32 protein-coding genes are annotated in these 41,427 nt (G+C 61.3%); 14 read left to right on the plus strand and 18 right to left on the minus strand.

The features are described from left to right. Positions 1-235: 235 nt before the first annotated feature. The 8 genes from Q3A80_RS30255 to Q3A80_RS30290 all read right to left on the minus strand — a co-directional run bounded on the left by Q3A80_RS30255 (position 236) and on the right by Q3A80_RS30290 (position 13,040). Complete coding sequence (locus tag Q3A80_RS30255; protein ID WP_446332457.1) at positions 236-568, minus strand: hypothetical protein; 333 nt, start codon at positions 566-568, stop codon at positions 236-238. Positions 569-1,171: 603 nt separating this feature from the next. After that, the gene (locus Q3A80_RS30260; RefSeq protein ID WP_446332458.1) at positions 1,172-2,770 is read right to left on the minus strand and encodes an SAVED domain-containing protein; all 1,599 of its coding nucleotides are present in this window, start codon (positions 2,768-2,770) and stop codon (positions 1,172-1,174) included. A gap of 11 nt (positions 2,771-2,781) precedes the next feature. Continuing rightward, positions 2,782-4,356, minus strand: coding sequence for a nucleotide-binding domain-containing protein (locus Q3A80_RS30265; RefSeq protein WP_446332459.1), 1,575 nt, complete (start codon positions 4,354-4,356; stop codon positions 2,782-2,784). Between the two features lie 193 nt (positions 4,357-4,549). After that, positions 4,550-6,334 carry an N-6 DNA methylase gene (locus Q3A80_RS30270; protein ID WP_446332460.1) on the minus strand — a complete coding sequence of 595 codons (1,785 nt, stop codon included), beginning with the start codon at positions 6,332-6,334 and terminating at the stop codon, positions 4,550-4,552. Then, the gene (locus Q3A80_RS30275; protein WP_446332461.1) at positions 6,334-6,582 is read right to left on the minus strand and encodes a DUF4258 domain-containing protein; all 249 of its coding nucleotides are present in this window, start codon (positions 6,580-6,582) and stop codon (positions 6,334-6,336) included. The genes Q3A80_RS30270 and Q3A80_RS30275 overlap by 1 nt, the downstream gene beginning before the upstream one ends. A gap of 504 nt (positions 6,583-7,086) precedes the next feature. Continuing rightward, complete coding sequence (locus Q3A80_RS30280; protein WP_446332462.1) at positions 7,087-10,170, minus strand: type I restriction endonuclease subunit R; 3,084 nt, start codon at positions 10,168-10,170, stop codon at positions 7,087-7,089. 31 nt (positions 10,171-10,201) lie between these two features. After that, positions 10,202-11,254 (minus strand): restriction endonuclease subunit S, encoded by a 1,053-nt coding sequence (locus tag Q3A80_RS30285; RefSeq protein ID WP_446332463.1) that lies wholly within the window; start codon positions 11,252-11,254, stop codon positions 10,202-10,204. 229 nt (positions 11,255-11,483) lie between these two features. Beyond that, the gene (locus tag Q3A80_RS30290) at positions 11,484-13,040 is read right to left on the minus strand and encodes a class I SAM-dependent DNA methyltransferase (protein WP_446332464.1); all 1,557 of its coding nucleotides are present in this window, start codon (positions 13,038-13,040) and stop codon (positions 11,484-11,486) included. 1,312 nt (positions 13,041-14,352) lie between these two features. On the opposite strand from Q3A80_RS30290, the gene Q3A80_RS30295 reads away from it, so the two are divergent. Both Q3A80_RS30295 and Q3A80_RS30300 read left to right on the plus strand, forming a co-directional pair. After that, a complete protein-coding gene (locus tag Q3A80_RS30295) occupies positions 14,353-14,700 on the plus strand; it encodes an NUMOD1 domain-containing DNA-binding protein (protein WP_446332480.1) in 348 nt (115 codons plus the stop codon). Positions 14,701-15,347: 647 nt separating this feature from the next. Further along, entirely contained in the window at positions 15,348-17,573 is a 2,226-nt protein-coding gene (locus Q3A80_RS30300; protein WP_446332465.1) for an nSTAND3 domain-containing NTPase, read from the plus strand. 665 nt (positions 17,574-18,238) lie between these two features. Here Q3A80_RS30300 and gyrB read toward each other — a convergent pair. The 3 genes from gyrB to dnaA form a co-directional block, all read right to left on the minus strand. Further along, complete coding sequence (gene gyrB, locus Q3A80_RS30305; RefSeq protein ID WP_446332481.1) at positions 18,239-20,713, minus strand: DNA topoisomerase (ATP-hydrolyzing) subunit B; 2,475 nt, start codon at positions 20,711-20,713, stop codon at positions 18,239-18,241. A 193-nt stretch (positions 20,714-20,906) separates the two neighbouring features. Then, positions 20,907-22,013 carry a DNA polymerase III subunit beta gene (gene dnaN, locus Q3A80_RS30310; protein ID WP_446332466.1) on the minus strand — a complete coding sequence of 369 codons (1,107 nt, stop codon included), beginning with the start codon at positions 22,011-22,013 and terminating at the stop codon, positions 20,907-20,909. Between the two features lie 169 nt (positions 22,014-22,182). Next, entirely contained in the window at positions 22,183-23,760 is a 1,578-nt protein-coding gene (gene dnaA / locus Q3A80_RS30315; protein WP_446332467.1) for a chromosomal replication initiator protein DnaA, read from the minus strand. A 421-nt stretch (positions 23,761-24,181) separates the two neighbouring features. On the opposite strand from dnaA, the gene rpmH reads away from it, so the two are divergent. The 4 genes from rpmH (at position 24,182) to yidC (ending at position 26,802) form a co-directional block, all read left to right on the plus strand. Further along, positions 24,182-24,316: a 50S ribosomal protein L34 gene (gene rpmH / locus Q3A80_RS30320; protein ID WP_004198824.1), complete on the plus strand. Its 135-nt coding sequence runs from the start codon at positions 24,182-24,184 to the stop codon at positions 24,314-24,316. 15 nt (positions 24,317-24,331) lie between these two features. Continuing rightward, positions 24,332-24,793: a ribonuclease P protein component gene (gene rnpA / locus Q3A80_RS30325; RefSeq protein WP_031401531.1), complete on the plus strand. Its 462-nt coding sequence runs from the start codon at positions 24,332-24,334 to the stop codon at positions 24,791-24,793. Between the two features lie 75 nt (positions 24,794-24,868). After that, positions 24,869-25,135: a membrane protein insertion efficiency factor YidD gene (yidD, locus tag Q3A80_RS30330; protein WP_006489939.1), complete on the plus strand. Its 267-nt coding sequence runs from the start codon at positions 24,869-24,871 to the stop codon at positions 25,133-25,135. An 8-nt stretch (positions 25,136-25,143) separates the two neighbouring features. Then, positions 25,144-26,802, plus strand: coding sequence for a membrane protein insertase YidC (gene yidC / locus Q3A80_RS30335; RefSeq protein WP_446332468.1), 1,659 nt, complete (start codon positions 25,144-25,146; stop codon positions 26,800-26,802). Between the two features lie 133 nt (positions 26,803-26,935). Here yidC and Q3A80_RS30340 read toward each other — a convergent pair whose 3' ends face one another. Then, positions 26,936-27,373: a transcriptional regulator gene (locus Q3A80_RS30340; protein ID WP_446332469.1), complete on the minus strand. Its 438-nt coding sequence runs from the start codon at positions 27,371-27,373 to the stop codon at positions 26,936-26,938. A gap of 337 nt (positions 27,374-27,710) precedes the next feature. Here Q3A80_RS30340 and mnmE point away from each other — a divergent pair, with 337 nt between their 5' ends. Further along, entirely contained in the window at positions 27,711-29,105 is a 1,395-nt protein-coding gene (gene mnmE / locus Q3A80_RS30345; RefSeq protein WP_446332470.1) for a tRNA uridine-5-carboxymethylaminomethyl(34) synthesis GTPase MnmE, read from the plus strand. Positions 29,106-29,335: 230 nt separating this feature from the next. Here mnmE and Q3A80_RS30350 read toward each other — a convergent pair whose 3' ends face one another. The 4 genes from Q3A80_RS30350 to Q3A80_RS30365 all read right to left on the minus strand — a co-directional run bounded on the left by Q3A80_RS30350 (position 29,336) and on the right by Q3A80_RS30365 (position 31,608). Beyond that, a complete protein-coding gene (locus Q3A80_RS30350; protein WP_256941070.1) occupies positions 29,336-29,464 on the minus strand; it encodes a hypothetical protein in 129 nt (42 codons plus the stop codon). Positions 29,465-29,615: 151 nt separating this feature from the next. Next, a complete protein-coding gene (locus tag Q3A80_RS30355; protein ID WP_446332471.1) occupies positions 29,616-30,974 on the minus strand; it encodes a sensor domain-containing diguanylate cyclase in 1,359 nt (452 codons plus the stop codon). Between the two features lie 111 nt (positions 30,975-31,085). Continuing rightward, the gene (locus Q3A80_RS30360) at positions 31,086-31,334 is read right to left on the minus strand and encodes a DUF2795 domain-containing protein (RefSeq protein WP_014895654.1); all 249 of its coding nucleotides are present in this window, start codon (positions 31,332-31,334) and stop codon (positions 31,086-31,088) included. A 103-nt stretch (positions 31,335-31,437) separates the two neighbouring features. After that, positions 31,438-31,608, minus strand: a complete 171-nt coding sequence (locus Q3A80_RS30365) for a hypothetical protein (RefSeq protein ID WP_006489933.1) — start codon at positions 31,606-31,608, stop codon at positions 31,438-31,440. A gap of 130 nt (positions 31,609-31,738) precedes the next feature. Here Q3A80_RS30365 and speG point away from each other — a divergent pair, with 130 nt between their 5' ends. The 3 genes from speG (at position 31,739) to Q3A80_RS30380 (ending at position 33,881) form a co-directional block, all read left to right on the plus strand. Continuing rightward, positions 31,739-32,281, plus strand: a complete 543-nt coding sequence (gene speG / locus Q3A80_RS30370; RefSeq protein WP_446332472.1) for a spermidine N1-acetyltransferase — start codon at positions 31,739-31,741, stop codon at positions 32,279-32,281. A gap of 506 nt (positions 32,282-32,787) precedes the next feature. Further along, complete coding sequence (gene sap1 / locus Q3A80_RS30375) at positions 32,788-33,135, plus strand: surface attachment protein Sap1 (RefSeq protein ID WP_006489950.1); 348 nt, start codon at positions 32,788-32,790, stop codon at positions 33,133-33,135. 191 nt (positions 33,136-33,326) lie between these two features. Further along, positions 33,327-33,881: a YaeQ family protein gene (locus Q3A80_RS30380; protein WP_446332473.1), complete on the plus strand. Its 555-nt coding sequence runs from the start codon at positions 33,327-33,329 to the stop codon at positions 33,879-33,881. Positions 33,882-33,891: 10 nt separating this feature from the next. Here the strand turns inward: Q3A80_RS30380 and Q3A80_RS30385 are convergent, their stop codons facing one another. Then, positions 33,892-34,305 carry a VOC family protein gene (locus tag Q3A80_RS30385; RefSeq protein ID WP_446332474.1) on the minus strand — a complete coding sequence of 138 codons (414 nt, stop codon included), beginning with the start codon at positions 34,303-34,305 and terminating at the stop codon, positions 33,892-33,894. A gap of 429 nt (positions 34,306-34,734) precedes the next feature. Here Q3A80_RS30385 and ada point away from each other — a divergent pair, with 429 nt between their 5' ends. The 3 genes from ada (at position 34,735) to gshA (ending at position 38,894) form a co-directional block, all read left to right on the plus strand. Then, on the plus strand, positions 34,735-35,826 hold the full coding sequence (gene ada / locus Q3A80_RS30390) for a bifunctional DNA-binding transcriptional regulator/O6-methylguanine-DNA methyltransferase Ada (RefSeq protein WP_446332475.1): 1,092 nt from the start codon (positions 34,735-34,737) through the stop codon (positions 35,824-35,826). Continuing rightward, positions 35,823-36,797, plus strand: a complete 975-nt coding sequence (locus tag Q3A80_RS30395; RefSeq protein WP_446332476.1) for a DNA-3-methyladenine glycosylase family protein — start codon at positions 35,823-35,825, stop codon at positions 36,795-36,797. The genes ada and Q3A80_RS30395 overlap by 4 nt, the downstream gene beginning before the upstream one ends. A 483-nt stretch (positions 36,798-37,280) precedes the next feature. After that, positions 37,281-38,894, plus strand: a complete 1,614-nt coding sequence (gene gshA / locus Q3A80_RS30400; protein ID WP_446332477.1) for a glutamate--cysteine ligase — start codon at positions 37,281-37,283, stop codon at positions 38,892-38,894. A gap of 54 nt (positions 38,895-38,948) precedes the next feature. Here the strand turns inward: gshA and Q3A80_RS30405 are convergent, their stop codons facing one another. Continuing rightward, positions 38,949-39,260: a DUF4148 domain-containing protein gene (locus Q3A80_RS30405; RefSeq protein WP_446332478.1), complete on the minus strand. Its 312-nt coding sequence runs from the start codon at positions 39,258-39,260 to the stop codon at positions 38,949-38,951. 378 nt (positions 39,261-39,638) lie between these two features. Between Q3A80_RS30405 and Q3A80_RS30410 the strand changes: the two genes are divergently transcribed. Further along, positions 39,639-41,279 carry an L-lactate permease gene (locus tag Q3A80_RS30410; protein WP_446332479.1) on the plus strand — a complete coding sequence of 547 codons (1,641 nt, stop codon included), beginning with the start codon at positions 39,639-39,641 and terminating at the stop codon, positions 41,277-41,279. Positions 41,280-41,427: the final 148 nt, after the last annotated feature.

Consider the following 41,427-nt stretch of genomic DNA (forward strand, 5'->3'; position numbering starts at 1 on the left):
AAGAACCCCCGCCCGAAAGGCGGGGGTTTTTGCATTGGTGGCGCAGAAAATGCGTGTGGAGTACTCGGCATGGCTGCATGTCGGACTGCACGCATTGATGCTCGCGATGCCGCGGAATGCGGAGAAGACGGAACGCAACTTTTCGTCTGTTGTGACGATTGTTGAAACTTACTAACAGCGCCGTTGCGGACCATCTGCATCAAAGCGTGTGCCGAAGTGCTTCATACCGAGCCATTCACCAGGCAACAGAGCGGCGCAAAGGGGCCTGCGCTGCGTATTCCTGATCCTCGTCCTCTTTTTGCGCAACTGCACCATAGGGCTGCTCTCGCCAGTTCAATGCGCTGTAGTCGGGCGTGATGATGACCCTGCGGGAATCAAAGTTGAACCGAAGGTAGACGCGATCACCAGGCTTGAATCCGAACATCTCGAAATGCGCGTCAATGGCGCGCATCCAAGGCATGTACGGTTGGCCATCTTGGGGAAGGTCCGGTTTGTTGCCAAGGGTCAGCTCAACCTCGGGATACTGTTTGAGCTTCTTGGGACGTGACTTACTATAGGCGTTAGCCATCTTCCGACTCCTGAGACGAGTTGGTTGTGGTCAGCGGGTCGTATGGGTGGCAGCCCATGCGGCCCGCGCTCTTACTGCTTTGCTCTCTCTTCAGTCTTCCTTCTAGCTCACGATTTCTAGCGCAACTATCTTCTCGATCGCGCGCGCTACGGACAGTTTAGTTCGTGAGGCATCTCATAAATCAAATTAGCTGTTGGATAGCCAAACGGGGGGTTCCGCAAAGAAGAGATGCATCGGACATAGAGAGAATTTCGTACCCGTCCAATGGTTTGTCGACGAGGGAAATGATATGACTTCGCATACCTAATAAAATAAGGCGAAGCATAATGAAACGGTTCTATTCAAGAAGGGAGACCGCTCGTCGAACGGTGGAGTCGTCCTCGAGGGCATGGACTTCTTCATGCATCACGGTACGCTGGTGACCTTTCTCGGCGCCAAAGTCTGCTGCTCCGCGTGCGAGTCGACCGGCGTTATCGTGGGCCACGGGCCGCAGCCAGCGATCCCGAATCACAGCATGGCGCGCCGGATGGCGAGCTCCAGCGGGACACTCGTTATCGGGAGAGACTGAGAAGTCAGATCCTGAGGACTGGCGGCGATGATGCCCTACTGCAGCCGAATACTAATCGTTGGTCCTCCGTCTGCGTTCTCGACCTTGTCACTAGAAATCTTAATGGCCGATTCAAACGGCCTAGTTGCGTTAACCCGATGGAAGACAGTGACGGGCAAGTGATTGCCTGGCTGGAGAGCCCGGCCGATTGAGAACGCTACCGATACGGGGGCCACAATTACGAGGTGTATCTCCTTGACCTGGAAGTCGCCCTGGAGACGTCGAAAACCCTCGCGAATTTCCTGCATAATTCTTTCAAGGTCGCACGGGGCTTCCACAATGTTTATGCCAGGTTTTTGTGCGGAAATAGAAATCCACGGCATCTCGCCGGCATCAATTAATTGACGCGTTGCATCCGGAATCCAGGCATCTTGGTAGTTATCAGAGATCGCAATTGTTAAAAGACCAACCGCAGCTCCCATAGCACCGGTAGCTTTGACGTCAGTAGCTAGATCGACGTTTGACGCATTTTTGTTAGGGTCAACCCAGCGCCAAGGACTCGGCACCCCTCTCGTTCGTTGGAGGACGTGCGCCGTACGGGCCTCGCCCAGTATCCGTCCTGCCAGGACAAGGACCGGTGTATCGTGAATAGCAAACACTGCCAGCGTATTGTCTGGGGTAGGCCTATAGGAACCAGTCTGACATGCCGTAATTAGACGGCTAAGCCCTGGCTCTAGCTGCGAAAGAGTCTTGTACCCATAATGCACTTCCGGCCTTTCGATAGGGGCCATGGTCAGATGTTCGCCGTCCGGATGCATAGCACTGAGTTGAATCGACTCAAGCGCTTCTGAAATCTCGCGAAACGTAACTGCCGGACTTTGCCCCGCGATCCCACCACGTATAACAAGTGGCATCGCACGCGCCCACGCCAACTGGCCTAGCAATTCGTTCACTCTTCGCATGTGCTCGCGACGCATCTCCTGGAGAGTTGCTATCGGATAGGCTTCTGGATCAATCGCATCGATGAGACGATGGTGGTCATAGCAAACAAGCATGACATTTTCCGCCTTGTCGGCCAACGTGTGCGAATCATTGCGTCCACGCGGCCCAAGCGGGTCGGCGCCTACAATGTGTGCAAGCTGTCCGACATTGCCGGGCCGAACAGATTTTCCGATCTTATCTACGCGCTTCCCGCAGCCATTGAACATGCAGACATTGGCGGCGTCTTTCAACACTTCGTCTCTCGCCGCACTATTCAAGCTCGGGCCTCGTCCTTTACCCATAAACGACTTACGAAGGGATTCCCACGCGGCGAAATCCGCCGTACTCATCAAAGTCCCAGGCAAGAAGACTGAAGTAGGCAGTGACGGCGGGCGATCGGCGACCGTATCGGGCCAATCCACTTTTCGCAGTGCTCTCTGCTTTGCTTTGCGAGCAAGCTCGGCATATGTCGACTTGCCCAGCTCACCAGAATGTCCCGACCAAGCACTCCCCGTTTGAATCACAATAATGAACCGAAAGGCTCGCGCCATCACTGTTACTATGGCCCCTGCTGGGCTGATCAGCCTCGCAATTTCAGCATCGTCTGCTCCGTAGGAAATCGAAACGGGGGGATTTGCAGTGATGGGTGACGATGTTGGCGAACCGGTGATCATGAACTGTTCGTTTATTTGATGTTGACGATGAAGGGGCCGCTCTTTGCTACGCAATAGCCATCTTTCACAATGAAACATTCGATGCTATGCGACCCCCTGTATCGAGCCGTTTCGTGGCGAGATATGCCACCAGACTGCACCGTGCCTTCATCGAAACCACCGCGAAGGTCCCGAGCCTGGCGTGCTGCGTCTCCTGTATTTACCACCTGCCAGAAGACCTTAAAGGGCTTCGGAATTGTGGTGTGCGCGTCGAAGGTCAAAGAGCTCCCAGAAGAAACAGGCAGTCCATCATCAGTTCTAGTGTCCGGGCGGTAGCCCGCGCGGTTAACGGTCAGCGTGAGCGACACTTTGCCATTAACACCGCTCAGCGAAGGGAACGTCATTGGCTTGCGATGCGGTGCATCGCGGAACCCGCGAATCCTGTCCGAAACTTTGGTGAGACTCGCCGCAACAGAATGCCCGCTAGTCGGACGTACGGTCCGCACTGCTGCTTCAACCAGAGGGCGGCCCATGCGCGGCGCCAGCACATCGATGAAGTCTTCGTCAGCGCTGGTCCCCGCTGCTAGCGCGAAGTCTTCCTTGGCAGTTTGCAGCCAGTCATAGAAGGCATCCTTCTTCGCCGGCGTCTCGTCCCACTTGTCAGCAAAATTCTCACGTGGGTCAGCTGGATTCTCGATCCAGTAAACTCCATTGCGTACCTCAATATAAGACTCCATCCTGCTTAGAATGCCGAACAGAGCGCCGGAGATTGTTGTCTCCTGGTTGTACGCGAGCGCGCCCAAAGTGGTCAGAATGATAGAGATGGGGCGAAGGTCTTCCTCCCCAGTGAAGCGCATGTCACGGTGGCGCTTGAGGATTTTGATGGCCGATTGCATAGGCGTCGTCACGCGATACTCCGGAATGTCTTCCACGGATGCGCGCGCTTCGTACAGTCGCAAGGTCTCACGACGGGCATTGAAGACAACCTTCATCCGTTCGCGGAACCAATCAGAATACCCCTTAGGGTTACTCCCCGGCCAATCGTCGGTCTTTCGATTGTAGTTTTGGTCGTACCAACACGTTATCGCCAAAGCCTTGTCCAGGCTCTTTGCTTGCATGCCCGCAGCCTCTACCAGGAGTCTTTGACGAAGACCGTCAGGCAGCGCCGGAAGGATGTCCATGTGAAACTGCGCTCCATCCGCGTAGTTCAGCGTCCAGCAACGCCTCGCCTCAATCGGCTCTTCCATACCATGCGCCTTGGCGTATGCCTTAACCTCGCCCCCGAGCCTTTCCTTGAGCTGCTTTTGCGTCAGTTCCAGCTTGCCCATGTCGATTTCACATACCACGTCCAAGTCATAGTGGCCATCCGCATCGTGGGGAGGGATGACCGTACCAAGACGGAAAGAACCCTGGGGGTAAACTGTAACGTTCTTGCTAGCGAAGACCGAGTCGTCCCTGTCAAGCCACTTACCTACCGACTTATAGCTACGCTCCGCTGCCTCGTACTTACTTTGAGGGATTTCAAGGGAAGCCGCTAACGCTTCAAGGAGACGCTCTGCTTTGTGTGTGGGCGTTACGGTCGTCGGGGCAGCGGTCAGTTTGTTCATAAAGATGGTACCGTCAGGATTTGCATTAGGTCACCTGCACCAACACGATGTGGTGCTTCGACACCGTTTGCTCGACACATGTTGGAAAGTAGTCAGTCGCATGAGGCTTTTGTCGCCCTCCCGATACCGTCCTGCTTCGGGTAGCGAGGGTTTACTTGATGTCCTCGATCATCGATGGCTTATTGAATTGGACTCAATCGAGTGTCCAGAGCCCTGCCGCAACTTCACCTTGGAGACGGGACAGCCGGTTAATTTCTTGCTGAATCCGTGCTTCCTCTTCGAGCGCTTGGGCTGCTGCATGTGTCTCCGCCAACGCCGGCAGCCAGACGGCAAGACGGGTTAACTCATGCAGGTTGATCATCTGGATGGTCGTCCCGCCAGACACAATGCTGCGAAGCAAGGCCTGCCCCAACGGCGAACGCAGCTGAAGCGCGAGCGCGCGAGGCTCTACATCCTTCCGATCGGTTCGCAAGACAATCGCCGATACGCCTGCGACCCATCCGCCGGGTCCAGGCGGAGGCACGTTCCCCGGGACGATTCCTAGTTTTCCAACGCTGCCTTTGACAATCAGCACGATGTCATAAGGCATCAGATATTGCTTTGCCTGTACCGCATGGCCTTCGACGGAAATCGTCTTCCCGGGAGCCTGGATATACCCAAATGGAGGTAGGTCGGAAGCGCCGATCTCCCACACATCAAATCGATCACCATCAGTACCCGGCTTCGTCGAGACCGGGCGGATGGTCGTCACCAGCTCACCCAGCGATACCTGTCGGGCATTTGCCATTTTGGCCTGAAGCCGCCTTTGCGAGGGTGGGAGCACATAGCGGCTTACCTGAAGCTGCGCATCGTTACCAAGAATTTCGGCAACAGGCGCCACGGCTACGGCATTGTCGTTAGTGGACTCTCCAACGACGAGGGAAATCAGTTCCGAAACGTTGATTAATCTCGCGCGAGCCTTGGAGACAGGTTCACGAAACTGATCCCCATCGGCATTAATAAACCGCACCGTCTGGTGCCCGCCCCGCGGATCCAACACCAGTAGCGCAAACGGGATGTTGGTGCCGATGAGGCATCCGCCAGGCATTGCGACCACCGTTTCCACGACGCCGCGACGGACCAGATCCTCGCGTAGCGCATGCTCGCCCCCCCGGCTGAACAGCAGGCTCGGCGCTACGGCGACGACGATCCGGTTGGTCGCGTGCGCCAGCAAATGTCTGATTGCGAGGACGGTGCCAGATTGGGTTTTTTCGGGAAAGCGGCCGAACCAGTCCCGGTTCACAACATCGTTGTCGTAACGCTGATTCAGCGGGGGGAACGCAATGGCAATCCCGAACCGGCGCGGTCTTCCATTCTCAATGGCTGTTGGCGAGCTGATCGGGTCACCATGATGGACGGTGAACGCGCCGTCCGTCAGAAGCCCGATCAGCGCTGGCAATGGGGAGGGTACCGGCGTTTCCAGATAGACGTGCGCTCCGTGCTGCGCGCACCGCACGGAAAGCTGTGCACTTGAATCCCACGGCGCGTACACCGTATCGCCAGGCTGGATCTGGCCCACCGCTGACATCAGCTCCACCAGTTCCGCCGGACGGGCTATCTCACCGCCGGTACCGGCCGGCAAACGCACCACCAGATCAGTGACATCGTCGGTATTCAGGACGCCAGTTTCACGTAACTGATAAACGACTTCCAGCGTGGCCAGCAACGTCGATGCCCCCGACGAGGCAAGTGTCCGGGTGTCCGGAAAGGCCTGCTTGAGCGACGCGTCGTGACGGCCGAACTGCTGCCATATGTCGATGCATTGCTGTATGCCCAAAGCCTTGCTGAATTGTAGAGATACCGGAAGGCGACCTTCGTTTGACCATTTCTCCCAGACGAGAACTTGAAGAACCAGTTCCAGCGCGTGCCACGGATCCATGGCACCGCGCACGCGCTCAATGACCTGCCAGACGAGACTTTCTTTCACCAGACTGTCCATTACTGTTTGTAGTTGTAGGTGGTGATCAATGCATCGCCGTTGGCGACAACCACCAATCCACCCTTGTCGAGAATTTTCTTAAGGAGGCGCTCGGAGCGCTGGAGGTCTTCCAGGAGACGAAGCGCATCCTTGCGTCCCAGAACATATTTGTCTTGGTCGGGGACGCCGTGGTCGAGCACAAGCTCGACCATTTCGCGGCTGATTCCCCGCTGGGACATGCGTTGCTTGATGTGTCGGGTCTGTTGCATGTTGTTTTTCTTCCCATGTTGATGGCGAGATACTACCGAGGGAATTCTCTTCTGTCAAACGTAATTTAATTACAAAAAAGATGATGGAGATATCGATAGAAGAGCTAGCTGATCAACCACGGAAAGTGCCCATTGGATCGGGAGCCCCGATCATCGTCAACGGCTCGTCCTGATTCTGCCTGTCGGCAGGGCAGGACGGCCTCCACATGCGCGCGGATCTACTGCGCCTGCCGCTCCGCGACGCCGTGCACGCGGCCCACATTAACGACGGCATCAAGTGTTTTCGCTGGATGCAGCGACAAACGGGCAGGCACCGTGTAGATGAACGCAGTTTTTGAGGCTAGGGTCACCGGTGTTTTCCAAAGGGGTGACCCGAGGTGGCGGCCGGGATGGTCTGGCGAGGGACTAGCAAGCTGACACGCGGGTACTACTATCGCGCCACCTGCAAAATGGTGCTCGCATCTCGTTTCTCCTCTGCGCAACTGCATCGAAGGTTCGACTCTCCTAGGCAGCCCACTCTGCACTCAGCTTCTCTGCCTGCTGCAATACCGTCTGCACGGCCTCCTCCTGCTGATCAGGTGGATACTTGTACTTCCGCAGGATGCGCTTCACCATTAACCGCAGCTTCGCCCGCACGCTTTCGCGCTTCTCCCAATCGACGCTGACGTTCTGGCGAAGGTTCTCGGTGAGCTCATGGGCGATCTTCTTCAACGTTTCGTCGCCGAGCAGCCGCACCGACGCTTCGTTGTTCGCAAGCGCATCGTAGAAGCGCAACTCATCTTCATTCAGCCCTAGCTCCTCGCCCCGGTTCGCCGCCTCGCGGAACTTCTTCGCCATTTCGATCAGCTCTTCGATCACCTGTGCGGTCTCGATGGATCGATTCTGGTAGCGAGTAATCACACTTGCGAGCAACTCCGAGAACTTCTTCTCCTGCACGACGTTGCTGCCGAAGCGACTCTTGATCTCGCCTTCGAGCAAACGCTCCAGCAGCTCGACGGCGAGGTTACGCTCGGGCAGGTTCTGCACTTCGGCAAGGAAGTCATCGTCGAGGATACCGATGTTCGGCTTGTCGAGGCCCACGGACTGAAAGATATCAACTACATCCTCCGAAACGACTGCGGAGCCAATGATCTGCCGGATTGCCAGGTCTCGCTCCTCGTCAGTACGCTTCTTCTCGCTGATCTCCCGCTTCGTCAGCAGCACCTTCACGGCCTGGAAGAAGGCCACCTCCTCACGTACCGCCTTCGCCTCATCGAGCGTACAGCACAGCGTGAATGCCTTGCTCATCTCTAGCGCAACATCCGCGAATCGCTTCTTGCCGTCCTTCTGCCCCAACACGAAATTGGCCGCACCGGCGAGTAGCTTGTGCCCGCCAGTCAAAAAGTCGCTGTAGTCGAAGCCGTGAAGTATCCCTCGGAGGATGTCGAGCTTCTCTTCGAGAACGGCGTACGCTTCATGCGCATCGACGGTAGGCCGCCCGCGACCATTGCTGGCTGTGTATTCCTTGAGGGCCAGCTTGAGGTCATTGGCGATGCCGATGTAATCGACTACCAGCCCGCCTTGCTTGTCTCGGAAGACACGATTGACGCGAGCGATAGCCTGCATCAGGTTGTGCCCCTTCATCGGCTTGTCGACGTATAGCGTATGCACGCATGGCGCATCGAAGCCCGTTAGCCACATGTCGCGGACGATCACGAGTCGTAGTGGATCGGCAGGATCTTTGAAGCGCTTCTCAAGCCGCTTCTTAACCTGCTTCGGGTAGATGTGCGGGCGGAGCAATGCCTTGTCCGACGCTGACCCGGTCATGATGATCTTGATCGCTCCCTTCTCGGGATCGGGGTCGTGCCAGTCAGGGCGCAGCTTCACGATCTCGTCGTAGAGATGCACGCAGATCTCCCGGCTCATCGCGACGAGCATTGCCTTTCCAGGCATAGCCTTGTTACGCTCTTCGAAGTGCGCAACGAGGTCGGCTGCAATGCTCCTGATCCGGGGCTCGGCACCGACCACCTTTTCGAGCGCAGCCCAACGCGTCTTCAGCCGCGATTGCTCATCCGCCTCTTCATCCTCTGCCAGCTCATCGACTTCCTCATCGATTTCGGGCAGCGCCTCTTCCTTCAGCCCGAGCTTCGCAAGGCGCGACTCGTAGTAGATGGGAACCGTGGCCCCGTCGTCGCGGGCCTGCTGCATGTCGTAGACGTGGATGTAGTCTCCGAACACTGCGCGGGTATCACGATCCTCCTTCGAAACAGGTGTACCCGTGAAGGCGACGAAGGTAGCATTCGGCAGTGCGTCGCGTAGGTGCTGCGCATAGCCGACCTGGTAGCCCTTCTCCTCGCCCTTGAACTTCGCAGAGAAACCGTACTGCGTGCGATGTGCTTCGTCGGCGATGACAACGATGTTGTGACGATCAGACAGTACAGGGAACGTATCCTCATCCTCACCCGGCATGAACTTCTGGATCGTGGCGAAGACGATGCCGCCGGAGGGTCGATTTGCAAGCTTATCCCGCAAGTCCTGCCGGGTGGTAACTTGAATCGGCTCCTCACGAAGAAGGTCCTCCGAAAGCGAGAACACGCCGAATAGCTGGCCGTCAAGGTCGTTGCGATCGGTGATGACGACGATAGTGGGATTCCCCATCGCTCCTTCGCGCATGACTCGCGCAGCAAAGCAGGTCATCGTGATGCTCTTGCCGCTGCCTTGCGTATGCCATACGACGCCGCCCTTCTGGCTCCCGCCTGGTCTCGACGCTTCGACCACTTGTGCAATCGCTGCACGCACCGCGTGGAACTGATGGTAGCCTGCGATCTTCTTCACCAGCCCGCCATCATCCTCGAAGAGCACGAAGAAGCGAAGGTAGTCGAGCAGGTAGGTCGGAGCGAGGACGCCTCGAATCAACGTTTCGAGTTCGTTGAACTGCCCTAGTGGATCTAGCATCCTGCCATCGATGGTCCGCCATGCAAGGAAGCGCTCCGAATTCGCCGACAGCGAGCCCATTCGTGCTTCGCTGCCATCGGAGATGACCAGGATCTCGTTGTACTCGAAGATGTCGGGGATCTGCTCTTTGTACGTTTGGATCTGATCGTATGCCTTCCAGATATCGGCGTTCTCGTCGGCGGGGTTCTTCAGTTCGAGGAGCACGAGCGGCAGCCCGTTCACGAACAGGATGATGTCAGGGCGACGAGCGTACTTCGGCCCCTTGATGCTGAATTGATTGATCGCCAGCCATTCGTTTGCGGTAGCGTCGGCGAAGTCGATCAGCCTCACGAAGTCGCCACGGGTCTCGCCATCCTTCTGATACTCGACTGGTACGCCGTTGACGAGCAGATTGTGCAAGATGCGGTTGGCTGAGAGCAGGACCGGAGTGTCAAGATTGAGGACCTGCCGCAACGCGTCTTCTCGTGCCGCTAGTGGAACTGAAGGATTCAGCAGATTGATAGCTTTGCGCAGTCGGTAAACCAGCAATATCTGCCGGTAGTCGGTACGTTCCGGCGAGTCACCATCGGGCGCAATATCGGGGCCGTAGAGATGGCTGTAACCAACTTCCTTCAGCCAGTCGAGTGCTTCTTGTTCCAGTTGATCTTCGGTCATGTCTATCTTGGCCCCGTTGTATGCGTTTCTTCTAGGCGGCGTTTTCTAACAAGGCTTCAGCTTCAGGAATCCGCAGTTGGCCTGAGATCAGGCGAGGTAGTAGTGCATCCCTCAAGGCGGCTAACGACGATGCTGTTTGTTTGTTCTGGACGATCTTGTTGTATATCGGCGTGGAAAGACCGCCAAATGCTTCTAGCACACTGATTGTCGGCACCAGAACGCGGAAGCGATCGATGTCGTTCTTGCCAAGATGAATGACGGTCGTTGCTGTCTCGGTTGCTTCAACGGCCGCCAGGAGCGGCTTAATTGACAAGTGGACAAATGCGGGCGAAATGTCATCAATCGGTTGGAATACACATACTCGCTGATTGAGCCAAGCGGGCTCGCCGCCCCAAAGATACGCTCGGAACTCGCCGTCCATCCCGACAACTAGATCTCCAGGCTGGACTACGTAGCCTTTTGGATGCACCTCGTCTGTGTAAACCCCCGGAGCTTCGTCCTTTAGGTCTCTGATCCTAATTAATGGACGACCGATTCGGTCAGCATTAAAGCGCTTGGAGGCAAATGGTGCTCCGTACACGACGGTCGAAACATCGTAGATGGATCGCACGCTCCACCCCCTCGGCACCAACTGTGAGTTCGACTCCTCGAACCCATCCGGGAACAGCGCAGCCGTATCCGCATCGAGTCCTTCCGGCTCACGTTTTTCTGCCTTTGCACGAACCGGATCGAAGTCGACGAACCAGGACTTGAATAGAGCTTGGGCGATGGCTTCGAGAGTGGCGTTGGCTTCTCGGAGCACCCGACATCTACGCTCTATCAGTTCCAGCAATTCGACCAGATGGGCTCGAGGACGGGTCAAAGGTGGAACGGGGTATGAAAGAAAATCTTCTCGGCTTAGCGCGACGACAGCGCTACCCATCGCACGCCCCGCACAATACTCTCGATACTGTGGAGTTCGAAGCAGCCAATAGATATACGTTTTTGTGGCTTCGTCCGATTCGTTAAACACCAGCTTCACAGTGTCTTGGGTCAAGCGGCCGGCCGGTATGAAGTCAGGCACTCTTGCTACCGAGCCAATCATCTTACCGTCCTTAGTAGCCCCCTTTAGAGCGCCGAACATATCGCCCGGGAAAAGCATTAGCTTCTCAGGACACTCCCCGCCGTATGTCTTGAAGTCCTTTTCACGAAATCCACCACCGGGCTCAATTGCTCCCAGTCCTAGCAATGCCGGTCCCGGCGAGCCTACAAGACTCCCTTTGTACGTCGTCCCGCGTATCAGGGTTATGTAGTGACCTAGGCTACGAGACGTCTCAGAATTCATACCCGAGCCCCCCCAGCTTCTGCCGAATCAACGTGTCCAGTTCAACACCCTTGGCCATTTGCTCGCCCAACTTCTCGGTGAGCTTCTGCATCTTCTCGTCGAAGGCTTCGTCGTCGTCCTCAACCTCCTCCGCACCAACATAACGTCCCGGGGTCAGTACATGACCATGTTCGGCGATTTCGGCCAAGCTCACACTGCGGCAGAATCCGGGCAGATCGGCATAATCCCCCGTCGCATCAGCGTCACCGCGCCATGCATATACCGTCTCGGCAATCTTTGCGATGTCCTCATCAGCGAGTTCGATCTGCACTCGGCTAACGGATCGACCCAACTTCCGAGCGTCGATGAACAGCACTTCACCTTTACGGCTCGTCTTTTGCTTCGTGAGAAACCAGAGGCAGGCGGGTATCTGTGTGTTGAAGAACAACTGTCCCGGCAACGCAACCATGCACTCGACCACGTCGGCCTCGACCATCGCCGCTCGAATCTCACCTTCGCTGTTCTGGCTCGAACTCATCGAGCCGTTGGCGAGCACGATGCCCGCACGGCCATTCGGCTTGAGGTGATAAAGCATGTGCTGCAACCACGCGTAGTTCGCGTTGGCCTGCGGCGGCGTGCCGTAGACCCAGCGTGGATCGCCTTCGAGGCTGCCATGCCACCAGTCCGAGATGTTGAACGGCGGGTTAGCTAATACGAAGTCGGCACGCAGGTCGGGATGCTGGTTGCGAGTGAAACTATCCGCTGGCTCCTTGCCGAGGTCGTAGTCGATCCCGCGAATCGCAAGGTTCATAGCTGCGAGACGCCACGTTGTCGGGTTCGATTCCTGCCCATAGATGGACACGTCGCCCAACTTGCCGCCGTGCGCCTCGATGAACTTCTCCGACTGCACGAACATGCCGCCTGACCCACAGCATGGATCGTAGACCTTGCCGCGATGGGGAGCGAGCACATCTACGAGCGTCTTGACGATGCTTGCAGGCGTGTAGAACTGGCCACCCTTCTTGCCTTCCGCACTGGCGAACTGGCCGAGGAAGTATTCATAGACCTGGCCGAGAATGTCGCGAGCGATAATCGCGTCGTTGCCGAAGCCGATCTGCGAGATCAGGTCTACGAGTTCGCCGAGCTTGCCGTCAGGTAGCTGGGCACGGGCGTAGCGCTTGTCGAGGATGCCCTTGAGCTTGGGGTTCTCGCCTTCGATTGCAGCCAGGGCTTCGTCGATGCGCTTTCCGATGTCGGCCTGCTTCGCTTGTGCTCGAAGGCTCTCCCAGCGAGCAGCTTCAGGTACCCAGAACACATTGACTTCCCGGTAATAGTCACGGTCTTCCAGTTCGGCAGCAATCTGGTCTTCTTCGCTATCCGGCAGAAAGTAGTCGTCGTTTGTGTCCAGGAAACGCGCGGCCAGCTCATCACGGCGAGCCTGAAAGGTGTCTGAAATATACTTGACAAAAATCAGCCCGAGCGCAATGTGCTTGTACTCAGCCGCGTCCATATTGGCACGCAGCTTGTCTGCGGCGGCCCACAGCGTCTTTCTGATGTCCTCGATCATTGGTGGTCTTCTGGTAGATTGGTGCAGGCCGACATTATGCCGTTTGCCGTGGCCTTGCAATCGACAGTCGGTCAGTAATCTGACGGGCGTGCCCGGCCCAGCTGGGAAAACTCCCGCAGGACTTCGGCAGAAAGCCGGGAGACCTTGAATCGGTCCTTCACTCATCAAAAAATGAAGAGTCGAAGATATTCTGATGAGGCAACCTCGGTCAGGCGCCGACGAAATTTTTGCGACTGGGTCAGGATGGCGCGAGAACGGCACGGCGCAGGTGCCTTTGCCTATGAAGATTCTGAACAGCAGTTCGCTACGCAGCGAGGACCTGAGGTATCTGTCTTCTGCCTCACGCATCACCATTCGTTCAGCGTGCTCCCCTTCGATCACTTGCGATACAAGGGAGGCGGATGCCCACGGTGCGAATACGCGGCACGAAGCGCCGGAAGGCTGGAAGACCAGGAAGCCAAGTTCAGGAAATGGTTCGACGATAACGCGTCAGCCAGACTTACGGTAGTGAGCTCCTTCCGAGGGATGACCAAGACCATCCAGGTTCGATGTCGACGGCACGAACAGTTGGAGACCACTCGGCCCACATACTTGATGGTAAACGGCGTGACCGGATGTCGGCACTGCGCAAAGGAGGCCGCCTCTGCCGGTCGTCGGCCCACCGAAGATCAGCTCCGTAGCGAGCTTGCCGGTTTGATGCCGAGCCATGTCCAGCTTTCGAGTTTCGTTTTCAACGAAGAGCTGCGAGCGACTCGAATCCAGATCGAGTGCGAATGCCACGGTTGGCATTCGGTGTCTGCAGACTATCTGAGGAAGTCAGCATACAAATGTCCGGACTGTGGGAATGAACAGGTCGGGCAGGGTGCGAACAGGCTCCGGCGGCTATTGGAAACGCGCGACGAAGGACGACCGACGTGGATCGTCGTGGCGGAGGTCGAGGCGTTCGGCATCGCTTCCTTGAAAGTGGGGATCACAAGCAGGGGTATCGAACAGAGGTATGGATGGCATCTGCGGCGAGTCTTCTTCCGGGCAAAAATGAAGGAGATCGACGCCATCGTCCTGGAAAATCAGATACACCGAATTTTCGCGGCTCACAGCGACCGGCGCATATTCCTGGCGGGAATGCGCGAAAGAAGGCGCTGGAGCGGGGACACTGAGTGCTATTGGGTCGACAAGCGGAAGGTAATTGAGAAGTTTGTCAGGAACTTCGTCACAACCCGACTACTGGGTCGAGTTCGAGAAATGCGAATTCCCACAGTGGGGCGTGGTAGATGTATCCCGCGAGAAAGATCTGACGAATAACCCGCATGTCGTGATCTGCGTTGAGACAGGAGTTTCCTATCCGTCAATAGCGGAGGCGGCCCGGAGCACCGGCCTCAGTCAAGGAAACATCTCGGCCGTACTTGCTGGCAAACGCAGGCTTGCGGGAGGGTGCCGGTGGACGTCTCCGGAAGACGTCGTGCGGGTAACCCAAGAGCCGCTCAGACCAAGGCGTTTGAAGACCAAAGCGGTGAGGTGCATCGATACAAATGAGGTCTTTCCGAGCGTTTCAGACGCTGCTCGAGCCAAGAATATCAGCAACTCCCACATCTGTTCGGTGTGTAAGGGACATCGCCAAACCGCCGGCGGGTTGCATTGGCAATACGCGAACGCGTTTTAGGGTCTCTGCTGGTACCGACCGCCGCTTCGGAGATTTGACCGAGCGGCAGCCCATGTGTCATTCTGGCGCTCAGACGGGCACCCGCCTGTCACCCTGATGTCACCCGGCGGGGTGTCAAACCAGACGATGACGGAAGTAGAGCCCAAATGAAAAAACCGGCCTAAGTGTGAGACAGGGAGCGTCTCTTTGCACTCTACCAGAACCATCTCTTTGCGCTAGAGCGATCGTGCGGCAAGGTCTGCGTCGAACAGATCTCTACTCGCAGAACTCGATTCTTTGCACTTTGTCCCGATAGTACGGGTTTCATTGCACTTTGTTCTTTGGCCATCGTCAAAGCTCCACGAACGCATGTCACTCAAGTACCACATACCTTCCACAAAGCTCGAACTCATTGCAAAATACTTCCGGTCGTCATCAGATAGCCGACAGCCACGTAGCATCACCTGAGAAGCGGAAGATGTAAATCGCAGGACGTAAAACGAGTCACGCGCGCCTGAAGTGAGGTGCCGACACGCACTGCCCAAACAGTGACGCGAACATTCGCCCATGATTCGCACATTGAATTAAAAATTGTGACTGATATGACGTCAATAAATACAGCCTTCAACCTTCATCGACTCGGGTGGCATTCGTTTCAAAAGCTCTGCTTGACTATCACCCGGGAAATTTTAGGTCAAACGGTACAATCGTTTCTTGACGTTAATGATGGGGGAAGAGATGGTGCATTCTGTGGCAGCTGGACAACTCAAAAGGGTGAAACGTTATCAGGTAAATTCGTTATCCAATGCAAATTCACAAATCGCCCCGGATACTCCCTTACAGCGTCCGATTTATCCGACGAATTCGGCAAGGCAAAAGCATTAGTAGACAAAGGTTTGTGTGATGCATACATACTACTCACAAATGCCGGGATTTCAGGCGCAACCGACGAAAAAATTCATGCCGCATTGAAAAATTCCGGAGTCAAGCAATCTATAACATATGGGTCAAATTGGCTTGAAGAGCAGATAAAATCCAGCAAGCGATTAAGAATGCTGGTTCCAAGAGTCTACGGGCTCGGTGATCTTTCACAGATTCTTGACGACAGAGCATACAAACAAGCGAAAGCTGTTCTTGACAGCATGCATGAAGAGTTGGCGAAGGTTGTCATCACGGATGCTTACACTAAAGCTGCACATGCTATCGACACGCATGGCTTCGTACTGCTCATTGGCGAACCCGCGGCGGGCAAGTCCACCATCGCCGCAATGCTTGCAATGGCAGCAGCTGACAAATATGAATCATCCGTTATAAAAATCACTCGTGCCGAGCTTTTGATGGACCGGTGGAATACCGAAGAAAACTCTCAGTTCTTTTGGGTTGATGATGCATTCGGTAGCACGCAGTATGAAAACAATCTTGCGCTGGAATGGAATTCGAAAATCCCAGAAATCCGTGCCGCGATAAAAGGCGGAGCAAAAATTGTTTTGACATCCCGCGACTACATCTACAACGCTGCACGACGCGATCTCAAAGCCAGCGCATTTCCGCTATTAAACGAGAGTCAAGTGGTGGTGGATGTGCACGCTCTGACTCTAGCAGAGAAGCAGCAAATTTTATACAATCACCTGAAGTTTGGATCTCAATCTAAAGAATTTCTGAAACTCGTCAAGCCGTTCTTGGGCGACGTTGCCGATCACCCTCGCTTCATTCCGGAGATGGCAAGAAGACTCTCCGATCCATTATTTACAAAATCCATTTCCACCTCGGAATCCGGGCTCAAATCATTCATCGAAAATAGGGAGCAGTTGCTTTCCGAGATCATTGAAGGGCTTGACATTCACAGTCGGTCCGCATTGGCTCTTATTTACATGCGCAAGGATGATCTCCGGAGCCCGATCGAATTGGATAACGCCGAAGAAAACGCAATAATTAGAATGGGAAGTAGCCTGGGTGCGTGTATAAGCGCACTGGAGGCATTGAAGGGCAGTTTAGTGTCTCAGGCATTCACTGATGGCGAGCCATCCTGGAAATTTCGACATCCAACCGTGGGTGATGCATTCGCAACACTAGTGCGAAAGAATATCGAACTACTCGAGATTTATGTTCGAGGAACTTCTCCCGCTCGCCTTATGCAGCAGGTAACATGTGGTGATGTTGGCATCAAGAACGCGGTCGTACTCCCGTCGTCAATGCATTTTTTGATGATCGACAAGCTAGATGAATTTGTCGATGAATCGAATCATGAAAAACCCGTCTACCAATTTTATTGGTCTGCCAAAACGGCCTTACATAATTTCTTGGTGCGCCGTTGCTCTAAATCTTTTTTAGAGAAATTCTTGACACGCCACCCAGAGCTTCCTTCTAAGATACATTCTCCAGGGTTGTATCTAGATGCGGTATCAGAAGTCTCAGTGGCAATCCGGCTTCATCAAGAAGGGCTGTTTCCACCATCGTCAAGACTGATCTTCGTTGACAAAGTAAGCGATTACGCAATCCGAGGAAGGGATTTAAGCGCCCTTAGCGACAAAGATCTTCGCTCGGTATTCACCAACGCCGAGTATCAGAACGTCTTGAACCAGATTAAACTCCAGCTGATTCCAAAATTAAGCGATGTACGAAACGACGCTACGTCGGGATACGATTCATCCGAAGAACCGAATGATTATGTAGCACCGTATACACGCACGCTGGATATCTTGGAGGAATGTTTTCCAGAAGATGAAGCGATTTTGGGTACTGTCAATGTGGAACGCCGGCGCATCGACAAGTGGATTGACAATCAATTTTATGAGGAGTCTTCCGGAAGTGATGAGACTGACGGACTCGGCACACTAGAGGATACGATCATTCAAGAAAATGAGCGTAGCATCTTTGATGATGTCGATGAATAGCAGAATGTATATGCGCCTAAACTCCTGCGCCGCTGTTTCATTCGCAACACCTCCACTGCTTACGCAGCGTCTAGTGTGTTGCATCGACCGGTTGAATCCGCCGTCGACTTATCTGTCATGATCGCATCGACGATCGCCAACAGATATAGGGGCGAAAGGGGCCACGATCGGTCGCGTGATCTCGACGGCGCCTTCGCCTCATCTCGATACACACGCGGGCACAGCCGAGCTACGGTTAGTCGCGCCCAAACAACAAAGCCGGCACAAGGCCGGCTTTGTTGTTGAAGCATAAGGCTGCACTTTGTCGGGGGGGCATATCTTTGCACTCGGGGAAAAAATATGATTCCTGTCCCAAGTGACCGGTTTTAAAGGGATTCCGTTGGTGGAGTGGAGGAGGATCGAACTCCCAATCTTCGCATTGCGAAAGCGGACGTCACGAGATTGTTGGTCCAAGCCTCCGAGCTGGGTGGGAGACGGTCCCTCATCTGTGACGTGCTCTCTGCCAACGTGCCACCACACTGATAGCCGTAGAGACCAACATCTATCTGGTGCCTCGCCACACTTGCGGCCCTGTCGCTGATCCTGCCGGGACGTCAATCCCGGCAGTCGCATCAATTTTGCCGTTTCAGTCTCACGAATTCCGTGTCCCTGCACGTCAGGCTGTGTTAAACGTCAATATTCCCCGCCCGCAACGCATTCGACTCGATAAACGCCCGCCGCGGTTCGACGTCATCCCCCATGAGGGTAGTAAAGATCCCATCCGCAGCAATCGCGTCTTCGATCTGCACGCGCAGCAGACGCCGCACTGCCGGATCCATCGTCGTTTCCCACAGCTGCTCGGGATTCATCTCGCCGAGCCCCTTATAGCGTTGTTTGGAGACGTTCCGTTCAGCATCCGCCAGCAGCCACTTCATCGCGCTCTTGAAGTCCGCCACGGCCATGCTGCGCTCACCGCGCTTGATGACCGCACCTTCCCCAATCAGCCCCTTGAACGTATTCGCGGTAGTCACGAGCTGCTGATAATCCGCCGTGTGCTGGAATTCCTGGTCGATGACCGAAACCCGCACGTTGCCGTGATGCGTCCGCTCGACGTGCAGCGCCCGTTGTTCGCGAACCGCGTCATACGAGGGCACAACCCGCACTTCATTCTTCAACGCTTCATCATGCAAAGCAGCGTGCAGCGCCTTAGCCGAAGCCTCGGTCGATTCTTCAGTGGAAAGGTCGATCACCACCCCATCCATGACGGCTTCCAGCGCAGCCGGATCATACAACCGGCTCAACCGATCGATCACGCTCTGCGACAGCAGATACGACCTTGCCAGCTCCCCAAGCGCATCGCCCGAAATCGCCGCCGCATTCTCACCCGGCACCAACTCCGACCCTTGCAGCGCCAACCGCAGCATGTGCGCGTTGAGCTCCACGTCATCCTTCAGATACCGCTCGTCCTTGCCCGCCTTGATCTTGTAAAGCGGCGGCTGCGCGATATACACGTACCCGCGCTCGATCATGTCCGGCATCTGGCGATACAGGAACGTGAGCAGCAGCGTCCGGATGTGCGCACCGTCGACGTCCGCGTCGGTCATGATGATGATGCGGTGATAGCGGAGCTTGTCGAGGTTGTAGTCTTCCTTGCCGATCCCGCACCCAAGCGCGGTCACGAGCGTGACGATCTGCTCCGACGACAGCAGCTTGTCGTAGCGGGCCTTCTCGACGTTCAGCACCTTGCCGCGCAGCGGCAGGATTGCCTGAAACTTCCGGTCACGCCCTTGCTTCGCCGACCCACCTGCCGAGTCACCCTCGACGATGTAGATTTCGCACTTCGCCGGATCCTTCTCCTGGCAGTCCGCGAGCTTGCCCGGCAGGCCGACGCCGTCGAGCACGCCCTTGCGGCGCGTCATCTCCCGCGCCTTCCGCGCAGCATCACGCGCCCGAGCCGCTTCGACGATCTTCCCGCAGATGATCTTCGCGTCGATCGGCGTTTCGAGCAGGAATTCTTCCAGCGCCTTCGCGACGACTTCCTCAACCGGCGCACGCACTTCGGATGACACCAGCTTGTCCTTCGTCTGCGAGCTGAACTTCGGCTCCGGAACCTTCACGGAGAGCACGCACGACAGCCCTTCGCGCATGTCGTCGCCGGTCGTCTCGACCTTCGCCTTCTTCGCGATTTCGTTGTCGGTGATGTACTTGTTGATGACGCGCGTCATCGCGGCCCGCAGGCCGGTCAGGTGCGTGCCGCCGTCGCGCTGCGGAATGTTGTTCGTGAAGCACAGCACGTTCTCGTTGTAGCTGTCGTTCCACTGCATCGCGACTTCCACACCCACGCCGTCCTTCTCGCCGTTGGCGAAGAAAATGGTCGGGTGCAGGTTGGTCTTGGTCTTGTTGATGTACTCGACGAAGCCCTTCACACCGCCGGCGAACGCGAAATCGTCTTCCTTGCCCGAGCGCAGGTCCGTGAGACGGATCCGCACGCCGTTGTTCAGGAACGAGAGCTCGCGCATCCGCTTCGCAAGGATGTCGTAGTGATACTCGACCGTGCCGAAAATGGTCGGATCGGCCATGAAATGCACTTCGGTGCCGCGGTTCTCGGTGTCACCGGTGATCAGCATCGGCGACACTTCCACGCCATCCACCTGCTCGAGCACGCGATCCTGCGCGATGCCGCGATGGAACTCCATGAAATGCTTCTTGCCGTTGCGGCGCACGGTGAGGCGCAGCCAGCTCGACAGCGCGTTCACGCACGACACGCCCACGCCGTGCAGGCCGCCCGACACCTTGTAGCTGTTCTGGTCGAACTTGCCGCCGGCGTGCAGCTCGGTCATCACGATCTCGGCGGCGCTGCGCTTCGGTTCGTGCTTGTCGTTCATCTTCACGTCGGTCGGAATCCCGCGGCCGTTGTCGGTCACGGAAATCGAGTTGTCGGCGTGAATCGTCACGTGGATGTCGTTGCAGTACCCGGCCAACGCTTCGTCGATCGAGTTGTCGAGCACCTCGAACACGAGGTGGTGCAGACCGGTGCCGTCCGACGTGTCGCCGATGTACATCCCGGGGCGCTTGCGCACCGCCTCCAGACCTTCGAGGATCTGGATCGACGAAGCGCCGTAGCTGCTGTTATCGGGTTGCGAATTGTGCTGTTCACTCATGGATATCTTCCGGTTCTGCGAGGCCACTCTCGTGGCGGCGCGGTGCGTTTCAGCGAGAGAAATCGCCGGGCCGCTCCAGTTTCCTGGCCCGCCCAAGGTGCCGAAAAGGCACCAAAGGGACGGGTTGTCGGTTCGCCATAAAAACGCCAAAGGGGCTTGCCGCCCCCTGGTGTGTGTCGCGATGTCGAGCGCGTCAGATGCGCATCGGCATCACGACATACTTGAATTCGTCGTTCTCGGGCACGGTGATCAGCGCGCTCGAGCTGGCGTCGCCGAGGCTCACCTGCACGGTGTCGACCTTCAGGTTCGCGAGCACGTCGAGCAGATACGTGACGTTGAAGCCGATGTCGACGGTATCGCCCTGGTACGCGATTTCGAGTTCTTCCTGCGCCTCTTCCTGATCGGCGTTGGTCGACATGATCTTCAGCTGGCCCGGCGCGATGATGCAGCGCACGCCCTTGAATTTGTCGGACGTCAGAATCGCCGCGCGTTGCAGCGAACGCTGCAGCTCTTCACGGCCGATCTCGAACGTGTTCTTGTGCGCCTTCGGGATCACGCGCTGGAAGTCGGGGAACTTGCCCTCGACCAGCTTCGACACGAGTTCGACGCCGCCGAACGTGAACTTCGCCTGGGTCTGCGCGATGTCGATGGTGACGGTGTCGTCGATATCTTCGAGCAGGCGCTGCAGCTCGAGAATCGTCTTGCGCGGCACGATCACTTCCTGGCGGCCGAACGTGCCGCCCTCGATCTTCATCGACGAGAACGCGAGGCGGTGGCCGTCGGTGGCCACGGCCATCAGCTGGTCGCCGTCGACGACGAGCAGCATGCCGTTCAGGTAGTAGCGGATGTCCTGCTGCGCCATCGCGAAGTGCACCATGCCGAGCAGCTGGCGGAACGACTTCTGCGGGACGGTCAGCGTGGCGCCGAAATCCTTCGCTTGCGCGACGGTCGGGAACTCGTCTGCGGCGAGCGTCTGCAGTGCGAAGCGGCTCTTGCCGGACTGGACGGTGAGGCGCTTGTCGGCGAGCGACAGCGTGACCTGGCCGTCAGGCATCGCGCGCAGGATGTCGAGCAGCTTGCGGGCCGCGACGGTGGTGGCCACCTGGTCGCCGCCGACGCCGAAATCGGCGCGCGTGGTGATCTGCAACTCCAGGTCGGTCGACAGGAATGAAACGTCCGGGCCGTTCTTGGTGATCAGCAGGTTGGCAAGGATCGGCAACGTATGGCGGCGTTCGACGATGCCGCTGACCGTTTGCAGCGGCCTGAGGAGTGTGTCTCGTTCGGTCTTGACCAGTTGCATAGAGTTCCTTCGTTGAGTAACGGCCTGCAGCGCAGCAGCCTCGCAGCGCCCCGTCGGCCGGGCTCTTGGCCCGCCACCACCGGGGCGGTCAAACCTGTATTGTGCCTTAAAACCGAACCGCCCCCCTTAATTTGGGGCGGATGCCGAATTATCAAGCGCGCCCGCGCGCTCAGCCCTTCAACGTCTGTTCCAGCACGTGCAGCTCGTGGTTGAGTTGCGCATCCTTGCTGCGCTCGTCGGCGATCTTGCGCACCGCGTGCAGCACGGTGGTGTGATCGCGCCCGCCGAACAGCTCGCCGATCTCCGGCAGGCTTTTCTGCGTGAGTTCCTTCGCGAGGTACATCGCGATCTGCCGCGGCCGCGCGATGTTCGCGGGGCGCTTCTTCGAGTACATATCCGCGACCTTGATGTTGTAGAAGTCGGCGACGGTCTTCTGGATGTTCTCGACCGAAATCTGCCGGTTCTGCACGGTCAGCAGGTCCTTCAGCGCTTCCTTGGTCAGCTCGATCGAGATCTCGCGGCCGTGGAACTTCGAATACGCGAGGATCTTGCGCAGCGCGCCTTCGAGCTCGCGCACGTTCGAGCGCAGGTGCTTCGCGACGAAGAACGCGACGTCCTCCGACAGGTTCACGCCTTCGGACTGCGCCTTGCGCATCAGGATCGCGACGCGCATCTCGAGCTCGGGCGGCTCGATCGCGACGGTGAGGCCCGAGTCGAAGCGCGAGATCAGGCGATCGTCGATGCCCGAAATCTCCTTCGGATACGTGTCGCTGGTGATGATCACCTGCGCCTTGTTCGCGACGAGCGCCTCGAACGCGTAGAAGAATTCCTCTTGCGTGCGCGACTTGCCGGAGAAGAACTGGATATCGTCGATCAGCAGCAGGTCGAGCGAGTGGTAGTAGCGCTTGAAGTCGTCGAACGCCTTGCGCTGGTACGCCTTCACCACGTCGGACACGTATTGCTCGGCATGGATGTAGCGGATCCGCGCGCCGGCCTTGTCGAGCAGCAGCTGGTTGCCGATCGCGTGGATCAGGTGGGTCTTGCCGAGGCCGACGCCGCCGTACAGGAACAGCGGGTTGTACGAGATGCCGGGGTTGTCCGCGACCTGGATCGCGGCGGCGCGCGCGAGCTGGTTCGCCTTGCCGGTCACGAAGTTGTCGAACGTGAGCACCGGGTTCAGCTTCGAACGTTCGTACATCGAATCGGCTTCGCCGCCGTTCGCGGGGGCGGCGCCCGGACCCGGACGCCACGTGCGGCGGCCGGCCGCGGCTTCGTGCGCGGGCAGGCTCGGCAGGTCGATGTCGGCGTCGTCGGCGTTCAGGTGGTGGGCGGCGGCCGCCGACGGCGTCATCGGCACGTCGGCCGGCGCGCTCGGCGCGGCGGCGGCATTCGCGGTCAGGTTGGCGGCGATCGCGGCGACCGTCGCGGCGGGGCCGGTCGGGGCCAGCGGTGCACGCGGGGCGGCCGGCGCGGCGCCTGCGGGCGCGCTGCGCATGCCGGCCTTCGGATCGAGGACGAACTGGACTTCGATCGGCGTGTTCCAGAATTCGCGGGCCAGATCGGAGATCCGGCCCGAAAACTGGCTCTTGACCCAGTCCAGCTTGAAGCGGTTCGGCGCGGCGATGGACAGCGTGTTCGCCGACGCATCGAAGGCCACCGGGGCCAAGGGTTTGATCCACGTCACGTACTGCTGGGGCGTCAGCTCGCGCTCCAGCAGTGCGGAACAGTGTTGCCAGAAATCGTTCATCAAGTAGCTGTCGTTTTTTGCGTGCACAGCGCGGCTCGCCGGCGCCCTTGTCGCGGTTGCGCAACAAGGCCCGAAGCGGTCGTGCGAGCGTGCGTCGGACGCCTGCGTCACAGTCCTGGAGCGGCAGGCGCGGGCCGAAGCGGCGTGCGGGATTCTTGGAGATAAGGCGAGATTCTAACGCCAAACGCGGCCACAGCGGGACTTATCCACAGGCTGCGATGGTGGGTCGCGGGGCCGGATCGGAGCGGGCCGGCACAGGCGGACGACTCGTAAAGTATTGACCGTCAAGAGAAAAACGGTTTAAATAGCGGGTTCCGCGAAAACCAATCCTGTATTCCCGGCGATTGCGTTCGCCCGAATGCCTCCGGTTAAGGGCACGCGGTCCCCTGAATTTCGACATTCTCGAACAAGTGAGAACATCATGAAACGTACTTACCAACCGTCCGTGACGCGCCGCAAGCGCACCCATGGCTTCCGTGTCCGCATGAAGACGGCAGGTGGCCGCAAGGTCATCAACGCTCGCCGCGCGAAGGGCCGCAAGCGCCTCGCCATCTAAGGCAGGTTGCGCGCTGTGTCCGCCGTCCGCAGTCCTGCGGAAGGTGCCGTCGAGCCGGGTGCGAATCCGTCGCAGACGAAAGCCGCCTTCCCGAAAGCTGCGCGACTTCTGAAAACGGATGAATTTTCATCCGTTTTTCGTTTGCGCCCCTGGCGGCGCTCCGCACACTTCGTGATCTACGGCAAGCCGACCGGCCAGCCTGCCCGCCTGGGGCTCGTCATCGGCAAGAAGTATGCGCCGCGTGCAGTCACCCGTAACCTCGTGAAGCGGCTGGCGCGCGATGCGTTTCGCCTGCGCCGCGCCGAATTCGCCGGTTACGACCTGTTGCTGCGGCAGCACACGCGCTTCGACAAGAAAGCGCTGCCGAGCGCGGCTTCCGCCCCGCTCGCGGCGATGTGCGCGGCCGAAATCCGCGAACTGCTCGACAGGGCAGTCCGGGAGATCGCGCGCCGAGCGTCGAAGCCCGCGTCCGAGTGACGCATCCGTCCGCGGTGCGGCGTGCGCGCCCGCCCGGCCGGTTTTGACGCGGCGCCGAACGGCGTCGCCCAAGGTATGAAAACGGTATTGATCGCGTTGCTGCGCTTCTACAAGGTTGCCGTGAGCCCGATGCTCGGCAACCGTTGCCGTTTTTATCCTTCCTGTTCGGATTACGCGCGCGAGGCAATCCAGTATCATGGCGCCGCGCGCGGCACGTATCTCGCCGTCAGGCGCGTGTGCCGATGCCACCCGTTTTCCGCGGGCGGCATCGACCTCGTCCCGCCGCCCAACTCCGACACTCGCGCTCGCGGCGAAGCCGACGCGCGGTCCCATCGACTCTGAGACAACGCATGGATATCAAACGCACCGTCCTATGGGTGATCTTCTTCATGTCAGCCGTCATGCTGTACGACAACTGGCAGCGCGACCATGGACGCCCGTCGATGTTCTTCCCGAGCGCCACGCACACGGCTCCCGCCGCTGCGGGCGGTGCATCGGGCACGGGCGCGACGACGACCGCAGGTGAAGCACCGGCCGCCGCGGCGGGCGCCGCACCGTCGACGACGGCACCGGCCGCGCAGGCGCAGCTCGTGAAATTCTCGACCGACGTGTACGACGGCGAAATCGACACGCGCGGCGGCACGCTCGCGAAGCTGACGCTGAAGAAGCAGGGCGACGGCAAGCAGCCGGATCTGTACATCACGCTGTTCGACCACACGGCCGGCCACACGTATCTCGCACGCACGGGCCTGCTCGGCGGCGACTTCCCGAACCACAACGACGTCTACACGCAGGTCAATGCGGGCCCGACGTCGCTGACGGGCGACCAGAACACGCTGAAGCTGTCGTTCGAATCGCCGGTGAAGGGCGGCGTGAAGGTGATCAAGACCTACACGTTCACGCGCGGCAGCTACGTGATCGGCGTCGACACGAAGATCGACAACGTCGGCACCGCACCGGTCACGCCGACGGTCTACATGGAACTGGTGCGCGACAACACGGCCGTCGAAACGCCGATGTTCTCGCATACGTTCCTCGGGCCGGCGGTCTACACGGACGCGAAGCACTTCCAGAAGATCAACTTCAGCGACCTCGACAAGAACAAGGCCGACTACGTGAACTCCGCCGACAACGGCTGGGTCGCGATGGTGCAGCACTACTTCGCGTCGGCGTGGATTCCGCAGCAGGGCGCGAAGCGCGACATCTACGCTGAGAAGATCGATCCGACGCTGTACCGCGTCGGTGTGAAGCAGCCGGTCGCCGCGATCGCACCGGGCCAGTCGGCCGACGTGCAGGCGCGCCTGTTCGCCGGTCCGGAAGAAGAGCGCATGCTCGAAGGCATCGCGCCGGGCCTGGAGCTCGTGAAGGACTACGGCTGGGTGACGATCATCGCGAAGCCGCTGTTCTGGCTGCTCGAGAAGATCCACGGCGTGGTCGGCAACTGGGGCTGGGCGATCGTGCTGCTGACGGTGCTGATCAAGGCGGTGTTCTTCCCGCTGTCGGCTGCCAGCTACAAGTCGATGGCGCGCATGAAGGAAATCACGCCGCGCATGCAGGCGCTGCGCGAACGCTTCAAGAGCGATCCGCAGAAGATGAACGCCGCGCTGATGGAGCTGTACAAGACCGAGAAGGTCAATCCGTTCGGCGGCTGTCTGCCGGTCGTGATCCAGATCCCGGTGTTCATCTCGCTGTACTGGGTGCTGCTCGCATCGGTCGAAATGCGCGGCGCGCCGTGGATTCTGTGGATCCACGACCTGTCGCAGCGCGATCCGTTCTTCATCCTGCCGGTGCTGATGGCCGTATCGATGTTCGTGCAGACGAGCCTGAACCCGACGCCGCCGGACCCAGTCCAGGCAAAGATGATGAAGTTCATGCCGATCGCGTTCTCGGTGATGTTCTTCTTCTTCCCGGCCGGTCTCGTGCTGTACTACGTCGTGAACAACGTGCTGTCGATCGCGCAGCAGTACTACATCACGCGCAAGCTCGGCGGCGTCAAGAAGCCTGCCTGACGCGCGTCGCACCCGCGGGCGGCCCGCCGCCCGCGCTGCACGTAAAAAAGCCGCATGGTGCGATCCATGCGGCTTTTTCGTTTTGGGCGGGCGGCGCGGCGGCGACGGTGTGCGTCCGCTCGACCGCCGCAATTCACGCCTTCTTCGTGTCGATTTTCGGTTCGACGTTGTAGAACTGCTCGATCAGCTCCTGGACCAGATAGCGCTGATGCGGCGGCAGCGCCTCGATCTTCGATGCGAGTTCGATCGTCTCCGGTGTCGGCGGATAGCGCTCGTCACGCGGAAGCGGTTGCGGCGTCGGATGTTCGATCACGCTCGGCGACGGCCCGTAATGCAGCCAGTGCAGTTCGACGCGCAACCAGCTGGCGAGCGTTTCGAGTTTATCGGGCGTCGGAATCGTGCGGCCCGTCAGCCATTTGTGCGCGGTTTGCGGCGAAACCGGCTGCTCGCCGCGGTGACGCAGATTGAACCGGTTCGCGAGTTCGGTCGCACCGGTGACTTTGTCCGGACTGCGCCGCAAGGCGAATTTCAGGCGTTCGGAGAACGCCGCTTTTTCTTCGGGTGTCGGCATGGGGGTGATTGTGCAATTCCACCGCCGCGTATCAGACAACCGTATGAGATAAAGATAGCTTATTCGGATGAATCCCAACCTGCGTGCGTGCGCGTGACGGAATGGGGGCCTCAGCGTTGGCCCGTTCCGACAGGCATACTCGTCCGAAATCGGCACGGTGAGCTCGCCGCGGACTGATACTCGACTTAGCCCCGCCGGGATAAATTCGGCCGAGTTCGAAACCGATGGGGCGCCCGGTGGCGTGCGGGCCGGCACGCTACAATGCCGGCGTTCCGATGCCCGCGGTGTTGTGCGGGCGCACCATTCATCGATAGACCTTCCGATTCATCCGATTCCCATGCTCGCTACCGATTCCGATCCGATCGTCGCCATTGCCACTGCTGCCGGCCGGGGTGGCATCGGCGTCGTCCGCGTATCGTTCGGGCGCGGCGGGGAGGCGGCCGCGCTGCCGCTGATCGACGCGTTGTGCGGGCAGCGGCTCGCGCCGCGTCATGCGAGCTACGTGCCGTTTCTCGACGAACACGGCGCGCCGCTCGACCGCGGGATCGCGCTGTATTTCCCGGCACCGCATTCGTACACCGGCGAGCACGTGCTCGAGCTGCAGGGGCATGGCGGGCCGATCGTGATGCAGTTGCTGCTGCAGCGCTGCCTGGATGCCGGGCGCGGCTTCGGGCTGCGGCTCGCGGAACCGGGCGAGTTCACGCGGCGCGCGTTTCTGAACGACAAGCTCGACCTCGCACAGGCGGAGGCGGTGGCCGACCTGATCGAGGCGAGCACCGAGGCGGCGGCGCGCTCGGCCGGGCGGTCGCTCGACGGCGCGTTCTCGCGGCAGATCCACGCGCTCGTCGAGGACGTGATCACGCTGCGGATGCTGGTCGAGGCGACGCTCGATTTCCCCGAAGAGGAGATCGACTTCCTGGAAGCGGCCGACGCGCGCGGCAAGCTCGCGAGGATTCGCGAACAACTGGCGCACGTGCTCGGCGATGCGCGGCAGGGGGCGCTGCTGCGCGAGGGGTTGTCGGTGGTGCTCGCCGGGCAGCCGAACGTCGGCAAGTCGTCGCTGCTGAACGCGCTCGCCGGCGCGGAGCTCGCGATCGTCACGCCGATCGCGGGCACGACGCGCGACAAGGTCGCGCAGACGATCCAGGTCGAAGGGATTCCGCTGCACATCATCGATACGGCCGGGCTGCGCGAGACGGAGGACGAAGTCGAGCGGATCGGGATTGCGCGTACGTGGAGCGAGATCGAGCGCGCGGACGTCGTGCTGCATCTGCTCGATTCGCGCACGGGGATGACGGCGGACGACGAGACGATCGCGGCGCGGTTTCCGGTTGGCGTGCCGGTAGTGCGGGTGTTGAACAAGACGGATCTGACCGGCGTGCCGGCTTGCGTCGAGCATCCGGCGGCTGAAGGCGATCTGACGGAAGTGCATCTGTCGGCGAAGCGCGGCGACGGGATCGACATGTTGCGCGCGGAATTGCTGCGCATCGCGGGGTGGCAGGCGGGGGCGGAGGGCGTTTATCTGGCGCGGGAGCGGCATTTGATTGCGCTGCGGGCGGCGCAGGAGCATCTGGCGCAGGCGGCCGATCATGCGGAGCAAAGGGCGCAGTCGCTCGATCTGTTTGCCGAGGAGCTCAGGCTTGCGCAGGAGCAGCTCAATGCGATTACCGGGGAGTTCACGTCGGACGATCTGCTGGGGGTGATTTTCAGCAGGTTTTGTATCGGGAAGTGATGCCCGAGCCCCTGAAGCTCGAAGACGCGTTGCGGCGCATCGTTGGTTTCTGACGGAGAAAACACGATCCCGATCGATCGCCCGTTCGCGTCGCGCGGCCTGTCATGGAATCGTTGGGCCGGGAAATATCGACACGTTAAACCCCGGCCTCAACACAATCAGAGGGCGCGCATGGCATTCGGATCGGGAGAGCGTAGCGAGCTTCGGCCGTCTGGCGCCGACACCCGCCATCAATCCCAATCCCGATGATGATGGTGATAATACCCGCCGCCACCGTAATATCCGCCCCCATCCGGCACCACGATACAGCCGCTCAGCAGCACGGCCACGCCGGCAATCAGCAAAAGGGTTTTCTTCATCGCGTCCACCTGCTTGGGGTTCAATATGGAACCCAGCATAGCGAGCGCCCTCGACACCGGCTGTAAGCGATCGTTTCCCTGCTCGGCAAACCGTAACGGCGGATTATTCCGGTCACAATGACCGTAACAAATCGCCAATCCGCAGACGTTTTCAGGCGACGACCACGCGGTTGCGTCCCGCATCCTTCGCGCGATACAGCGCGGCATCGGCGGCCTCGATCAGCGCATCGGGCGTCGACAGATCATCCGCCGACACGGTCGCGCAGCCGACGCTGACGCTCACGCGTCCCGCCGGCGACGACGGCATCGCGAGATCGAGCCGCAGCACCGCTTCGCGCGCTTCTTCGGCTACGACGCGCGCGCCGCGCGTACCGGTGTTCGGCAGCACGATCGCAAACTCCTCGCCGCCGTAGCGCGCGACGATGTCCGCCGGCCGCCGTACCGCACCGGCGAGCGCATTCGCGACCGCGATCAGGCACGCATCGCCCTTCACGTGACCGAATGCGTCGTTGTAGGCCTTGAAGTGATCGACGTCGACCATCAGCAGCGACAGCGGCTCGCCCTGCCGACGTGCCTGCAGGAACAGCGTGTGAAAGTGATCGTTGAAGTGGCTGCGGTTGAACGCGCCGGTCAGCCCGTCGCGTGCGGAAGAGCGAACCAGCATCGCATGGGCCTCGAACAGCTGCTGATACAGCTTCGTCACTTCCCATGCGAGCACGCACACCAGCACGCCGGGCGTGAACATGCTGAACACGCGCGCCAGATACCAGCCGACCGTGAAGCGGTGGGTGGTCAGCAGGTTCAGCGTCGTGTCGGTGAGGCACGCCAGCACGGCGATCGCGAGCCACAGGTCGAGCGTCGTGCGCAGCCGGCCCGCGGCCAGCACCGCAACCAGCGCGAACGCGTTGAGGAACCACACGACGAGCGCAATCCCGTTGACGGGCAGCACGGCCGTGTCCGCCGGCGGATGGAACGCGGGCGGCAGCGCGACGTTCAGCGCAAACACGCACAGCAGCGCCGCCGCGGCGGCCGGACCGCCGACCAGCGCGATCGCCCACCGGCGCGTCTGCGCCGCACTGACGGGCACCCGCGTAAGCCGTTCGCGCGCGAACAGCGCGGCCATCACGAAGCACGGAAAGCCGGCATGCCAGAACACCCACATCCACGCGGCGCTCTGCGGACGCGCGCCGAGCAAACCGTGCGGCGCGAACACGCCGGGAAACGTGAGCAGCTGCAGGGCGACGGCGAGCGCGGTGAACGCATACGCGCCGCCGAGCGCACCGAGCACGGGCTGGCGCGTGACGGTGAACTGCGCGCCGAGGAAGAACGCCGCGATGCTCGCGGTGGTGAACACGGTCAGCGCGCACATCGGCATGAACGGCTCGACGGCCGGCAGCGCGACGTTCGCATGCGGGACGGCAATCCCGAGCGCGAGCACGATGACGAGGGCCGTCAGCGCGCCGAACCACAGCTGACGACGCGTCGTATGCTGGATCAGGATGCCTTCCATCGATTCCCCCGGCGCTCATGCGGACACGCCCGGTCTTGGCGCCGGGCGGCATGCGTCCGGCCGCCACGCGCGACCGGTGCGGGCCGATCCTATCGCGTTATTGGTGCGCGCTCAAATACCGAGGCCGGGGCCGAAGTTGCCGGCGACCCAGCGCGTGACGGCATCGACGTCCGCATAGTCCTGTTCGGGCAGGCCGTCGAGCATCGACAGCACTTCGTTGCTGGCGCCAGCGTCGCGTGCGGCGTCGACGATCGCATCCTTGTTCGCCGGATAGCGGACGGCCGCCAGCACGTCGGCGATCTGCAGGTCGATCGTTTCGCTGGGGATATCGTGTGCGGGCAGAGCAGGTTTGTCGTTCACGTCGGCGTCTCGCTGGTTGAGCGGGAATCGGTTCGAAGCGGAAGGCGGTGGCAGCGTTCGGAGAAGCACGCGCGGGCGTGGCGCGGCCCGGACGGCGATCGACTCAGTGGCCGCGCCGCACGCGGCGCCACGGATGTTTCCAGTCGATATGCGGGGCGTTTTCGTCGCGCGGGTGCTGCCGCCGATGTTCCTGCCACAGTTCGTCGGAGAACAGCGCAGCCACGATCACGAGTGGCAGCACGAGGAAGATGCCGAGTATCACTTGCTCGATCACGATAGCCTCCTTGCGGTGGCAGGAACCCTTGCTCCCATTCTAGGCTCTGAACTTCGCCCGCGGTCAACTTCTTGCGGCGCGTTTGCGCCGCGCGCGCGGGCATCGAAAACGACAGAAAAAGGACACGAACATGCAACTCCAGAACGACAGGCACACGCTTGCGCTGCGGCCGCTGGAGCGCCAGGACCTGCGCTTCGTCCACGAGCTGAACAACGACGCAAAAATCATGCGCTACTGGTTCGAGGAGCCGTACGAAACCTTCTCGGAGCTGTCGCAGCTGTATGATCGCCATGTGCACGACCAGCGCGAGCGCCGCTTCGTCGCGGTCGATCCGCAGGACGAACTCGTCGGCCTCGTCGAGCTGATCGAGCTCGACTACATCCACCGCCGCGGCGAATTCCAGATCATCATCGCGCCGCAATGCCAGGGGCGAGGCTACGCGGGCCAGGCGACGCGTCTCGCGATCGAATATGCGTTCAAGGTCCTGAACATGCGCAAGCTGTACCTGATCGTCGATACGTCGAACGCGGCAGCCATTCACGTGTACGAGAAATGCGGATTCCAGCACGAGGCGGAATTGAAGGAAGAGTTTTTCGGAAACGGCGCGTATCACAACGCTTATCGGATGTGCATCTTCCAGCGCGATTATTTCGAGCGCTCGAAATCGGCCTGACTGGATAACGCCGGGTAAAAAACCTCGGGTAAACGCGCTGCGGCGCCCCGTCCGTGCTGGATTCGGCACCCTCGGGAAAATACGGGTAAATACGAACGCGCTTATACCTGGCATTTTTCTTGTATCAGGTAAATCCGGTTCCGCAGTGCGGTAAATTCATATCGTTTCGGACGACTTTAGGTGCATTGCATCAAAGCCGGCCCGATATTGAAATGAATTATCCAAACCGTTCACCGCTTTTCCTGTAACTTCGCTGAAAGCCTTGTGCGGCAACGTTCGCCGCCAGGCCGCACGAGGCAGTCCGCGCGTTGCTCGCCGCCGCCGGATGCATCGAGTCCGCGGAAAACCGCGTGCGCACGGGGTGCGACAATTCGCCGCTATTGCGATCGCACAACAAATGTGCTTGATATCGCTTGCCGGTCTTCTAAAGTGAAAAACGCGGGTTCACGATCACCTTTAAACACATAGCTAACCCAGCCTGGTGCCCGCAAGCATGGAGACAGAACATGATGAAGCGAACCGGTGTCCTTTTTGCCCTTGTCGGCGCATTTTGCGCGGTGTCGATCGCTCAGGCAGGCGGTGATTCGGCCGTCAAGCCGAAGCAGGAAATCCAGCTGACGAAGAACGCATGGGGCTGTCTGTCAAAAGACAATCTGGACTCCGTACTGAGTCACGAGCGTGACGGCAAGTCGCAGGCGAAGCAGCAGTACTTCGACGACTTCCGTTGCCTGTCGGTGCCGGAGGGCCAGCGCTTCCGCGTCGTGTCGGTCGATCAGGGCGACGTCCAGTTCGTCAGTGCCGACAACAGCGACCAGCAGGGTCTCTGGACGGATTCGCGCTTCGTCAAGCAATAACGCGCACGCAATATCGCGCACGCGCGCCTCTCGCCCCCCCACGCCGGCCCGACACGTCGGCGGCGCGGCCTGAACGCGGCCCGGTCGATGCCGGGCCGTCGCGCTGTGGAGCGCCCGTCACGCGCCGGGCGGCGCGCATTCGGTATCATCACGGCCCGACCGAACCGAATGCCCGCCCGGGCCGTATCCGCATGGCGCTGAAATCCACGATCTACAAAGCCGAGCTGCAAATCGCCGACATGGATCGGCACTATTACGCCGATCACGCGTTGACGGTCGCCCGTCATCCGTCGGAAACCGACGAGCGGATGATGGTGCGCATCGTCGCATTCGCGCTGTTCGCGCACGAGCGTCTCGAATTCTGCAAGGGTCTGTCGGACGTCGACGAACCGGATCTGTGGCAGAAGGACCTGACCGGTGCGATCGACGTGTGGATCGAAGCCGGGCAGCCCGACGAACGGCGCATCTCGAAGGCGGCCGGACGCGCCGGCGAGGTCACGGTGATCGCGTACGGCGGCAAGACCTCGGACATCTGGTGGCAGGGCGTGCGCAGCAAGGTGGAGCGGCTGCGCAACGTGCAGGTGCTGTCGCTCGCCGACGGCGTCGCGGCCGCGCTCGGGCGTCTCGCCGAGCGCACGATGCGCCTGCAGTGCACGGTGCAGGACGGCGCCGCGTGGATCTCGAGCGCCGACCACGATCCGGTCGCGGTCGAGTGGACCGTGGTGAAGCCGTTCGCCGACGCGTGACGCCGGGTGCTCAGCCGATCGTGGCGGGCGGCCCCTTGAATTCCAGCATGTTCCCTTCCGGATCGAACAGATAGATCGACGGGCCGTAGCCGCCGGCCCCGTAGCGTTCGGCCGGCGCGCCGGGGCGCGCGCCATACGCGGCGAAATGCTCGGTCAGCGCGTCGGGGTCGAACGGCTCGACGCGCAGGCACAGATGGTCGAGATTGCGGCCGGTGCCGGGCGGGCCGCTGTCGGGACGGTCGATCGGGCCGCCGACCGACAGCAGGTCGATCAGCGCGTCGCCGGCGCGCAATTGCACGAGGCCGAGATTGGGCTGCTCCTTCTCGACGTGGCAGCCGACGGCATCGCAGTAAAAACGGGTCATCGCAGCCATGTCGGTTACGCGCAGCACGACGTGATCGATCGAGCGGATGGTCGGTTTCATGAGCAGGCACTCCCTTCGCGGATCGCGTGCACCGAGTGTAGACCTGGCCGGCGACGCGCGCCGGAGTCCCGCGCGATCGACGGACGAAAAAAAGCCCGTTCACGCAGAGCGGAACGGGCTTAATCCATATCAGGAGGAGACATGGAGGAGACAGTTCCAACTATACACACGGCGATGGTGCGTTGCAATATTCCGAGTGTAAAAAATCGTCAGGACGGCGATTTGTCGCAGCTGCGCTGCAGCAAAATGGTGACGGGATGATGACGAAAGCGGCGTCGGGGCAGCCTCCGCACGCCTTTTTGTCCGATCGATCGCACGCCAATGCGCCCCCATTTTGTCGGCATGAATCACAGAGCAAGATTCAGGGCGCGCCGGCATGTACCGATGTCTAGAGTAGGCACCATCTACACTAGAGAGTGCGAGGTTCAGATGAAAACCGCCTATCCGACCGACGATGCCCGCTGGGGCGCCGTGACCGCCCGCGATCCGCACGCGGACGGCGCGTTCTTCTATGCCGTGCGCACGACCGGCGTGTTCTGCCGCCCGAGCTGCGCGTCGCGGCTGCCGCGGCGCGAGCATGTGTCGTTCTTCGCCAGCCCGGCCGACGCGCGTGCGGCCGGTTTCCGTCCGTGCAAGCGCTGCCAGCCGGAAGGGCTGCCGCGCGAGCTCGAGATCGTCAATCGCGCCTGTGCGGTGCTCGATGCGCATCCGGAGCGGCTCACGCTGCAGCAGCTGAGCGACGCGGTGCACGTGAGCCCGTTCCACCTGCAGCGGCTGTTCAAGCGCGTGGTCGGCGTGTCGCCGCGGCAGTATCAGGCCGCGCAGCGCGGCGCTGCACTGCGCGACGCGCTGCAGAGCGGGCAGCCGGTTACGCGGGCGGCCGTCGACGCGGGCTTCAACTCGCCGTCGCGGCTCTATGCGTCGGTGCCGCGCGAGCTCGGGATGGCGCCGTCCGCGTTCCGCCGGCAGGGTGCCGGCCTGCGGATCGACTACGCGACCGCATCGACGCCGCTCGGCACGGTGCTCGTCGCCGCGACAGAACAGGGCATCTGCCGGATCGCGTTCGGCGACGACCCGGCGTCGCTGGTCGCCGAGCTGAACGACGCGTTCGCGCGCGCCGAACGGGTCGAATCGCCGTCGCGGCTCGCGCCGTTCGTCGCGCAGATCCGCGCGTACCTCGACGGCACGCGGCACGCGTTCGACCTGCCGCTCGACATCGCGCCGACCGCGTTCCAGCAGCGCGTGTGGGAAGCGCTGACGCGCATCCCGTACGGCGAAACGCGCAGCTATTCGGAGATCGCGGAGGCGCTCGGCTCGCCGCGCGCGGTGCGGGCCGTCGCGTCGGCATGCGCGTCGAACCCGGTCGCACTCGCGATTCCGTGTCACCGGGTCGTGCAGAAGGGCGGCGCGCTCGCCGGTTATCGCTGGGGCGTGCGGCGCAAGGCGGCGCTGCTCGCGTCCGAGGCGCGCCATCTGCGCGACGATGAAACCGAAGCCGTTGCGGAGGGCAACGCAGTTTGAGCATTGAAACAACCACGATTACATCGATTGCGGACGGCGGCCAGGTGCCGCCGTCCGCGCAGATGGAACTGCGCTTCAAGGCGCCGTACGACTGGGCGCGCGTGTTGCGCTTTTTCAGCGGGCGGGCGATTCCCGGCGTCGAGCAGGTCGTCGACGGCGTGTATCGACGGATCGTCGACCTGCACGGCGACGCGGGCCGGCTCACCGTCACGAAGCATCCGCGCCGGCATTGCCTGATCGCGACGGTGGACGGGCCGGCCGCGCGCCATGTCGACGACGCATTCGCGCGCCGCGTCGCGTCGATGTTCGACCTCGGCGCCGACCCGGCCGCGATCGGCGGCGGGCTCGCGCGCGACCCGTGGTTCGCGCCGCTCGTCGCGGCCGCGCCGGGGCTGCGCGTGCCGGGTGCATGGTCCGGGTTCGAGCTCGCGGTGCGCGCGATCGTCGGCCAGCAGGTGAGCGTGAAGGCGGCGACGACGATCGTCGGCCGGCTGGTCCAGCGCGCCGGCGAGCGCGTCGTGCACGACGGCGGAGGACCCGCGCCGGACGGCGCGCCCGCGTGGCGCTTCCCGACACCGGACGCGCTCGCCGCGTGCGACCTGCAAAAGATCGGAATGCCCGGCAAGCGGGCCGCGGCGCTGACGGGTATGGCGCGCGCGGTGGCGGACGGCCACGTGCCGCTCGATCCGGCGCATGCGGACCTCGAGACGCTGCGCCGCGCGTGGCTCGACCTGCCCGGCATCGGCCCGTGGACCGTCGAATACATCGCGATGCGCGCGTGGCGCGACCCGGACGCGTGGCCGGCGTCGGACCTCGTGCTGATGCAGTCGATCGCCGCGCGCGATCCGTCGCTCGACCGGCTCGCGAGCCAGAAGCGCCGCACCGAAGGCTGGCGGCCGTGGCGTGCGTACGCGGCGCTGCATCTGTGGAACGACGTCGCGGACCGGGCCGGCGGCGCGCGCGGCGGATGACGCTCGCAACGGCCACGCCGCGCTGCAACTGAACCGGACACCGCCACGATGCACGCTGGTCAAGCGCCGGGTCCGGCAGCGATCGGTCCGTGGTCCTCACGGTTGCAACGCTTGACGGCGATCAATCGAATCGGATGTCTGCCGCGCTGCAAATCCGGCTGGCGGGAGGGCGTGGCGGATGACGCGGCGCGGGTTGCGCCTGCCTGCCCGGGAGCGCCGGTCGCTCACGTTCCGTCCGACGAATCCGCATGTTTGCCGCGTCCGCCGGCGCCGCTCGCAGCCGGCCGCGCAGGCGGCGAACGCGACCATCGGTCCGCCCGGCGGCCCGTCCGGCGGCCCGCTGCGGCGGCCGCGCACCGCGCGGCGCCGCCTCAAGCGCGTGTTTCGGCGAGATGTTAAAGTGCCCGCTACCAACGAAGCGACCAATAATCCAGCCGGCCGCGTGCGGCGTTCTGCGCGCGGCCGTCACGCACTTGCGTCTCCATGTCGAACACCATGACTCACCGCCAGTCCGAACTGCTGCTGAATCGTCTCGAAGCGCTGAGCTCGGGCCCGACGCGGCAGCATCTGCCCGACGGCCTGCGCGGCATCGAAAAGGAAAGCCTGCGCGTGACGCGCGACGGGATGATCGCGTTCACGCCGCATCCGAGCGCGCTCGGTTCGGCCCTCACGCACCCGTCGTTGACGACCGACTATTCCGAAGCGCTGATCGAACTGATCACGCCGGCGGAACCCGACGCATCGATCACGCTCGAGCGCCTCGACGATCTGCACCGCTACGTGTATGCGTCGCTCGGCGACGAGATGCTGTGGAACGACTCGATGCCGGGCCTGCTGCCGGCCGACGACGAAATCCCGATCGCCGACTACGGCACGTCGAACATCGGCCGCCTGAAGACGGTGTACCGGCGCGGCCTCGCGTATCGCTACGGCCGCACGATGCAGTGCATCGCCGGCATCCACTACAACTACTCGCTGCACGAGGAAGTGTGGCGGCGCCTGCATGCGGAAGAGGGCTCGACGGCCTCGCTCGTCGACTATCAGTCGGAGCGCTATCTCGCGCAGATCCGCAACTTCCGCCGCCGCAGCTGGCTGCTGATGTACCTGTTCGGCGCCTCGCCGGCGCTCGACACGAAATTCCTGCGCGGCAAGCCGCACCGGCTCGACACGTTCGACGCCGACACGCTGTACCGGCCGTATGCGACGAGCCTGCGGATGAGCGATCTCGGTTACTCGAACACCACCGCGCAGGCCGCGCTGCACGTCGACTACAACACGCTGCCCGGCTATCTCGACGCGCTGTCGAAGGCGGTGAGCGAGCCGTATCCGCCGTACGAGGCGATCGGCACGCATCGCGACGGCGAGTGGATCCAGATCAACACGAACGTGCTGCAGATCGAGAACGAGTTCTACTCGACGATCCGGCCGAAGCGCGTCACGTATTCGGGCGAGCGGCCGCTGCATGCGCTCGCATCGCGCGGCGTGCAGTACATCGAAGTGCGCTGCCTCGACATCGATCCGTTCGAGCCGACCGGCATCGCGCTCGAAACCGCGCGCTTCATCGATGCGTTCCTGCTCGCGTGCGCGCTCGACGACAGCCCCGCGCTCGACTGCGACGCGTACAAGGAAGCGAATGCGAACTTCGGCAGCGTGACGATGGATGGCCGCAAGCCGGGGCTCACGCTGACGCGCGACGGCCAGCCGGTCACGCTGCAGGCGTGGGCGGACGACCTGATGACCGATATCGAAACGGTCGGGCGCCGTCTCGACGAGATTCGCGGCGGCGACGAGCATGCGCGCGCGATTGCCGCGCAGCGCGAGAAGCTTGCCGATCCGGAGCGTACGCCGTCGGCGCGTGTGCTGCGCACGATGCGCGAGAACGGGCAATCGTTCCTCGCGTTCGCGCGTGCGCACAGCGAAGCGCATGCCGCGCACTTCCGCGCGAATCCGCCGTCGGCGCAGACGATGCGCGCCGAGCAGGCGCTCGCCGCGAAGTCGCTCGCCGAGCAGGCCGAGCTGGAAGCGAAGGAGGCCGGCTCGTTCGACGCGTTCGTCGCGGCCTATCGTGCGTATACGCTGAACCGCTTCAGCGTTTGAGGGCTGCGGCCCGCCGTGCATCGCGCGGCGGGTTTGCCGGTTGCGGCGCGCGCTTCAGTGATGCGCGTACGTGTCGCGATCGACCACCGGCGGCAGCGCCGGCTTTCCCGATTCGACGTTCGCATGGCCGTCGCTGCCGTAGCCGGCGGCGGCGCCGCGCGCCTGCGCGGCACGCTGCATGATCCGCTGCATGTTCTGCGGAAAGTCGGGACTGCTGGCGAGGTTCGCGCGGTAGCCGGCGGCCTGCAATTCCACGAGCTCCTGGCGGACTTCCGCACGCGTCAGCGTCGACGCGGCCTGCGCCTCGGCGGCGACGGCCGAGCCGGTCAGCAATAACGCGCACGCCGCAAGTTTCATGGTTTTCATCGTGTTCGCTCCGTGAGGGCTCCGGCGCCGCCAGTGCGTCGGCGCGGCCGGAATCGATGCAGCCAGTCTAGGCTTCGGACGCCAAACGAAACACCCCGCCTGCCGTCAGTCACCTTTGTATGCTGCGCAACATTGCGCCGGCACCTTTGCTGGCGCGCGCGCCAGCGAGCCGCCAGCCGCGGTTCATCGTGCGGCGGATGCCGCGGATCGGCACTGCGCGCATCGGGGTTGCCCTCCTTGTGCAAGCGCGACACGCCTCCTAACCTCTTTTAAGCGACCGATCGGTCGGCGCCGCGGCATGGTTGCATGCGCAAGCGTCGCGCGGTCGTCGCGGCCGTGGAACGCACGTTTGGTCCTGGATCGGAGACACGACACACGATGAATCCCACCGCAGCCCTGCCGCCCGGCATCCTGTTCGCGCAGCCGTTGACGCCCGTCGCCAACTCGCTGTTCCTGTCATTTCTCGTCGCGGTGATTCCGATCGCGGTCGCGCTGATCGCGCTCGGCGTGCTGCGCCGGCCGGCGTGGCAGGCATCGCTGGCCGGGCTCGTCGCCGGCCTCGCGGTTGCGATCGGCGCGTGGGGCATGCCGGCCGGCCTCGCGTTCAATGCGGTCGGCGCCGGCATGGCGCTCGCGGTCGTGCCGGTGATGTGGATCGTGTTCAACGCCTTGCTGCTGTACAACATCGCGGTGAAGTCGGGCCGCTTCGACCAGTTCCGGCAATGGATGCTCGACAACCTGCCCGACGATCGCCGCCTCGTGCTGCTCGTCGTCGCGTTCTCGTTCGGCTGTCTGCTCGAAGGGATCTCCGGCTTCGGCACGCCGGTCGCGATCACCAGCGCGCTGCTGATCGCGCTCGGCTTCCCCGCGCTCGAAGCGCTCACCTACACGCTGCTGTTCAACACCGCGCCGGTCGCGTTCGGTGCGCTCGGCGTGCCGATCACCGTGCTCGGCGCGGTCACGTCGCTGCCGCCCGCGACGCTCGGCGCGATGGTCGGCCGGCAACTGCCGTTCTTCGCGCTGCTGCTGCCGTTCTACGTGGTCGGCGCGTACGGCGGCCTGCGCTCGATCGCGAAGCTGTGGCCCGCGCTGCTGGTGTCCGGCGCCAGCTTCGCGATCGCGCAGTTCGTCACGTCGAACTTCCTCGGCTACCAGCTCACCGACGTGCTGTCGTCGCTCAGCTCGCTGATCGTCACGATCGGCTTCCTGCAGGTGTGGAAGCCGCAGCCCGATCCGCAATTCGCGCTCGCACGCAGCGTGCCCGCGGCCGCCGGCGCCGCGCGCGCAGGCTTCGGCGGCTGGCTGCCGTGGCTCGTCGTGTCGGTGGTCGTGATCGTCTGGGTGCACGCGAACATCGCGGCGATCGGCGACGTGAAGATCAAGTGGCCGGGGCTGCACAACACGGTGTACGTGTCGCTGTATCACAAGCCGTATGCGGCGATCTGGGATTTCCAGCCGCTCGGCACCGGCACCGCGATCCTCGTGTCGGCGATCATCACCGCCGTGCTGACGCGCACCGGCCCCGGCGCGTTCGTCGAATGCGTGGTCAAGACGTGGCGGCAGACGTGGATCGCGATCGTCACGGTGATGATGATCGTCGGGCTCGCGTACCTGCTGAACTACTCGGGGATCAGCTATACGCTCGGCACCGGCGTTGCGTCGACCGGCGCGCTGTTCCCGCTCGTGTCGGCGTCGCTCGGCTGGATCGCGGTGTTCCTGTCCGGCAGCGACACGTCCGGCAATGCGCTGTTCGGCAACCTGCAGGTCGTCGCCGCGCGGCAGCTCGGCCTCGATCCCGTGCTGATGGCCGCGACCAACTCGTCGGGCGGCGTGATGGGGAAGATGATCTCGCCGCAGAACATCGCGACCGGCGTGTCGACGACCGACCTGAAGGGGCAGGAAGGCGTCGTGTTCGCGCGTACCTTCTGGCACAGCGTGATCCTCACGCTGCTGCTCGGCGTGCTCGTGTTCCTGCAGCAGCACGTGTTGACGTGGATGATCCCGGCGCTGCCGAAGTGAAACGCGGTGCGGCGGCGGGCCGCAACGAGGCACGAGGAAAACAACGACGCAGGGTGCGGGAAAAAAGCGCCGGGCTGCATGGCGGGAAGGACGGCGGGGAAGGACGGCGGGGAAGCCGGGCGGGGAAGCACGCCTGTGGAAACAGAAA

This window comes from Burkholderia sp. SR8 (assembly GCF_052851275.1).

Excerpts from the sequence above, each read along its gene's own strand:
- Q3A80_RS30285 (WP_446332463.1), bottom strand. The coding sequence starts at position 11,254 with ATGATTGGCTCGGTAGCAAGAGTGCCTGACTTCATACCGGCCGGCCGC.
- rpmH (WP_004198824.1), top strand. The coding sequence starts at position 24,182 with ATGAAACGTACTTACCAACCGTCCGTGACGCGCCGCAAGCGCACCCAT.
- Q3A80_RS30275 (WP_446332461.1), bottom strand. The coding sequence starts at position 6,582 with ATGCAACAGACCCGACACATCAAGCAACGCATGTCCCAGCGGGGAATC.
- Q3A80_RS30350 (WP_256941070.1), bottom strand. The coding sequence starts at position 29,464 with ATGAAGAAAACCCTTTTGCTGATTGCCGGCGTGGCCGTGCTGCTGAGC.
- gyrB (WP_446332481.1), bottom strand. The coding sequence starts at position 20,713 with ATGAGTGAACAGCACAATTCGCAACCCGATAACAGCAGCTACGGCGCT.
- sap1 (WP_006489950.1), top strand. The coding sequence starts at position 32,788 with ATGATGAAGCGAACCGGTGTCCTTTTTGCCCTTGTCGGCGCATTTTGC.
- Q3A80_RS30270 (WP_446332460.1), bottom strand. The coding sequence starts at position 6,334 with ATGGACAGTCTGGTGAAAGAAAGTCTCGTCTGGCAGGTCATTGAGCGC.
- Q3A80_RS30355 (WP_446332471.1), bottom strand. The coding sequence starts at position 30,974 with ATGGAAGGCATCCTGATCCAGCATACGACGCGTCGTCAGCTGTGGTTC.
- speG (WP_446332472.1), top strand. The coding sequence starts at position 31,739 with ATGCAACTCCAGAACGACAGGCACACGCTTGCGCTGCGGCCGCTGGAG.
- Q3A80_RS30410 (WP_446332479.1), top strand. The coding sequence starts at position 39,639 with ATGAATCCCACCGCAGCCCTGCCGCCCGGCATCCTGTTCGCGCAGCCG.
- Q3A80_RS30405 (WP_446332478.1), bottom strand. The coding sequence starts at position 39,260 with ATGAAAACCATGAAACTTGCGGCGTGCGCGTTATTGCTGACCGGCTCG.
- Q3A80_RS30280 (WP_446332462.1), bottom strand. The coding sequence starts at position 10,170 with ATGACCGAAGATCAACTGGAACAAGAAGCACTCGACTGGCTGAAGGAA.
- yidD (WP_006489939.1), top strand. The coding sequence starts at position 24,869 with ATGAAAACGGTATTGATCGCGTTGCTGCGCTTCTACAAGGTTGCCGTG.
- Q3A80_RS30260 (WP_446332458.1), bottom strand. The coding sequence starts at position 2,770 with ATGATCACCGGTTCGCCAACATCGTCACCCATCACTGCAAATCCCCCC.
- dnaA (WP_446332467.1), bottom strand. The coding sequence starts at position 23,760 with ATGAACGATTTCTGGCAACACTGTTCCGCACTGCTGGAGCGCGAGCTG.
- Q3A80_RS30255 (WP_446332457.1), bottom strand. The coding sequence starts at position 568 with ATGGCTAACGCCTATAGTAAGTCACGTCCCAAGAAGCTCAAACAGTAT.
- Q3A80_RS30385 (WP_446332474.1), bottom strand. The coding sequence starts at position 34,305 with ATGAAACCGACCATCCGCTCGATCGATCACGTCGTGCTGCGCGTAACC.
- mnmE (WP_446332470.1), top strand. The coding sequence starts at position 27,711 with ATGCTCGCTACCGATTCCGATCCGATCGTCGCCATTGCCACTGCTGCC.
- Q3A80_RS30380 (WP_446332473.1), top strand. The coding sequence starts at position 33,327 with ATGGCGCTGAAATCCACGATCTACAAAGCCGAGCTGCAAATCGCCGAC.
- ada (WP_446332475.1), top strand. The coding sequence starts at position 34,735 with ATGAAAACCGCCTATCCGACCGACGATGCCCGCTGGGGCGCCGTGACC.
- dnaN (WP_446332466.1), bottom strand. The coding sequence starts at position 22,013 with ATGCAACTGGTCAAGACCGAACGAGACACACTCCTCAGGCCGCTGCAA.
- Q3A80_RS30265 (WP_446332459.1), bottom strand. The coding sequence starts at position 4,356 with ATGAACAAACTGACCGCTGCCCCGACGACCGTAACGCCCACACACAAA.
- Q3A80_RS30290 (WP_446332464.1), bottom strand. The coding sequence starts at position 13,040 with ATGATCGAGGACATCAGAAAGACGCTGTGGGCCGCCGCAGACAAGCTG.
- gshA (WP_446332477.1), top strand. The coding sequence starts at position 37,281 with ATGTCGAACACCATGACTCACCGCCAGTCCGAACTGCTGCTGAATCGT.
- yidC (WP_446332468.1), top strand. The coding sequence starts at position 25,144 with ATGGATATCAAACGCACCGTCCTATGGGTGATCTTCTTCATGTCAGCC.
- Q3A80_RS30340 (WP_446332469.1), bottom strand. The coding sequence starts at position 27,373 with ATGCCGACACCCGAAGAAAAAGCGGCGTTCTCCGAACGCCTGAAATTC.